Origin of the sequence: Pedobacter sp. MC2016-05 (genome assembly GCF_026239735.1) — a bacterium.
Classification (GTDB): Bacteria; Bacteroidota; Bacteroidia; order Sphingobacteriales; family Sphingobacteriaceae; genus Pedobacter.
In genome coordinates, this window is the sequence record NZ_JAPIVT010000001.1 from 57,672 (window position 1) to 115,342 (window position 57,671).

At 38.8% G+C, this 57,671-nt stretch carries 44 protein-coding genes, 1 tRNA gene and 1 pseudogene (2 of these 46 cut by a window edge); 9 read left to right on the forward strand and 37 right to left on the reverse strand.

Going from position 1 to position 57,671, the window contains the following annotated elements; translation table 11 throughout:
* Positions 1-1,211, reverse strand: the beginning of a protein-coding gene (locus OQZ33_RS00255) for a gliding motility-associated C-terminal domain-containing protein (protein WP_265797048.1). Its footprint begins 2,179 nt before the window's first position; only the first 1,211 of its 3,390 coding nucleotides appear in the window; the start codon lies at positions 1,209-1,211; its stop codon lies beyond the left edge, outside the window.
* Positions 1,212-1,907: 696 nt separating this feature from the next.
* Between OQZ33_RS00255 and OQZ33_RS00260 the strand changes: the two genes are divergently transcribed.
* Positions 1,908-3,341 carry an AAA family ATPase gene (locus OQZ33_RS00260; protein WP_265797049.1) on the forward strand — a complete coding sequence of 478 codons (1,434 nt, stop codon included), beginning with the start codon at positions 1,908-1,910 and terminating at the stop codon, positions 3,339-3,341.
* Between the two features lie 78 nt (positions 3,342-3,419).
* Here OQZ33_RS00260 and OQZ33_RS00265 read toward each other — a convergent pair whose 3' ends face one another.
* The 4 genes from OQZ33_RS00265 to OQZ33_RS00280 form a co-directional block, all read right to left on the reverse strand.
* On the reverse strand, positions 3,420-5,102 hold the full coding sequence (locus OQZ33_RS00265; RefSeq protein ID WP_265797050.1) for an SWIM zinc finger family protein: 1,683 nt from the start codon (positions 5,100-5,102) through the stop codon (positions 3,420-3,422).
* A 12-nt stretch (positions 5,103-5,114) separates the two neighbouring features.
* On the reverse strand, positions 5,115-5,867 hold the full coding sequence (locus OQZ33_RS00270; protein ID WP_265797051.1) for a hypothetical protein: 753 nt from the start codon (positions 5,865-5,867) through the stop codon (positions 5,115-5,117).
* A gap of 223 nt (positions 5,868-6,090) precedes the next feature.
* The gene (locus OQZ33_RS00275; protein WP_265797052.1) at positions 6,091-6,450 is read right to left on the reverse strand and encodes a UPF0158 family protein; all 360 of its coding nucleotides are present in this window, start codon (positions 6,448-6,450) and stop codon (positions 6,091-6,093) included.
* 19 nt (positions 6,451-6,469) lie between these two features.
* The gene (locus tag OQZ33_RS00280) at positions 6,470-7,135 is read right to left on the reverse strand and encodes a DUF6904 family protein (protein WP_265797053.1); all 666 of its coding nucleotides are present in this window, start codon (positions 7,133-7,135) and stop codon (positions 6,470-6,472) included.
* A gap of 427 nt (positions 7,136-7,562) precedes the next feature.
* Between OQZ33_RS00280 and OQZ33_RS00285 the strand changes: the two genes are divergently transcribed.
* Positions 7,563-8,912 (forward strand): ATP-binding protein, encoded by a 1,350-nt coding sequence (locus OQZ33_RS00285; RefSeq protein ID WP_265797054.1) that lies wholly within the window; start codon positions 7,563-7,565, stop codon positions 8,910-8,912.
* A gap of 192 nt (positions 8,913-9,104) precedes the next feature.
* On the opposite strand, the gene OQZ33_RS00290 is transcribed toward OQZ33_RS00285, so the two are convergent.
* From OQZ33_RS00290 to OQZ33_RS00310, 5 genes are all read right to left on the reverse strand, one after another.
* Positions 9,105-9,542, reverse strand: coding sequence for a hypothetical protein (locus OQZ33_RS00290; protein WP_265797055.1), 438 nt, complete (start codon positions 9,540-9,542; stop codon positions 9,105-9,107).
* A 174-nt stretch (positions 9,543-9,716) separates the two neighbouring features.
* Positions 9,717-10,472, reverse strand: coding sequence for a hypothetical protein (locus OQZ33_RS00295; protein ID WP_265797056.1), 756 nt, complete (start codon positions 10,470-10,472; stop codon positions 9,717-9,719).
* A gap of 239 nt (positions 10,473-10,711) precedes the next feature.
* Positions 10,712-14,482: an ATP-dependent DNA helicase gene (locus OQZ33_RS00300; protein WP_265797057.1), complete on the reverse strand. Its 3,771-nt coding sequence runs from the start codon at positions 14,480-14,482 to the stop codon at positions 10,712-10,714.
* 12 nt (positions 14,483-14,494) lie between these two features.
* Positions 14,495-21,295: an AAA domain-containing protein gene (locus OQZ33_RS00305; protein ID WP_265797058.1), complete on the reverse strand. Its 6,801-nt coding sequence runs from the start codon at positions 21,293-21,295 to the stop codon at positions 14,495-14,497.
* Between the two features lie 640 nt (positions 21,296-21,935).
* Positions 21,936-22,547 carry a GIN domain-containing protein gene (locus OQZ33_RS00310; RefSeq protein ID WP_265797059.1) on the reverse strand — a complete coding sequence of 204 codons (612 nt, stop codon included), beginning with the start codon at positions 22,545-22,547 and terminating at the stop codon, positions 21,936-21,938.
* 858 nt (positions 22,548-23,405) lie between these two features.
* On the opposite strand from OQZ33_RS00310, the gene OQZ33_RS00315 reads away from it, so the two are divergent.
* Together OQZ33_RS00315 and OQZ33_RS00320 are read left to right on the forward strand one after the other, a co-directional pair.
* Positions 23,406-26,078, forward strand: coding sequence for a DUF6493 family protein (locus OQZ33_RS00315; RefSeq protein ID WP_265797060.1), 2,673 nt, complete (start codon positions 23,406-23,408; stop codon positions 26,076-26,078).
* Positions 26,075-27,421 carry an SWIM zinc finger family protein gene (locus OQZ33_RS00320; protein ID WP_265797061.1) on the forward strand — a complete coding sequence of 449 codons (1,347 nt, stop codon included), beginning with the start codon at positions 26,075-26,077 and terminating at the stop codon, positions 27,419-27,421. The genes OQZ33_RS00315 and OQZ33_RS00320 overlap by 4 nt, the downstream gene beginning before the upstream one ends.
* 1 nt (position 27,422) lies before the next feature.
* Here OQZ33_RS00320 and OQZ33_RS00325 read toward each other — a convergent pair whose 3' ends face one another.
* On the reverse strand, positions 27,423-27,593 hold the full coding sequence (locus tag OQZ33_RS00325) for a hypothetical protein (protein WP_265797062.1): 171 nt from the start codon (positions 27,591-27,593) through the stop codon (positions 27,423-27,425).
* Positions 27,594-27,923: 330 nt separating this feature from the next.
* Here OQZ33_RS00325 and OQZ33_RS00330 point away from each other — a divergent pair, with 330 nt between their 5' ends.
* Positions 27,924-28,490 (forward strand): DUF6088 family protein, encoded by a 567-nt coding sequence (locus tag OQZ33_RS00330; protein WP_131031664.1) that lies wholly within the window; start codon positions 27,924-27,926, stop codon positions 28,488-28,490.
* Between the two features lie 71 nt (positions 28,491-28,561).
* A complete protein-coding gene (locus OQZ33_RS00335) occupies positions 28,562-29,479 on the forward strand; it encodes a nucleotidyl transferase AbiEii/AbiGii toxin family protein (protein ID WP_265797063.1) in 918 nt (305 codons plus the stop codon).
* Positions 29,480-30,438: 959 nt separating this feature from the next.
* Here the strand turns inward: OQZ33_RS00335 and OQZ33_RS00340 are convergent.
* The 4 genes and pseudogenes from OQZ33_RS00340 to OQZ33_RS00355 form a co-directional block, all read right to left on the reverse strand.
* Positions 30,439-30,741, reverse strand: a pseudogene (locus tag OQZ33_RS00340) (tyrosine-type recombinase/integrase); the annotation flags it as partial.
* Positions 30,742-30,860: 119 nt separating this feature from the next.
* Positions 30,861-32,675: a reverse transcriptase domain-containing protein gene (locus tag OQZ33_RS00345; protein WP_416338734.1), complete on the reverse strand. Its 1,815-nt coding sequence runs from the start codon at positions 32,673-32,675 to the stop codon at positions 30,861-30,863.
* A 542-nt stretch (positions 32,676-33,217) separates the two neighbouring features.
* Positions 33,218-34,234, reverse strand: a complete 1,017-nt coding sequence (locus OQZ33_RS00350; protein WP_265797064.1) for a site-specific integrase — start codon at positions 34,232-34,234, stop codon at positions 33,218-33,220.
* Between the two features lie 311 nt (positions 34,235-34,545).
* A tRNA-Arg gene (locus OQZ33_RS00355) sits at positions 34,546-34,611 on the reverse strand.
* Positions 34,612-34,670: 59 nt separating this feature from the next.
* Here OQZ33_RS00355 and OQZ33_RS00360 point away from each other — a divergent pair.
* Positions 34,671-35,786: a tyrosine-type recombinase/integrase gene (locus OQZ33_RS00360; protein WP_265797065.1), complete on the forward strand. Its 1,116-nt coding sequence runs from the start codon at positions 34,671-34,673 to the stop codon at positions 35,784-35,786.
* A 68-nt stretch (positions 35,787-35,854) separates the two neighbouring features.
* Here OQZ33_RS00360 and OQZ33_RS00365 read toward each other — a convergent pair whose 3' ends face one another.
* The 7 genes from OQZ33_RS00365 to OQZ33_RS00395 all read right to left on the reverse strand — a co-directional run bounded on the left by OQZ33_RS00365 (position 35,855) and on the right by OQZ33_RS00395 (position 41,102).
* Positions 35,855-36,310 (reverse strand): JAB domain-containing protein, encoded by a 456-nt coding sequence (locus OQZ33_RS00365; protein WP_265797066.1) that lies wholly within the window; start codon positions 36,308-36,310, stop codon positions 35,855-35,857.
* Between the two features lie 492 nt (positions 36,311-36,802).
* Positions 36,803-37,090, reverse strand: a complete 288-nt coding sequence (locus OQZ33_RS00370; protein WP_265797067.1) for an immunity protein Imm33 domain-containing protein — start codon at positions 37,088-37,090, stop codon at positions 36,803-36,805.
* 66 nt (positions 37,091-37,156) lie between these two features.
* On the reverse strand, positions 37,157-37,648 hold the full coding sequence (locus tag OQZ33_RS00375; RefSeq protein WP_265797068.1) for a hypothetical protein: 492 nt from the start codon (positions 37,646-37,648) through the stop codon (positions 37,157-37,159).
* 163 nt (positions 37,649-37,811) lie between these two features.
* Positions 37,812-38,312, reverse strand: coding sequence for a hypothetical protein (locus OQZ33_RS00380; protein ID WP_265797069.1), 501 nt, complete (start codon positions 38,310-38,312; stop codon positions 37,812-37,814).
* Positions 38,313-38,578: 266 nt separating this feature from the next.
* The gene (locus OQZ33_RS00385) at positions 38,579-39,022 is read right to left on the reverse strand and encodes a DUF4145 domain-containing protein (protein ID WP_265797070.1); all 444 of its coding nucleotides are present in this window, start codon (positions 39,020-39,022) and stop codon (positions 38,579-38,581) included.
* A gap of 451 nt (positions 39,023-39,473) precedes the next feature.
* Complete coding sequence (locus OQZ33_RS00390) at positions 39,474-40,178, reverse strand: SOS response-associated peptidase (RefSeq protein ID WP_265797071.1); 705 nt, start codon at positions 40,176-40,178, stop codon at positions 39,474-39,476.
* A 147-nt stretch (positions 40,179-40,325) separates the two neighbouring features.
* Positions 40,326-41,102 carry a DUF4113 domain-containing protein gene (locus OQZ33_RS00395; RefSeq protein ID WP_265797072.1) on the reverse strand — a complete coding sequence of 259 codons (777 nt, stop codon included), beginning with the start codon at positions 41,100-41,102 and terminating at the stop codon, positions 40,326-40,328.
* A gap of 290 nt (positions 41,103-41,392) precedes the next feature.
* Here OQZ33_RS00395 and istA point away from each other — a divergent pair, with 290 nt between their 5' ends.
* Complete coding sequence (istA, locus tag OQZ33_RS00400; protein WP_265797073.1) at positions 41,393-42,940, forward strand: IS21 family transposase; 1,548 nt, start codon at positions 41,393-41,395, stop codon at positions 42,938-42,940.
* A gap of 72 nt (positions 42,941-43,012) precedes the next feature.
* The gene (istB, locus tag OQZ33_RS00405; RefSeq protein WP_265797074.1) at positions 43,013-43,750 is read left to right on the forward strand and encodes an IS21-like element helper ATPase IstB; all 738 of its coding nucleotides are present in this window, start codon (positions 43,013-43,015) and stop codon (positions 43,748-43,750) included.
* Between the two features lie 6 nt (positions 43,751-43,756).
* Here the strand turns inward: istB and OQZ33_RS00410 are convergent, their stop codons facing one another.
* From OQZ33_RS00410 to OQZ33_RS00480, 15 genes are all read right to left on the reverse strand, one after another.
* A complete protein-coding gene (locus tag OQZ33_RS00410) occupies positions 43,757-44,281 on the reverse strand; it encodes a hypothetical protein (RefSeq protein WP_265797075.1) in 525 nt (174 codons plus the stop codon).
* Complete coding sequence (locus OQZ33_RS00415) at positions 44,259-44,705, reverse strand: S24 family peptidase (RefSeq protein ID WP_265797076.1); 447 nt, start codon at positions 44,703-44,705, stop codon at positions 44,259-44,261. Before OQZ33_RS00415 ends, OQZ33_RS00410 begins: the two co-directional genes overlap by 23 nt.
* Positions 44,706-44,903: 198 nt before the next feature.
* The gene (locus OQZ33_RS00420) at positions 44,904-45,647 is read right to left on the reverse strand and encodes a hypothetical protein (protein ID WP_265797077.1); all 744 of its coding nucleotides are present in this window, start codon (positions 45,645-45,647) and stop codon (positions 44,904-44,906) included.
* A gap of 40 nt (positions 45,648-45,687) precedes the next feature.
* Positions 45,688-47,439: an ATP-dependent nuclease gene (locus tag OQZ33_RS00425; protein ID WP_265797078.1), complete on the reverse strand. Its 1,752-nt coding sequence runs from the start codon at positions 47,437-47,439 to the stop codon at positions 45,688-45,690.
* A gap of 381 nt (positions 47,440-47,820) precedes the next feature.
* Entirely contained in the window at positions 47,821-48,237 is a 417-nt protein-coding gene (locus OQZ33_RS00430) for a hypothetical protein (protein ID WP_265797079.1), read from the reverse strand.
* 36 nt (positions 48,238-48,273) lie between these two features.
* Positions 48,274-49,281, reverse strand: a complete 1,008-nt coding sequence (locus OQZ33_RS00435) for a hypothetical protein (protein WP_265797080.1) — start codon at positions 49,279-49,281, stop codon at positions 48,274-48,276.
* 2 nt (positions 49,282-49,283) lie between these two features.
* Entirely contained in the window at positions 49,284-49,859 is a 576-nt protein-coding gene (locus OQZ33_RS00440; protein ID WP_265797081.1) for a hypothetical protein, read from the reverse strand.
* 1 nt (position 49,860) lies between these two features.
* Positions 49,861-50,988, reverse strand: coding sequence for an HNH endonuclease (locus tag OQZ33_RS00445; protein ID WP_265797082.1), 1,128 nt, complete (start codon positions 50,986-50,988; stop codon positions 49,861-49,863).
* 585 nt (positions 50,989-51,573) lie between these two features.
* On the reverse strand, positions 51,574-51,777 hold the full coding sequence (locus tag OQZ33_RS00450) for a hypothetical protein (protein WP_265797083.1): 204 nt from the start codon (positions 51,775-51,777) through the stop codon (positions 51,574-51,576).
* Positions 51,778-51,887: 110 nt separating this feature from the next.
* The gene (locus tag OQZ33_RS00455; protein ID WP_265797084.1) at positions 51,888-52,136 is read right to left on the reverse strand and encodes a hypothetical protein; all 249 of its coding nucleotides are present in this window, start codon (positions 52,134-52,136) and stop codon (positions 51,888-51,890) included.
* Positions 52,137-52,148: 12 nt separating this feature from the next.
* Entirely contained in the window at positions 52,149-52,709 is a 561-nt protein-coding gene (locus tag OQZ33_RS00460) for a hypothetical protein (protein WP_265797085.1), read from the reverse strand.
* A 109-nt stretch (positions 52,710-52,818) separates the two neighbouring features.
* Positions 52,819-53,373 carry a hypothetical protein gene (locus OQZ33_RS00465; RefSeq protein WP_265797086.1) on the reverse strand — a complete coding sequence of 185 codons (555 nt, stop codon included), beginning with the start codon at positions 53,371-53,373 and terminating at the stop codon, positions 52,819-52,821.
* A 1-nt stretch (position 53,374) separates the two neighbouring features.
* Positions 53,375-53,851 carry a hypothetical protein gene (locus OQZ33_RS00470; RefSeq protein ID WP_265797087.1) on the reverse strand — a complete coding sequence of 159 codons (477 nt, stop codon included), beginning with the start codon at positions 53,849-53,851 and terminating at the stop codon, positions 53,375-53,377.
* A 346-nt stretch (positions 53,852-54,197) separates the two neighbouring features.
* Positions 54,198-54,707: a hypothetical protein gene (locus OQZ33_RS00475; protein ID WP_265797088.1), complete on the reverse strand. Its 510-nt coding sequence runs from the start codon at positions 54,705-54,707 to the stop codon at positions 54,198-54,200.
* 1,532 nt (positions 54,708-56,239) lie between these two features.
* On the reverse strand, positions 56,240-57,671 hold the 3' portion of the coding sequence (locus tag OQZ33_RS00480) for a hypothetical protein (protein ID WP_265797089.1). The gene runs 386 nt beyond the window's last position; only the last 1,432 of its 1,818 coding nucleotides appear in the window; its start codon lies beyond the right edge, outside the window; it ends in the stop codon at positions 56,240-56,242.

Genomic DNA, 57,671 nt, shown 5'->3' on the forward strand with positions numbered 1-57,671 from the left:
TTAGGCGTAGCGGTTCCCTTTAAAGAACCATTATCGTATTCATCAATTTTAATAACCGGAATTTCTACTTTTGATTTTTCTGATTTATAGGTAATGGGCATGGATGAAATACAATAAATCGAATTTCTTTGCAATAAAATGTCGCCACAGTTGTTTGCACTTACACCAGGTGTTCCCGGCCCAAAGCTTACCCGGTTGGCCATTACATTTTCTTCTCCAGGATTTTTCCCGCCAATGATCATATTGGAGCAGTTTTCCAAGCCTATAGTACTGTAAGCATAAGATTTGCTTCCATCACTTCGTATCCCCATCCGGTTTCCCTGTATCTTTCCAGAGTTGTGAATATTTTTGAAATCGAAACCACCACTCCCCAAAAAGGTATTATTGATGAGTTCTACATTCCTAAAATCCTGAATATACCCGCGGGCACCAATACCTACACCTACGCTCTCCACCCCAAAACTGTTGTTCTTAACAATACACTTCTCGCCGGTAGCCTCTACAGCTTGTGTAGTGGGGTTAATCCCTGATATCATTACCCCATAATCCCGAAAACCCCAGAGGTTTCCTTCCTCCTTCGTGTCGCCTCCAACCATTACATCATCACATAACCTAAAATTGAGCGTACCCCCAAAGGCAGGGCCAACCGCTGTTTTCTTATCGGCTGCAATACCAAACCAATTTGCCGAAACTTTAATGGTTTTACATTTAAACAGGTAAACATCATAATCGCAGGTTAAGAAAATATTACCCTTTCCAACAGCTCCAATGGTAATATTAGTGCTTTGTGCAATATAAATCGGGCTAGCTCCCCTTCCTCCAGCCGCAAAATTTGAAAAACTTAAACCATAAATTTCAAGATGGTTAACAGCCGTCCCTTTCAGCGCCGTTCTTTCGGTATAATCGGTATAAGGAATCACGGTTTCGATCGTTACTTTAGCATCAGATAAACCAAGCGCCGCACCCGGTAGGGTAGTCCCGTCAATAACAAGATGAGAAGAAAGTATTAGTGGCGATTTCAAGCTAATGAGCCTGGCTGTAGCCGTAAAATGTATATAGTCAGTTTCAGCACTTCCATTGGCGCCCGCTTTTTCTAAAGCTTCTCTCAACGTGCCCGGCCCGCTGTCGAGTTGACTACCCACCGTAAATATCTCCGCATGGACCACGCCAAAGGTCGATAAGAATAAAAACAAGAACAGTAATCGAAACATGGGTGAGGGCGCAGTTTATTAATAAAGCAAATGTAGCAGAATTTAATCTTTTTTTTACCAGCAGAAGAAATGTGTTAAAAGGCTCTATGTCATGTATATTAAGTGTTTTACAATTGAAGATTACTCATCTATAATCTTACTAATAGCTATAGAAATAATTTATAGCTAAAGTTATTAAAACATAGCCAAATGTAGCGATGGAAGAGTTTGCCAACATACCAAAACAACTGATATCATCTTTTTATTGAGATAAACATATTAATTATCTGAAATCAATAATTTACGGAAAAACCCGACGAAGCCAGAACAAGCCTTACTCAAACAATCTTCTGATTAACAACTACCTGCAAACAAAATTACGACTCACTAACTATCCAAAATGACTATTATTGGGCTCAAATGTTATCACTCAAATTTACGAAATGAATTTATTTAACCCAAGAAAAATCATTAAGCCATAAGAAGCTACAGAGTATTAAGAAAGCCGAAAAAACTAATTTTTGTAAACGAGACTTACTAAATCGCCATGAGTAAAGGAACTTTTATTAAAACAAAAAACTATCTATCAACAGCCAAATTAACTCATTTTATATACGTTTTGGCTGAAGATATTTTTTTTATCCACAGCCAAAACACTATATTTGAACAATGTTTTGGCTGCGGATAAAATTGTTTTAACCTCTTAGAAGAAGAAATATGGAATTGCTCATCGGAAGAATAGCGGAAAAGAAAATATTGTCAGAGGCGCTTGCTTCGTCCTCATCAGAACTCTTAGCAGTCTTTGGCAGGAGAAGAGTCGGAAAAACTTTCTTGATCCGATCGGTCTTCCAGAAACAGCTCATTTTTGAACTGTCGGGAGTTCACGATGCGAATGCTAGCGAGCAATTACTCAATTTCAGCAAGGCTATCGCAGATGCACTAGGCTCAGGATTAACTCCTGCAGCTCCTAAGAACTGGACGGAAGCTTTCTGGCAACTCAGGGAATTTGCAGCCCCTATACTTAAAAAAAGAAAAGCTGTAATCTTCTTTGACGAGTTCCCTTGGTTAAGCTCGCATAAATCAGGCTTTCTTTCTGCATTCGAATATTTCTGGAACCAATGGGCCTCACAGCAGCCAAACCTGATTGTTACTATCTGTGGATCTGCGGCCACTTGGATGATCAAAAAAGTTGTCAACAGTAAAGGAGGTCTGCACAATCGTTTAACGCGTAAAATCCGCCTGTTACCTTTCACATTGCACGAGACAGAACAGTACCTAAAAAGCAATAATATCCATATTGACCGTTACCAGGTGCTAACCATTTTTATGGCAATGGGCGGTGTCCCCCATTATCTGAAAGAACTAAAAAAAGGGGAAAGTGCTACCCAGGTCATTGACCGGCTTTGCTTCACCAAGGATGGTCTCCTTTCAACAGAATTCGCAAACCTATACCGTTCTCTTTTCGAAAACGCAGACAGGCATATTTCCGTAGTCAAAGCACTCGCGGACAAACCATCGGGATTAACAAGAAACGAAATCATACGGATATGCAACCTACAGAGTGGGGGGACTATCAGTCTTTTACTTGAGGAAATTGTGGAGTCTGGCTTCATTACTCCGCACCTGCCTTTCCGGAAGAATGCCAATCAGAGCATTTACAAGCTTAGCGATGAATACAGCCTTTTCTACCTTAAATTTATTGAACATTCCCGCGCCACCGGTGCAGGCACATGGCTAAAAAAATCATCGACGTCTTCCTGGAGGAGTTGGAGTGGTTATGCCTTTGAAGGGATCTGTATGAAGCATACAGATAATATTAAACAGGCGCTTGGTATTTCTGGAGTGTTCACGGAAACATCAGCTTGGCGGCATTCTCCTAAAGATGGAAACGGTGCACAGGTCGATCTTTTGCTGGACAGACAGGATAATGTGATAAGCATATGTGAAATGAAGTTCTCATATGCTGAGTTTGCTATTGATAAAACCTATGCTACTGAGTTAAAGAACAAACTTGATATATTTCGTCGGGAGAGTAAAACTAAAAAAGCACTGTTCCTAGCCATGGTTACAACCTATGGCACTAAAAACAATATGTATTCTATTGGCTTGGTACAGAACGAAGTCACCATGGATGATTTGTTTTTACCTTAGTATAATATCTACCCTATTTCTGTATCAGACGTATTCATTTATCCACTCGGCAATAGTAAAATCGATGATCTCGGCATTTCAGATCTGATTTAATTCATCTATTAAAGCTTTCCGTTGCGGGTATTGTTTTCTAAAGAACTCAATCAAAGTATTAACCTCTTGATTTCCGCCTAACTTCATCATTCTACGCAAATACTTGCAAGCGGTGCGATAATGGCTTCGCCCAACGGAACCAGCAACATAATCCAGAATCCTCTCGCTGTAAAGCCCAATCAATTCAGGGGCGTAATCTTTTGCTAAATATTCTTCGTTTTGCTCAATCTTTTCCATTGACGGGTTTAGTTTTAGCATCACAAACAACCGTTCCCACCACTCTTCTTTGATGTATATCTGCCGTATTAAATCCAGGTAACCCCATCTTTTTATGGCTGAAGTTTCTGTAATGATTTCTTCCAAAAAAGCGTCCCAGTTTTCAGCATCAATATGATCTTTTAAGATTTGATAGTAGTCCTGTTGGGGATAAAAATTGTCGATAAATAAAAGCCTCGCATATTCGATGATTTTTTGTGTATGTCTTTGCGCTTGGGCAGCCTTTAGCAACCAATTATACCAGTCCTTTACCAGGCCCGGCTTATCTTTTCTATCACATTTAATTCCGTCTTCGGAGAGCTGGATCACTCGGTAGAAATCATTGCTCTTAAATGCTTTCTCTATTTCGTTTGTTCGGATTGAGGCGTTAGAAATATGCTGGCCGACATACTTTTCAACTTCATTCTCACTTTTAAATCGCCTCAATAAACCCAGCTTTAGAGATTGCGCTTGTTCCATTTCATACTCTCCGGATACCGTATCCAGACAACCCAAAATAACATCTGCTTCATTTTCCTTTTCAACCAAGTCACCGGCGAGATCTAATATTCCTAAATGCCAGTCCCAACCTTCAAATTTTTTTGTGTTAAAAGACCATATGCAGTAATCAAAAACCTGCTTTCTTAGGATTTCAGAAAGCTCCTGTTTTGATAGTTCTGAAAGTAAAGCCATTGCCGATTCAATAAAATAGCCCAGATCTCCACTACTGTCGTCAGCAAATTGGAAGGCATCAGTTACCTCTTCAAGCAAAGCTGTAGTTATAAAAAAAACATTTTCATAATTCCTATTTTTCAAAGAACGATTGGCATTCTCCAAAAAAGGCATTAAAGTATTTACAACATGTTTCATTTCCGACCAGTCAATCCAATCATATTTTCCGGCGGCTGTTCTTAAGATGTAATGAATTTGTTTTTGATAAACTTCTTTCGACTGGTTTTTACTTAAATAGCCAAAAGTCGCTAAAAAATAATTTGCAAATTTTTTATCATTCTTACACTGCTCTTCTGTGAAGGCGATGAGTTCCTGATGTGGAATGTCTTTTAACAACGCCTTTATTTGTTGGGCAGTTGAAGCGGTTTTTTTCTTTATTGTTATTTGTTGGGGAACTTCCGTGAGTTGTAAATAATGTTTTTGCAGATAGAAAATAGTTGCAACTACGTGTTTACACACAGAGCCGAAATAATAAGGGCAATCACATTGATGCTCATTGATGATTTCGTTCTCAATTGTTAACCGAACAGTGTAATGTTCCCTACCAGCAACAATAGCTTCATATTCCCCACTAGCATTCTCTGAAAGATCAATGACAGAGCCTCTTTTATAATAATTAACTCCTCGTTTTAAAATGGCTTCATCAACGATTTGTTCAAATTCGTTTAAAGGTATTTGCATAGCGTCAAGCTTTTATAAAGACTTAGAGATGGGTTCTTTTTCCAAATCGTAAACCCCTGTTGACAGCTCTACCTGAAACCACTCTTTAAACATTCTGTAATTCCTGTTTTGGGGCCATTGTTTTTTATTGGTATGTCTTTCTTCTAGTTCGAGAATAAATAACTTATCAAAGTTCTTTCTAAGCCAGGCTTCCACGTCCTCAATATCTTCACTTAACAGGTAAGTTTTTGTTTCAATTGTCTCATCCACATCGGGGTGCAAATTAGAATACCAATTCAAAGAAGGTTGCAATGGTTTTAGTATGATTGCACTGCGATTGATATAGTTTTCTTCGAAATCCTCCTGACTATGCTCATCTTCCAACTCCTCCAACATCGACGCCAGATAATCGTCTTTCGCTTGGGTAACCACAGATAAAATAGGTTCTCCACTGGTTTCTTTTATTTCAAAATCTACGATAAAACTATCATAGTCCTTAAATTTTACTGTTTTTGAGTAAATCATTCTCTTCAACAAATCCAAATTTATGTCCGTTTTCTTGACAGAATTGAGAATGGCATCAGTTTCTTCCTTTGGCAATAACATTTTCAGATTACCAAAATTCCAAGCATTGATGGCAAACTCAAAAATGTCTTCATAATATTCTGTATCAGCAAAATCTGACATATAGGGTTCTATGAACTGTTCCAGTAATTTTGAATATTTTACACCTTGGTTTTGGATAATCGTTTTATTTCCAAATAAATTGATGCCTTTGCTTTTCATTTGTTAATTAGTTAAATTATTTAATTTGCTTCAGTAACATTTATCAAAAATAATAAATCTTTTTAATGACTTTAAAATATCCCCTATGGTTGTATAAGGCACTTAGGACTAAAGTTCTTCAAGAAAGCATTTTTCAACAAGTCTTCTATATTTTTCGCTGCTCGTAATGCCGTTTAAATTGGTCAGCCACATTTTCCATATTTTTGTCAAGTTTAAAATGAAATCACCGTTTCCTCAATTCAGGATAATCTGTAATTAGGTCATTGAAGCGACGAAAAGGCTTTTCACGGGAAAGTGCCATGTAGAACTCTTCCTTTTCTTTCAGTGGTACCACCTCACTTATAAAATCCTCTATCATGGTAAAGGATGTTGTACTATACATTCCTTCGAGTCGAATATAGTCTGCCCAATTCTCCTCAATTTTTTCGATATCGTCTATAAAAAGTTCATCATAATATCCTATATTTTTCAAGGGGTCGGTATAAGACATAAGCTCTACGTTAACATTATCATAAAAACAAAGCATACCCATGTCCAATTGCTCCGCAATCACTTTGATCATTTCTATATCGGGCATCTTCATATCTTATCAATTTATTGAATTACCATTTAATTTCTGGGAAATCCCTGAATTCCAGTTCATGAATTTCACATCCATGGACCCGGGCGGAATGATTCAAATCTTGAATTATTCGTTTGTTCTCAGGCGACCAACTCGAAAAATAACTGTGCAGCAATTGAGCTATCTTGCGAAACCTTGCTTTCCCACCTGGCATGGATACAAAATCTATATGCAGTGTTTGGTAAATAATAAAAGCCATTTCGCCTCCAGTGCTCAGGCCACGACCGAAGAGCGGCACAATATCAGCAGCGCCCACCGCATCATATTTTAGCAAAGCCTGCTCAGTAACATATTCCAGCATGTAAAGATTGGCCTGGTTCTTTCGGTCAGTCATTATAAAGCCAGCATTTTCTCGAAGCGTATTTATAAAAATCAGTAAATCGGTCCACACTAACTGAAAACCATAGTAATGATGAGATTGTTCATCGTCAAAAGAGACCTGTTGGATAAGCCGTGTGCCCTGGAAGGCATGTCTAAGCTCATAAGCAAAATTCAAAAGCAACATATGCGCCCCTTTTTGATAAATATTACCTTCATCCAGAGCATCAGCAACATGATGCACGGTATCATAGAGACTGTTCAAATCTCCATAATCTCCGTAGATAGAGATTCCTGTTCCGTTTTTTGTCGGCGTAGCTTGTAACATATTTGCTAATATTAATAATTTCTCCCCCTAAATTAGGGAATCTCGGGAAAGCTCTTATAAACAATTCCACTTTCCAAAAAAACAGGTTAAAATGTTTTTTACTATCTGCATTCGGAATTTTATTTGAAACCCAAAAAAGGATCTCCTTTTCCGGCACTTATGAGAAATGTTCCGTACTACTCGAAAAGAATAAGTTATGATTAACTGCTGAAGATGAGCAGGATCAGTACATCCTTAAACCCATTTCGGCGACTGGCAGAATGACAATAATAAATACATTTACCCTAATTTTATTACAATTATTAATTATATTTACCCTAATTCTGTGACAGAAAAGCAATTAATTAACCCTAATTCTGTGACGAAATATTCATTAATTAACCCTAATTTTGTAACAACAAATAGTTTTGGAATTAAAGTTTGTCAAATGTTCGATAGGATAATATTTACAGAGTTAGAAAAATGGATTACCAAATCAAATCGTAAACCATTGGTGATACGAGGCGCTAGACAGGTAGGTAAGACGACCGTTGTTGGGCAATTTTCAAAAAAATTTAAGCAGTACATCTATCTCAATCTCGAGCTTGCTGATGACAGAAAGCCTTTTGAAGAGTTCACAACGATCGAATTACTCGTGCAGTCTTTGTTTTTTATTAAAAATCAGTCACTTACCCAAAGAAACGATACGCTTTTGTTTATTGATGAAATACAGGAAGTGCCTGAGGCCTTAAACATTCTACGTTATTTTTATGAAGACCAACCAGGGATTGCGGTAATAGCCGCGGGCAGTATGCTCGAAACTTTGTTTGATAAAAACATTAGCTTTCCGGTCGGAAGAGTGGAATATATGGTTTTAAGACCTGTTTCTTTTCCAGAATTTTTGAGTGCTATGGATGAGCGGGAAGCGATAAATTATTTACAACAAGTACCCGCACCATCCTTTACACATGATAAACTCATGCAGCTATTTCATACCTATGCACTTATAGGGGGAATGCCAGAAGTTATTAAAGAGTATAGTAAAAATAAAGATCTACTGGAGTTGTCAGCAATCTTCGATTCGTTGATTACGGCATATATGGACGATGTTGAGAAATATGCCGGTACAAATGCACAGGCCTTACATATAGGTCATGCGATAAGGGCATCATTTGGACAGGCCGGTCAGCGTATTAAGTTTGAAGGTTTCGGAAATTCGCCCTATCGGTCCAGGGATATGGGAGAAGCATTAAGAACGCTGGAAAAGGCCCTATTAATTGAGCTCATTTACCCCTCAAGTGATGTAAAACTGCCTTTGCTGCCAGACTATCGGAAATCTCCAAGGCTTCAGGTGCTGGATACTGGAATGCTTAATTATTTTGCTGGTATACAGACAGAGATTTTAGGAACCGATGATTTAAATAAAGTCTATCAAGGGACCTTAATTGAGCACTTGGTTGGTCAAGAGTTATTAGCCACACAGTTTAAATCTTTAAGTGCACTCCATTTTTGGGTACGAGAGAAGACTACTTCAAGTGCGGAGGTGGACTATGTTGTACCTTTTGAAGGGCAACTAATTCCGGTAGAAGTGAAATCAGGAGCTGAAGGTAAATTAAAATCTTTGCATATGTTTATGGATCTGTGCCCACATAACATGGCCATCCGATTTTATGCAGGCTCGCTGCACATTACTGATGCCGTTACCCCCGGCGGAAAGAAATACAAACTATTGAATCTCCCTTATTATCTGGTATCTCAAATCGAGAATTACCTAACCTGGTTCAAAACACAAATCTAGATTAGCAGTTTACACGAATTTTTTCAAAAGAATTAAAATTGACGAATCTTAGGCTTAATCTCTAAACATTCGGAAAGGCCTGTAATCAGGAAAGACAATCTTGAAGAACAAAGTATCTAATTATCTCGGGACAATAGTTCATACACTAAATACAAGTATTTCCTGCCCCATAACCAAGCAGATCTTTAAAATCTAGCCTAGAATATCGAGTAATTTAGCTGAATCAAACTTTGTATGCTCTCCTGATCTTACGTAACCAAGCTGGTTGGTAAACATTGTTGTTTCACCGATTTTAAAAGATGAGGTGTTTTGGTGATGGTGACCATATATCCAATAAAGAGGATTATATTTTTCTATCATCTCAGTTAATTCTACAGCAAAGGCTTCATTCAGTATACTTCCCAAAAACCTGGAAGGATAGTTCATTAAAGTTGGTACATGATGAGTAACTACAATCTTTTGCTGTCCATTTCCATTTGATATTTCTCTCTGAATAAAGTCTAAGCTTTCCTGATGTAATTTATTGTAATCAGTTGGCCTGAAAACTTGCCCATTATTCCGGATTACGTAAAAATCAGACATCCCATCAAATATCTGTCTCTCATTTGGAGGACTAATGTGAGACCACATTGTTGAAAAGATTAAATCGTAATCTGTAGCTTTGATCGTAATGTTGTTGACCAGTTGAACATTATTTTTGATCTGCTCTAGATGGGGCCCAGAACATCTGGCGATATCACCATAATAAACATGTGATCAGATGCCCAATGGAGGTGTTTGGGCATAGCTGCGTTTTAAACTACGCTATTGTTGGTTATCAGGTTTAACCGGAATAATATCAAAAGCCCTATCCTTATCGGATATAAAAATATATTTAGAGGAGTCTTCAGATGAAAAATAATTCTGAGCAGTTGCCAGCGGTATTGGCTTGTCTCCATGAACAAAATTTTTGGCAATCATCTTATACCATGGGCTATAACCTTGAGTGCTCACCAGTCTTTTACCATTTGGCAGCATAAGCTTTTGAAACTGGCGCATGAGATCCATAAATGCCGCTAAATTCCCGCTGTTAATTACTATTTTTTCACTCGCCTCGTAATGCAGGATTTCATCGAGACGGTCCTGTAAGTTTGCCAGGTTACTTTTGAGCCGGGCAATTTCGGCATCCCTTTGACTCAGCATATTTTCTGTCGACGTATTTACGTTCCAGTCATCAATGCTATTTAAGAATTCTTGGAAGGCTTCTAATTTATCAAGGTTGGCCGAGTGAACCTCATATACGGATTTGAACGGATCCTTAACTGAATAAAAAGTGATTCTCCTTTGGATGCTACGGTTTACCTTACAGAAGAAATTTTCCTTTCCATCTGGATTTCGTTGCAGATAATGATCTAGGTGAAATTCGTAAAATGCTTTAAATTCACCATCGGGCAGACTATAAAGTTTCAACGCAAAGAAATTATCCTCTAATTTTCTGTTGGGGAATATTGGATTACCAATTTCATAGGGATGTGGAGAAAAGTCAAATCTCCCTCGAAATTTAAAAAAACGCTCAGTCATAATAAATAATGGAGGGTTAAGGTTCCTTCTCGGTACCCAGACCGGATAACAATTATCAATTAAGTACAATATACGACTTTGTAAAAAAATATGAAAAGCTGCTCTCGTATTTACTTATCCTTCCTCTATAATGCTCTCATGGTCAAATCTACTCATCTATTATTTTCTATGTTTAGCTTTTGATATCAAACTTCAGATTGCTTTTTGTTAAGGCAAACCAAAAAGCGCATCAATCATTTTCATTTAAATAATTTATCAATCAACGCTTTGATTTCAGCAGAATCAATTCCGCCATCTGGCTTATCTCTTGTGATGATCAACTGTTTGTCTGCGTTTTGATCAATGGTATGTTCCTGTATTCCGTTTCGGGTATACCATTCCTGTTTCCTGTTCCATTTAACCCGGTAACCATCCTGATTAAGCATCCCTAGATGTTCCCAGTAATAAATAATACCGGTATCGCTATCTTCAATCGTAAAGTCTGGATGAATGGTGACTCCGCTTCCATCACTTAATGGATCCTCATAAACGTACGGAATATTGTTATTGAACAGTTTGTCCGCAATGATCACCTCAGATTTGGAGATCATAAATTCACCTTTTTCCGAAACTTGGATATATCTGGAATCATAAAACTTTTTTTTGATCTCCTTGATCTCTGGCGCTCCGAACAAATCTGTCAGTCGCCTTCCTGTCTCTGAGTATTCTCCTGTTGTGTATTTATGGTAATCGTTGAAATTTCCCTGATGCAGCACCACTATCCGGTCTTCCTGTCGTGTTAATGCGGTATAGAATAATTCCCTGGATAGCACTGGACAGGGATTGGGAAGTATGAAAAGTACCACTTTAAATCCGCTTCCCTGTGATTTGTGCACGGTAATTGAATAGGCTAACTCCACCTGTAATGCTCCATCTTCCTTAAAATCACTTTCAGTAAAACTATAAGCATATCCTGGCTGAGAAGAAAAGCTTATATTCACTGGCCTAGGCCAATTGTGTTTCCAAGGTCCATAATGCCCTATGTGAATGCCGATTTCCCCATTGGCGAGGTAACGTAATATCTGTTCGTCATTGATTCCATCTGCCTTAATATATTTATTCCACTTGTTGTCCAGCCTGATGTTTCGGGTATTGATAACCTTGTCGCTGAAAACAATCTGTTCCTCACCCACCGGTCTGTTCATTTTACGTTCCTGTCCTTTTCCGGGATTAACAGCCTTTTTCATCGTTCGACTTCTAAATTCATGCTGAATCTGTTTATTGATTATCTTTGTACCGTACCCTGCGGTTCGTGTTGGAGTAATTATCTGCCAGTTTTCAATCTTTTCGGAGGATTCAATGCCAAACCCCGACCAGTTGGACGTTTCCATGTAAAAATTTGCGCCAAGAGATTCATCAAAATTTGCCTGAGGATTGCGTAGAGCCTTTTGTTGGGAAATGAGTAAACTTTCAATCTCTTCGTTAGTTACGCCGATCAATATTTCCTCCAAGTGCTTAGCACTGTGCCATTCTACAAAACGGATATTTCCAAAAGTTTTATCACTAGATGCCGAAATCTCTTTGAAAAGGTCAGGTTGATCTTTTTTGATCGGATCATCACTGAACCATTTACTTAGCTTGACATCGAAACGGTCTGTCGCCACTTCAGGAATGTTTGACTTTGGCAATTGTCTGAATAGTGAGTCTAATTCAGCCACGCACTTACCTTCTTTTCGCAGATAAGAAATAACATCTGCAAACGGTCTACCCGCCCCGATCGGTGGGAGTTGTCGATGATCGCCCACCAAAATAAAACGGTCTACGCCGACCAGACTATCTATCAACGCGGCGAGTTGCTCTTCAGTAACCATCGAGGCTTCATCAAGGATTACGGTTCCATAACGCGCCGTTTCTCCCTTAGCATTCATGGAATATCTACCAACATTAGGATCGTATCTCTTTACCTTAATGAGAAATTGTGCCAATGTTTTCGCCTCCTTGCCCATTTTTACCCGAGCCTTACCGGTAGGAGCAAGGCGAAGAATACCCTGAGCGGAAATAACCGGATTTTCGCACAGTAGGTTCAAGAGTGTCGTTTTGCCAGTTCCTGCTGGACCGATCAGCACCGATATTCGGCTATTTGACAAAATTTCTAAAGCTTTCACCTTTTCTGCTCTGGCCTGCTGGTCATAATGCCTGTACCATTCGGGGAAAGTGGGATCAATTTCACCAAATTTTTGGTTTAAAAGGGCAGCCCAATCTGTAATAAGTTCAGGTGAAATCCGTTTTTTGGTTCTTTTAGAAACGAAATTGGATATACGGTCTCTTATTTCTTGAAATCTAAATAACTTGAAATAAGTAGATCCTTCCTGTTCATCAAGAACGTGGTTTGTGATCTCGCTTTCTAGATAATCTGCTATTGCCGCAATGTTTTTTATAGAAGGACTGCAAGAAGGTTTGATTGGAAGTGCGTCCATTTGGGTAATCAACTGACTGTCAGTAAGCAGTGTATTGCCCAATAGCGCTGCTTCTTCCAATACTTGGATACCCAGTGCTCGAATTCTTCTTTTGTCCAGAGGCCCCGAAATATCCGTTAGGTGTGGAAGCGGAAACCTATCCAGCAGAATTTTGTCGGCAAAAATGGCCTTATCGATAACTGAAACTTCTATTTCATTTCCAGTGGACCTGGAGTTCTCATAAAGCAAATAAGGATTGATAAGGTATTCAAGTTGAGCAACTGCACGTTCGTTAATAAATAATTCGACCTGGTCGTTGTCCAAATGCATTCTACTGAGCAGTTCCAAAAACTGGCGTTCATTTTCCGACAACATTTTCCAGGTGGCAATCAGGGTATCACTTAACTTAAAATCCGGTTTGAGGCCAAAGGTTGATACATTGCCGGAAAGTATTTTATCAACGATATCCCATGGATTGGTGATTACCTCTTCTCCCTGATCATCTCGCGAGAGGCCCTCTATTTGCCATGCAAGTAAATTCCCTTGTTCTATACTGAGGCCGGTCAACACCGCGCCAAGTCCTGGAAATGGTCCGCGCATCTTCCATAGCCGGGAAAGCTGATCGTCAATCCATTGAAACTGACCCGCGATATCACTTACAGCAAGCAGTCCACTCATTTTTTTGAGTTTATCCTGCAAGATAAGAAGTGAGGCGATGGCGGTATCACTGGAGACCCACTCGCTTCCGTAAGAAAATTCTTCAAAACTCGGTGCAAAGGCAATATATTCAGAAATCTCAATTGTGTTGTCTTTTTCGGCCAGTTTTAGGAATTCATGATAGGGGAGCAAAAAACCGTCTTTAAACCCCTCTCGAATGGTATGCATTACTGGCCTTTCCCATAATGTGCTCCTGAACTGACCAGGTTTGAACTGGTCATATTCATATTCGGTCAATTCACCTATAGATGAGATATTTCCTACGCCGATTAGTACCCTTTTATGTGATTCTACAAATGGAATATTTTTAGCGTAGATAAAGATTAATGATTGACCAGGCCTGATTGGCTCGATAAATGTATTGAGCATTAAATGCTGGTTATCAATCTGCTGTACCCAGGTATTTTTAAAGTTCAGCTCTGGCTCTTTAGATGGATCGAAATCCAGCCCCAATTCATCGGCTTTTTCAGAAGTATCATCATCTCCATTTTTACGCATCCAGCCATAAGGTATGATGGAAAAACTATATCCGGGATAACAATACCGTGTTTTCAAAAAATGACCATAAAAGCTAGCATTTCCTGTATTGCCGCTATATGGATGTGAAGCGTGCTTAAAGACAGTGTGGGGAGACATAAAAGTTACCTTTTCGCTCAGGCAAGGTGGCAAGTGATCTTCTTTAAGCTCATGTATCCATTTTTCAGCGATGCTATCTTCCAGTTCCGCATCTTTTGCCTCAGCAATTCTTGGTAGAAACATGCAGGAACCATTTTCTTTGGGACTGCAACATATTTTGCCGTTCCATCGATTATCATGCCACGGAACCCTCACCGACAGGTGCATTGATGGTATATTCATTTCTAATGCGGATTAAGGTTTTAAAACAATGTCAATAGCCTGGTCACTGGACTTTATAAAATACTTAATTTCATTCTGTCCAAATACATTTATGCTATCATGACCCGTCAGGTAACTGTTTCGCTCAATAAAATTTTCATCTCCAAAGATGATTTTTTCAATCTTGCGGTAATCAATGATGGCATTTGGCCCGAAATTGTTTTCATAACTGCCTTTAATATCGTTGATAAACACATTCCCAGTGATTTTCTTATAGGGATGAAGAACGATCAGATAATCTCTTGCGCGGCTAATGGCCACATTATAAATATATTTTTTGGATAACAATGATCGCTTATGCCCTGTGTACCAAGTCTGACTAGGGTTGGCAACAAAAAACACCATGTCACACTCGTCGCCCTGGAATCCGTGAACGGTATCACAGGATATTTTTATTCGGTCCGAAAGGTGATAAGAAGTGATGATCCGATTCATGAGTGCTGCCTGTGCTTTATAAGGCGCTATTAGTCCTATGGTCCAAGATTCTCCTTCGATTAAGCAACCATCTAAATATTTCACCGCCTCAGCTATAAATATTGCACTATGTAAGTGATAAGCACTATAAAAAAGCTTCCCAATCGATAAGATGGAGTTTTGTTCATCCAGAGGAATATTCACAAAGCTTACTGCTTGGTTAATGATTGTCCTGAACCTTTCAGGGAGCAGCCTTGGCTGTTCGTTATTATTGCCCCGATGATGCTTCAACTCACTGCCGTAAGCGAGCTCGCTGAACAGCTGACCGATCTGGGGTAAACTGCGATACTGTGTGCTCAACTGCTGCATCGTATCCAATTCACGTACCTGAATTGCACTATCTACGAAACTATTGACGCCCATCATCTTGTAAATATTCTCTTCATCGATATCCAAAGCCTCCAAGTCAGCATCACTAAGGGCCGAGACTGGCGGGATTTGCTGAGGGTCTCCCGCAATGATGATCTTGACACCAGGGCATCTTCTACTGATGGCTTGAATGCAAAACACCATGTAGGGAAGTGATATCATAGACGATTCATCGAAGACTACATAATCCCAGTGGCCTTTAAGCTCGAAAAGCTTTGGATCAATGCCTGTGTCCTCATTATCCACCCTAAAGTATGGAATGCGGTGGACTGTTGATGCGATCACATGAGTGCTGTCAACATCTATATTACTCAACGAGTCCTGATAGATCTGTTCCTGTTCCAATTCACCGTCAGTTGCTTTGCCGACCCGGATAACGGAAACATCCGAGTGGTCTTTGATCAATTTTTTTGCCACCACATCCGCCGCTTTATTGGTTGGAGTAAGCAACAGTACTCGCAGACTATGGTTTTCTCTTACTGCATCTGCAATCTGGCTGCAAATGGTCGTAGTCTTTCCTGTACCTGGAGGGCCATAAATATAGTGGAGTGCTGGAAGTGCCTCTTCGATTTCCTCCCACTCTTCAATATTGTTTACATTTTCAAAAGCCAGTTTTAACTCCCGAAACAGGTCCAATTTAGGTGTAAAGCTGATTTTTAGATTTAAGACTTCAGGAAGTCTGATCAATGTATTATTTGAAAGTGGTTTTCTGCAATAAATCAAAAGATCCTGACCTTTTTTGGAAACGCCCTCCACCATAATTTTTTCGCGGGTTTTGTCTTTAAAAGTAAGTTCAAGGGCAAATTCGGCAAATTCCTCAATATTCACGGGAATGAGGGAATTGGCAGCCTTGAGCAGAAAAAACTTATCCGAAAGTGTGCCATTGACTGTATAATGAGAAATCTCTTGAAAAACAATTGTTTTTTGCTGGATATTTTTTTGCTGGGATTCAAAGGTTGCTAGGTAATTGAGAAAAGTGGTAAACCAGTTATAAGAATACTTTCTTTCGATTAACATATTTTCCGCATAACTACTCCGCTGATGGATAATATTTTCCTGCATCATCGCGATCCGTAGCGCACGGAGGTTGGCATCACTGATTTCATCCTTACCAGCGGCATTCATTACATTGTATAGATTCCGAAGCATGCTATCCTTATCCTCTATCATTTCTTTCAGTGGCTGGGCAAGTTCGCTATCTTCTAGTTTTTCGCAGAGATTTTCCAAAGAAAGTGACTTCCGATAATATATGTCCTTAAAATCCTTACTAGTTTTATCCAGATAGAAATCTCCTCTTTTAATTGCACCAATGGATTGGTCTTGGTAAAAGACATTAAATATAATTTCCTCTACCTTAAAGAGCCTGATCTGGTAATTTATTTTCCAGTTCAGGTAAAATGGCTCATCATGTTCGATGGCGACATTGGGAAGAATAAATTCCTCATCAAGTTCAAGATCCTCGTATGTGAATAGATTCGCCATCGACTCCTTTACGACCAACTCCTGATCAAATAGAAAATCAAGTCGATTTTCATCATCCTTAAAAAGCAGGTCCAATACTTCTTGTTCAATATGTACAGTTTCTTTTTCGTCACTTTGTGCAATCCGGAACGTGTCAGAGGATACATGCACCAAATCCGGGATGGTCAGATAATTATCCTGATTATTGTAGCATTCATAAATCTCTTCGATAAAATCTAACTTAGCGGAATCCTTTTCAAAAGTGATTGTCCTCCCCAGCAAGTTCCCATATCTATTCGCCAACCCTTTAACAGTATTAAACAATAAGTGCTCCTGGTAAATTGCGAGATCTTTGCTGATGGACTCTTGGAAAGGTTCATTGCACAACCATTGGCGAAGCTTTAGAATTTCAGAAACCTCCAAAGAAACGCCAATAGCCGACAGAAAACTCATTTTAAAAGTATCATTAGCCATCCAATCAAGGATTTTCTTATCCAATTGTTCCTCTTCCAAGATGAGTTTCCCGATTAATTTTTTCCTTGGATCAAAGCCCAATATTGTTGTCCATGCATCACTGAGTTTACGCGTTTTGAACTGGCTTGTTAGTAGTGGCCAAGAGATGAAGAGATAATCCAGCATCGCAAGCTGTTCAGTATTGCTTTCCAGGATATCCACCTCAACTTCAGGTAAAAAGAGGAACTTTGGCAGCAGTATATCTTCCTCTTCCTCACCATACTGAATAACTTCTAAGTCACTAATCCCTAAAACTGACTGTAAGTCTTGAAAACTTTCATCAAGGTGAAATATTTCATTAATAAACCCTGTATTTTGTGGCGAGTGAAGCACAATATTGCCGTCAACCGGATAAAGATCACCACTCTCAGTTAAGATATGATAATTTTCGAATTCCGATTTGTCAAAGTTGCCAGAAAAGAGCAGAAAAATAAGCTGGTGTGAATTTTTTAGCTGACCATCGTTGATTTTGTCAATAAATAAGGTCACCAGTTCTTCGCTTACACTAGTGCTATTTTGTTTAAACAGGCGTTCTGCGGAAGGAGCCGTCAAAAACCCTTGTTGAACGGCAAGCCTGGCAAATTCCTCGATGACCGAAATTCCCTCTTTATCTTCAAGATCTAGCAACTGGGATTGAGAGATATGAAGCGTACGTTCCTGAAATGGAATCAGAATGTTATCCTCTGCATTATGGATATTACCAATGATGATATCGCCAGATTCACGGATGAGGCGCAATTTAGCGTGGATTTCAGAGAGGTCAAAATCTTCATCTTCAGCCGAGAGCAAGTTGTTTGCCAAACGCAGGTAAATACCATTTTGTATTATCTGATCCCATGTTGCATCCAGGTCAAGGTAGGTTAGCCCTTTAAAAAGTTTTAGCTGATCACTCAACCCTTCCTCGAGGATGGCTTCAATCAATTCAAGTTCCTGAGCGATATCGTTTTCTTCAAACCGTCTTATGATAGTGTCTATCAGTTCTGCATGCGTTAATTTAGCCCTATCCTTAAACCGGTCTAATTCTTCAGGGATTAGGATGAACTCACCTCTCAAGTGGGTATCGATATATTTAAGCAGTTTTTTATTTAGCGTATATATCTGAGCCTGATTTTTAAAAATGATGAATTTCCCATCCTGCGTTCCAATGGCATGTGTCTCAAAAAAATCCCCATCAATGGTTTTGTCAAGTAAGAGGAGGGCATTGAGGTCTTCCCCGTCAATTTCACCCTCCATGACATCAAAGATGAATCCAATGGACTTAAAATCAAATGGATGGCTTTGCAGGTGTTTTAAAAAGAACTGATCAGGTAGAATGGTGTCAAAAAGACTAAAAAGCACCTGCTGAATATGAGAATAATTTTTAGCAGAAATATCTTTCAATGCGATATCAAAAAAGACCAGGCCGTCCTGAATAAATTCCCCTTTAAAAAAGATTCCTAGCTGCTGATCAATGAGGTTCTTGTTTTTGTCGGCCCATTCGCTTTGCGCAAACAAATCAATAATTTCAGTCAGTATTTGGTTTGATTTGACGGAATCACTTGACATCTTATCTGCTATCTCCCCCCAGAATGGCTTGATGATAGCCTCATAAATATCTTTCTCCTCCTTTACAAGATAGGTCTTAGTGATTGTACCAAAATCCTTTTCCACTTTATAAGGCGCGAGCCATCGTTTTGAAGTTTCTTCAATCAGTTGTCCAATGGGATGATAGTCGCCTTTCTTATTGGCAAATATCTTAAGCAAGGGCATACGGGTTCCTGGGCTATCATTGAAGGTTCTGAAAGCATGATAAACCCTGAGCTTCTCATTGTCGGGTAATCTACCGAGTTGTTCATCGTTTGCATGGTCGGAAAAGCGCCGCGTCAGTATATCATAATTTCCAAGTTGAGATGTTGTACCAAAATAAGAATGATAGGCTTTAGTAAATTCCTCTACATCGTTAATGGAGTGACGAAGATCAAGTTTGGACAGAATGTCGCGGATTTCTGTAAGTTTATTTCTGGAAATTAAATATCCCTGAGGATCAACCTCTTTGAATGATTCGATGGAATGCACCTCATCTTTCTGAAAGAGAAACAGTTTTAACTCAAAGAGATTGGCCCTTTGAACATCATTAAACAAGGAATGCTCGACAAGTGCTTCACGCATAATAATGCTCATTTTATCCGGATCCGATCCTATCCAATCGTTAAGGTGGACAACAATGGATGCAGGCGCCTTCAGCAGTTCCTGAAGACCATATTTTTTAATATCTAACTTGATATTGGCCTGCAACTTTAGCTGAAGATCACTGCCCTCTCCCCAATAAAACCAATTCACGCCTGAGAGTCCCCAGCCGTTGATATCGATATCCACTCCAGTATCTTTGATGAATACCTTAGCGGGGTCATTTGAAATTAAGAAATCATCGGAGAGCAGGTCTTGACGGCATGGAACAAAGCGCTTTAGCAACTTGGTGACTCTGTTGACATAAGGTTCTTCAATCCATTTCCGTTCATTATTTGCGCTATGGCCTGAACTGAGTAATGCGGCGTAAAAGTCAAGGAATTTTCTTCGATCTGCCCGAAGGGCTGACTCGGTTAATCTTATGAACTCCTCTTCTATTTTATCAACGATTACTTTAAGCAAGCGCTCGTTGATTCCATCATCCTTTCCTGAGCCTTTGTGCAAGAATGTCCTGGAACTCCCCTTGTAAAATGCATTTGAGTGCAGGATGTAGTTAAAGTTATGTACCTCTTCACTTAAGGGAAAATAGAGGTAAAAATTCGGTGCACCTCTGAAATATTTATCAATCCTATCATAAGGGCGAAAGCCGAAGAGTACTTCAATATCAGATTCCTGAGCGACCTTGTTGAGTTGTTCGGTACTTAAATCGGCAAACTCGTTCACTCCAAAGCGGATAAAAGCATATGTGTCTGCCTGATTTTCTTTGTCGATATCAATTCTCAGGTATTCCAGTTCAGGAAGTGTAATCGGCTCTGCATTATTGAGCTGCACTGTACGCAATACATTTTTGCTCCGTTCGGCTTCGTCTGCAGTTTGATTAAGAATTGCCAGTGCAAACTTTACGCCTTCCTGAAGGTTGCCTTCAGCTAGTTCGTTTTCCTTGCCTTCACCAAGCTTGATGAAGAAAAGTGATCCAGTCTGATAGGTTTCCTTGTTGAGGATGTGGGTGTATTTATTTACCCAACGGGACAGTGTTTGATACTCTGCCTGGCTAAACGGTGGTGCAGGTGAAATTGTTCCATTGGCCATTGTCGGTAAATCCAACACGGATTCATTTTCGGGGAGATTTGGAAAACAGGTGATCAGGATCTTGAATAGCCAGGGTGCAGGATCATCTGAACGATACTGGTTTTCACCAATACTGGTGATCTCCATGGAAGTGGGCTCAGGTTCTGAACCGGCAGCAAGCTGAGCGATGTCATAGTTTTGCCAGCTATAGAGTAGAGGACCAGAGTTTTCATGCAGTAATTCTTCCAGTCCATTATCCTTTCCCACCAGTCTATGGGCCAGTTTGAAGCCAATACCAAATTTGCCAATAGTCTTACTATCTGCTGTCTTGGTTGAAGAGCCGACATTAAGGATGGAACGTACGCTGTTAAGTGAGAACATATCCCCATTATTGGCCACCATAAGATAATAGTTCCCATCCGTTTTATCCTGTCCCCAAACCATAGTATAGTGGGAACTCCCTGCATCTACTGCATTTTGGAGGAATTCATAAACCGCCTGACCGTCCCTGGCCATATCCAGAAAACTTTGCAAGAAGTTTTCAATACCATTCTCTGCCTTTCCATAGCCTTCCTTATCCCCATGGTAAATATCGAACCAACCAAACTTTTTCTTGCCATTTTCCATGCGGAAATTGCCAATAAAATTTTCGTCCCTTGTAGGCTGGTCACGTACTTCTTCCTTATAAAACTTACGGTACTCTTTAATATTCTTGATCTTCATAAAGTGTGAGCCCAGAGCCCGTTGCAGTTTTCCCAAAGAAATAAATAACCATTATACAGTGCTAGGCTGTAGTACTAGTGGCAGGATGGTTCTTAAGATTTCTGGGGCGAGAGAAGGGGCTGAGCGTTAATTGATGTTGCGTTAAAAAATGGATAAAATTAATTGACCTAAATATTGTTAATGATATTTGCTTAAGCAAATATAAATGTAAATAACATTTGATATTCCTCAACTTTGTAGAACTATTCGAATGAGTCATACAAGCCTATCTATGATATTTATTAAATGAAATGATTTCAACAGCAAACCGTATAAAAGATTATAGAAAAATTTTCCCTATTATTAATATTGCAACATTTACAGGAAGAAGAAAATACATTCATAATTACATATGTACCTTTTGTTTACCGCCTGTAAGGAGCGAAAGTTTCACAGCTTTTCATTCAATCTTTAGTAAGAGAAGTATTTGCAATTCATGAATTGCAAATACCAAGATTTAGGATGATTTATATAGCTATTTTAGATATTATCGCTAATTCTTGAATTACCAATTAACGATAATATCTATGGAATTGCCTGCTCACCAATAACAAAAAAAGCCACCCAAATGGGCAGCTTCAACTTATCTGATTGATATTCTCTATTTTGCTAAAACCATTGCATTTTGCTCTGCTTCCATGATTGCCTCAGAAGCATATGATTCTGATTTAAGACTGGCAAAGTCAGCTAATTTTACATTTTTCATGTTGCTAGCGATCATTGTACTTTGATCAGCAGTACCATTTAATTTTAATACCGCATCATCCTTAACGATAGTATATAAACTGCCTGCTGTAGTTTTGATCTTCGCTGTAGCACTTTGTCCCAAAAATAACTGAAGGTATTTTACATCGAAATTATTGCTGGTCACCACGACAGATTGACCATAAGCTTCAATCCTTTCCAAATCTTTTACGGTAATATTAAGTGTTACTTGACTTGTTTCTAACGAATTGATAAACAAGGTTTTTCCATCAGTTGATACCGAGGTTTTTGCAGCATCATAGTTGCTCGCACCCTCTACATTTTGCTTGTCACCTTGGGTTAATACGATTTTCACATTCCCGCTCACCCAGATCCTGTTGAATTTTGATAATGAAGCAGTTTTTGTTTCTGCTTTAACTGGCTCAGCGGCAATAGTTGCCATTGCTGATGAAGTTAATACTACTGCTGTTAATGCTGCTGCGAATATTGTTTTTGCTAAAGTTTTCATATCGTTTATATTTTAGGTTTTTGCTATTGTTTGTTATTAAGACTCAGCTGTCCATCAAACGTTTCAGGCAAAAACCTCGCATTATACCAGCGTTAGTAACTGCTAGACCAACGCCTGTAATTTCTAGACGAACTCTTTTCAACTATCTATACTAACCAGTATCAAATCCAGAGTTTGTGGTCATACTCGTCCTTCGCTGTCTGCTTTATTTAAAAAATATGGCGATGTTCATTTTAATAGATTGTTCATGAAACATGAACATAGTGATTTTTTGAACACTCAAATTTATTGTACCACATAGGGCATAAACATGAGTAATCCATTATCAACATTTGTAAAAACACAGCATAAGCTACTTAAGCTCTCAAAGGAGGAATTGGCATTCAAAGCCGGCATAGGACTTCGTTTCCCCCGGGAGTGGATATTCCGTCCCACTATACCTCGGAATAGGTGGTGCAGTATGGGTCGGAATATCCATTTTGATTTCATGACTGCAATATTTATCTGTAAAAATATACTGCTTTTATCAATATTAGCAATACTTTCCGCTATCTCCTCAGTAGAAGGGTAGAAGCTACCAAGAACAGGATCTATCTTCGGATACAATTAAATTCCATGCGCAAGTCGTTTCAATATATGATCCCTTTCAAGCCTATGCAGGGCGACATTCCGAAAACGTTTCCTTGGCGAAATCCGCAGCTAGTTTAAAGAAATTCTGATTATCGGAGAAGAATCAGAGTTGGCAAAATTGGGCAATATCTTGTTTCAAAAAACAAAATAATAAACTAATGATTATAAATTAGCTTCAAATTAACCATAAATTGGATTTGTGATATTTTTTGAAAGCGCGGTACCCATATGAATAAACTTAAACAGCATATTAAAGACAAAAACTGGGTTGAAGTTCTGAACCAATGTAAAAATCTGAACGGAATTGAGCTTTCAGAAACTATAAAATACTTGCATTCTATAGATGTTGATCGCGATATTTTAGAAATGGATGGGGTTAGCTTGAGTGGACAGTCACAACGTGATTTTTATGATAACCGGAATAAGGTTAGTTGCACTTTAACCTTTGCACTTATTGCCTGTACCCGAGGATTTGATGATATAGTGAGGATTGAATACTTGAATGAAACATGGCTAGTTCGCCCCTTGAACACCTACTTAGCAAAACCAGTCATCGGATTAGAACCATTACTGGCATTTTATCAACTTTTCCCACCAGACTATCTGGATAAGATTGTTAAAGCATCACAAAAGGAACGTTTTGGAAGCATTGATTTCAAATTGCTATGGGCATTTTACAAGCAGGGTTGGATTACTTTTGATGAGAGCTATTTTGTTACGCGTTTGTTTACCGTAACGATGTTTGACAGGAATACTGAAGAGGATGCTGATTTTTTATTGGAAAACCCAGACGCTATTGAAAAGGTATTTCTTCAATTCCACAAATATGAAATTCCTGTGCTAGACATTTCTAAATGGAAAGCCCGTGAGGGACATGTCTGTAAAAAGGTGAATGAATACTGGACGGAAGTTATTCGGATCATGCTGGAGAAGGGATATGTATTTGACCGTACCCTCATTCAGTATTTATTGGAATCTTTGCTCAACAACTGGAAAAAGCCTCACTTAGATTGGCACATCCGGTTGTTGGACCTGTTTAATACAATTCAAAAAGAGTATCTGCAGCATCAACACTTGCTGTTTTCCCTGCTGAATACCGGTAGTGCCAGCCTGATTAATTTTGCGGTCAGACAAATCAAAGAGATCTATAAGACTGAAGGCTTTGATGAAAATGGATTTATTGACAATGTGAGCGCAATTTTCCCAAAGGAGAAAATAGAAAAATCAATTCTGCTGAGTCTGGATATCCTTGATTTCCTTTTGAAAAAGGAAGGACATAAGGAGCTGGACATTTCCGCTGAGCTATCTATGCTATTGCTCCAAAATGATCCGAAAGTACAGGAAAAAGGAGCCCGGCTTTTAGTAGAACATATTGATCCGGAAATTCTGAGCGTTATAGTTGAACCTTACTTAAGTAATTTAAAACTTAAGACCCTTGAAATTCTTGGGTTGGATAATGCCCCGGTTAATTCTTCTGTAGAAGATGGCGTATTTGAAGATGCGGCAGAACAGTTGAAACAGGTAACGATACCTTCTACTTGGGAAGAGTTGTTATTTCAGATTGGTAATTTCATAAGGACTAAGTCTGCATTAGATTTCGACCTCTTTCTGGAAGGACTCAACCAGCTGCAGGACGAGATCCCAGCAGATTATAAGAAGCAATTGAAACCTTATTGTAAGCAGCTGTTTAGCAGATTTTGGGATATAGAAATAATGACCATTTTCTCTGAATTTATGCAACATTGGGTTGGCGAGGATAGCATAGAAAAAATAAGAGTTGAAAATGATAGCGTTCCATTTGTAAAAAATAAGCTGGATTGGATGAGGCAAAAGCTAGCATCTAAAAACAGATTGCCATTTCTTTCGACCCCAAGTCATCTGCCTTTTTACCTGAATCCAAAAGTATTGGTGCAACGTCTGCTACAGTATGAGCAAGAAAAGGTAAATATTGAAATAGAAGATCTGATCGTGGCTTGTAACAGATTGTTATACCAACAAACAGATGAAGAAGTACTTGATCTTGTGAAGAGCCTAAAGGGGAATTATGCGGCTGCGATGCAGTACTATTTAGGGGCCGCAGATCAAGTTAAGCCGACTGAAGATGTGTTGGCACTTTGGGCACAGATAACGAGGATTAAGCAGCCTGTTCAGCTATTTCCTGAGTTTGAAAATACGGCAGCGAAAAGCTATCCTTCGATAGCCAGACCATTTGAGATCACTTATGAAATTGTTGTCGACAAGAGTGAATATGCGACGTGGTACAACCTGGTCCTGGAACACAATTGGAATTATAGCTGGTATAGAAATAAAGAAACCAAACATTACCCCCCACTATTCTATAATACTGCACCTTTTTCCACTGCTTTTCGGGAGGCTATAGCGTTTCAATTGAGTTTAATGCCTCAATACATTGGTCCAATGTTATGTCGGTATATCCCTCATACGGCTTCGGGAAATGAAGTCAGGGAAATGGAAAATTGTCTGTACCCGATGCAGTTTTTGATGGATAATCGCCTGGAAGTCCATGGCAGCGGATGGCTATATATTGCTGTTTGTTTACTGTTTGAAAAGAAAATTTCCAGAGATCTGGCTGTAGAATATATTCAGTTTTCACTGTTAAATAAAAAAGGGAATCTTTCTTATCTTGCTAATATCATCGGTAAACTAATTGCCAGAGGATATGCACCCGTTAACAGGTTTATAGAATACCTAGATCGCCCTTTTGTTTCACAACGGATCAAAGAGTTCCAGTTGCTATGTCTGGAAAAAACCTTGGAGCATTTTGATGGTGAGCACCTTCCTGTTAACAGTAAGAAAATAACAGCTTACTATTTAGAAGTTTCTGCTCAACTTGATAAAGTAGCAAATCAGGAGTTTTTAAGTAAAGTAAAACGCAAATGAATTTAGATTTTCAATATCAGTATCAAAATGCTTCTACAATAAATGTAGCGGGCCGGGATAAATCATTTATCCTGGCACATTGTTCTGAAATTGAACAGGACAATAAAGTGCCTTGCTTTTTTTATGGCAACATCATCAATTCATTTGTCGCTTCAAAATGTTTAAGCACACTTGGTAAAACAGTACGTTCTCATTTTGCGATTAGCCCGGATCAGCGGATTAATATGCGTGACCCTATTGTTTCTGTCGGTAATGAACAACTACATTTTGAGGCATTTTCATCTTGTAATAGTGTTTATGCTCGTATTGACGTGCAGCCAGAAGGGATTGACGGGGAGTTTATTCAGTCGGGCTGCACCAATGTTGATTTTAGCGATGCAACTATCCGGGCGTTCAATACCGTTGCCAGGACAGAAAAATTAATGGTCGGAGTAGGTTCAAAAGAACTGAAGGTCATAACCGAGCGCATAGAGGCCACTGAGAAGAAAGTGAGTTTGCCTGATCGTTGGATTAAAGGATTGGGAAATGTGCAGGTATACTTATCTCGAATGGAGCTAGCCTTTAAATTGAACAAAATTGAAGCATTGCAACTTTTTAAGGCCATACCTAAAACAGCTGTTAAGACTGAGTATTTTTTATTCAAATCCGGGAACAGTTATGCTTTTTCTGCTGTAACAAAACCCAATAGCTTAAAAATAGGTGGCATTCACAGACTCAATCTGATGGAAAACCTGTTGTTGCTTGTAGATAGTGTCTCTTTTTATAAACATGAAGATCAGCAAAGTACAGCAGTAGTGCTTGATTTCAAAGATATACAAATGCTATTTCTACTCTCGGACGGAGTATATAGGGGATTTTCTGGTGAGAGCAAGAATATAGAAAACCTGATAGTTCAACTACCGGACGAATGGTTGTTTAGCATCAATAATTATTTTAAAACCAATGAGGTTTTTCAGCCCACACTGGTTTCTATAGAACATGACATTCAGCTGGGAACGATGGAAACTTTGCAGGCTTCACTATCCAGCATGGGATTATTGGGATACGATTTATTAAGCAACAATTATTTTTATAGAAAGCTCCCCTTTAATCTCTCTCGGTTAAAACGCTTTAATCCAAGGCAGCAAAATGCCATAAAGTTATTCGATGAAGATGGTGTGGTGGTATTGCAAAATGACAAAAACGGCATTAAAGCTGAGGTTAAAGGTTCCACTGGTGTGAGTCATATTGTCGCCGGTAAAGGCAACGAACTGCAATGTACTTGTACCTGGTTTACCAATAATAAGACGAACAGAGGGCTATGCAAGCACATAATGGCGGTAAAGATGAAGCTGAATCAATAGTTTACTCATTTTTTGTCGATCCTTTGCCATCGAAATGGGGAATTTTCAATGCCGCGATGGCTGTTTCAGATATCTTCTTATTGAAATCATTATATACCTTGCCAACCACGATAAGTTTGATGATAACGACAATGGTGATCCCTTGCATAAAATAGATATCTAATGTTACCACTAAGCGAAAGTAGCACGCAAAAAACGTTTAAATCTCAATGATGAATTCCTCTGCTTTGATATTCTGGAGCATGTTGACCCCCTAATTATATTTTCCAATTTCGGTGTACGCTAAAACCATTTAAGGCTTTTACTCACATTCCGGCGAATACTGGTTCTTCATCGCTTTTACCAAAATACAACTTACTATCACCGGCAATCTTTAAGTTCATCTTAGCAGAAAAAGCTCTTTTCAATTTGATTTTTTTAGAGCTGATTATTGAATGAAATTTCGTCAAAAATCATGCAAATAATTTAATAATCCATATATTTGTAACCGAAAGGATTTGTTATGCCAAAATTAGAGGAATTAAAGAGTCATCTTAAAAAAGGGGTGATATACAAAAGGGATGAACTGCAAAAGTGGTCAAAATCAATAGACAGGCATCTTTCGGAACTTACAGGTGAGGGGACTTTGAAAAGAGTTGGCCCTGGGCTATATCACTTTCCGAAGAAAAATGCATTTGGTTTTGAGCCACCGGCGGATGATATGCTCATCAAGAAATTCTTGGACAATACCAACTTTCTGATTACTTCTTTCAATTATTTTAATGCGTTGGGCCTGGGGACGACACAGTTGTATAACAAACAGATTGTTTACAACCACCTGCGCAGCGGAGATATTAAATTGGGTAACAAATTGTTCACCTTTAAAAAAAAGTCTGCTTTTCCAACCAAGCCTACCAAGGAATTTTTGGTGATTGACCTAATCAATAATTTGGATTCACTTGCTGAGGATCAGCCCAAGGTACTTGAAAAGGCATTGAAAACAGCGAGGAGCTTGGATCAGCAGTCTTTAGGATATGCCGCTGAAAAATATGGAAACCCAAAAACAAGAAAATTATTAGCAACGAACTAAGTAATTACCTAAGTTATATGAGCAGCAAGTTTCTTCACCAGCGAAAGGATTTTAAAAGCCTGATTAGTACATTGTCAGCTGAGACTAGTATACTTGATGCGTTGATAGAAAAGGACTATTGGATCATGCACGTACTTTATGGCATGAAAAACCTGGGACTCGGTTTTGAGCTTAAGGGGGGGACCTCTCTATCGAAGGGCTTTAAGATCATTGACCGCTTCTCAGAAGACGTTGACTTGCATATCATCCCGCCACGGGCATTTTTTGACCAGACGGGCATTCAGGTAAATGAAAATCCGAAATCAACTGGTAAGAATACCGTAGAAAATAGGATGAAGTTCTTTGATTGGCTGTCGGACAATATTGTTATAGACGGTATTCAGCCAGAGCGCGACATCGAATTCGATGACGAAAAGGGAAGGAACGGTGGTATTCGGTTGAAATACAATGGCTATTTTGGTTCTGTGCCAGGAATTAAGGATGGCATATTGCTTGAGGTCGGCTTTGCAAAGGTTACCCCTAACCAAAATGTTGATATTAGTTCATGGATGTACGATAGAGCATTGGAAGCTGGTCTTGATGTGCTTGACAATAGGGCTTTAAATATCGCGTGCTACCATCCCGGCTATACATTAGTGGAAAAACTCCAGACAATCGTAACCAAGTTCCGTGGAGAACAAACTGTGGGTCGTGGTGGGCCAAAGGTCAATTTTATGCGGCAATATTATGATGTCTATAAGCTTTTACAGAGAGATGATATCCAGCAGTTTATTTCAACAAGAGAATATCAGGACCATAAATCGCACTGGTTCCCGGAGGTCGATCTTGATACTCCATTAGTGGAAAAGCAGGCTTTCCTTTTAACTGACGAGAAAATAAGGGAAGATTTTAGGAACCGATATAGCGGAACATCAGGACTTTATTACTTAGGGCAGCCTGATTTCGATGAAATACTAACGCTTATTCAAGCGAACCTATTAAAATTATAGTTATAACTTTTTTTGAAATAAAAGGCTAAAATCTCTTAGTTAATTGTGCCACCATTTGTTCGGAATAATCATATAACATTTAATTAAAAATCATTTCATATCAGATATTACATTCTACATGATCCCTTTGAAGCCTGTGTAGATGCTCCTAATCACATCAGTAGTATCAATGCAAGAAAAGTCGGTTGGAAAAAATATCTTTTCGCGCTTACCCCTAATCACCTTGTTAACTGCCTGATTGTATGACAATTAACTCACGTTAAAATGAATTATTTTGTCACAAATTCATGAAATATTTGTGACACTTTATAATATTTTTTTTGCCCAATAAACAAAATAAAATGATGTAAAGCGATAACCCATAGCTCATCAATGACGGGCAAAATGTCCCCTAGCAAGGTTACACTATAAATTATATTTTAATGATTTTGCCAAACTAAGATGAATAAGGAATCTAAATAACATTGCTTCAATCTTCAAACCCTATAACTGCTACATAGTTAACAATCTATCTAAAAAGCTTGATAACTTTCACACCATCATACTCTTTATTCCCTTCCAGAAGTTTCTCCTTTAATGCAGACATCTCTGTACCAGTTTAAAAAAACATAAAAAGTAATACTATTAGTATCATAATTATTTATTTTTTAAACCCTTGTGTAAAATTATCTCACTAGCGTCGATACAATACTGGCAATATCCGAGTACCTTATTACATAGTATGCGATGATATAAAATGAATAGAATTAACAGATATATTTAAGATTTAATAATTCTAGCTTGCTTCTTTCTGTCAAAGAAATATGTAATTTTTTAAAACAAGATGATATAAATCAAATTCCGAAAGCACACCCGCGTATATACCCAAATAATTTTGGACATCGTGTGCTATCAAAGAAGAAATACTAAAATTAAATGGATAATATTATACTCAATAATCACGGAAAATGAGCATAATATTATCCACTTACAGCTATTTCATCTTTACTAAAGAGCTTCATAACTTTCATATCGCCAGTATCCTCTTCTTCCTTATTCCGTTCCAGAAGTTTCTCCTGTAATGCAGACATCTCAGTACTAACTTTCGTATCGATCACCTTCGCATAGTGCTGCGTTGTTTTCAAGCTATTATGCCCGAGCATCTGGGATACGGTCTCAATCGGAACACCATTTGAAAGCGTAATAGTGGTTGCAAAAGTGTGCCTGGCAAGATGATACGTAAGCACCTTAGTGATGGTACAAAGATCGGCGATTTCTTTCAGTGGGCTAGGCCAACAGCGCTTTGCCACCTTGCGGTGGTAAGTCTCTGTTAACCCGCCCCCGAACCGTACGTACATGTCTCCATGTATACGGCTCTCCATTGTCAACATAACCTTACTGATCATAGTCTTTTATGGATTAATGCATCGCAATCTTGACAGACTGCGAGCGTTTTACGATGGCGTTTGATCATCACTGCATTCCATCTGGTGTCAGCTTTAAGCTGATTGATGTTACGTACGTGATGCATCAAGAGGTCTCCCATTACACCGCATAGTTCACACTTTCTCTCTTTTAGCCTTTCCACAAGTGTGGGGGCTGGAAGATACATGGTGTTGGGTGTTTTGTCGTACTGGTTATCCTCGTAGATGTTTGTAAAGCGTTTACATTTGAATCCACCATTATACCATACTCTTTGTTTCCCGTTGCCTTTGTTATCCCTGTAGGGGATAACCACATCCGTTCCATCTTTGTACTTCTCAAGTATTTGTCCAACGGTTCTTTTGTGCTTACGGCCAAGCGTTTTGAGCATGCTATATTTCATGAAGTAGTTGAACTTCCATCCCTGATAGCTGATATTGTCTGCGATAGAATAATAGTTGTAGAATCCCCGCAATTCCAGATTGTATTGCGCCATGATATCTGCATCATTTCTATTCACCATATACTTGCGAGACGAGGGTTTAAGCGTTTGTTTCCTATCTACCTGTGTGATAAGCACAGCATTATAGGATTGAAGACGCTTAATAACGGTTCCGTAAGATAAATTTAAGACAATTGTTCCTGTCCACGAACGGCGCTGCAGTCCAGATCGTGTACGCGTATGGTCCATAGACCGGCGTGCATGGATTTCGTATCCAAGGAATTTTGCGGGTTCTTGTGCACTGGTAATCAAAGTCTTCTCTTCAGACATTTCCAATTTGAGCTTTTCACTCATGAAAGTCGTAATATCAGCCTTGATTTTTTCGCATTCTCCCTTGCTGCCGATCACTCCGATGAGGAAATCATCAGCATACCTTATATACTTCAATCTTTTGAACGTATCATCCATGTCCCTTGTTGCTGGAATATCCAGCATTTCCTTACGCTTTTCGGCTATTTTCAATTTCAGTTCAGCTTTGCGGTTTTCATCAGTTTCCGCTTCCAGTTTCCATCGTAATGCATTTCTCTGATTCCGGTTACGCTGATACTCAGTGGTTAGTCTACGTCTTTTTCCCTTATTGAAACTTTCTGCATACTCTTTTACATACTTGTCGAACTTGTCAAGGTAGATGTTAGCCAGGATCGGACTAATGATTCCGCCTTGCGGTGTTCCCGAGTAGGTTTTGTTGTATGTCCAGTTTTCAATATAGCCAGCATTCAGAAACTTACGGATTAAGCGAAGGAAACGTTCATCAGAGATACGTTCTCTGAGGATATCGATCATTACATTATGGTTGATATTGTCAAAGAAGCCTTTGATATCGCCCTCAATGAACCATCGCGCTCCCTTGAACGTCACCTTAATGTCCCTTAATGCTGTGTGACAGCTTCTGTTGGGCCGGAATCCATGGGAGGTATCTTCAAATTGCCCCTCATAGATGGCTTCCAGAATCATATATACCACTTCCTGCACGAGTTTATCCTCAAAAGATGGAATGCCCAACGGGCGTTTCTTTCCATTCTTTTTGGGTATATACACCCGGCGGGCGGGATAAGGCTGATACGATTCGTCCCTCAGACTTGCCACAAGTTTCTGAATGCGGTCAATGCTCATTCTGTCGACGGTTCTGCGGTCGGCGCCGGGCGTCATATTGCCTTGATTGGCATATTTACGCTGATAGGCAATAAAGAACATTTCCTCGTTAAACAGAATTCGGTAGAGCCTTTCGTATCGGTAAGCCGAAACTTTACTATGTTCGCATAAAGCGTTTAATACTTGCACTGGATCTCTCATACGTCTCTCACGTTTTCCTTTGTTTGTATTAAGTTGACAACTGCTTCCCTTCGCCATGTACAGGGTGTTACCCTGCTCGGACTACTACGGAAGCTCCGTTTCCATATCGGGTATTCAGTATCTTCATACATAGCCCTAAAAAAAATAGGCATCCCGACTTAGGAAATCCCCGTTTAGTTTCGTAATGACTGTTAGCGCGACAGACTGTCGGATGCGACTTTCGTTCTTTTCTCCGCTTATTGCGGCTGTGCCGTAGCAGCGTTCTATGCTCTCATTGAGTACCTGACAAATGAGAGAGCCACGGTGTGACAATACAACTGCCTTTCGTCACAGATTCAACATGCCCCACTGAACTATCGTTTAACCAGTATAGGCTTCATCCTCGTGTCTGCCTTTCTCCCCAGCTGTGCACTCGCTTTTGGCAATTAAAGCGGCCATGCTGTACGCCGACATGCTACACTCCCTATCGGGTTTCCCCTCCAGATAAGTCGGTCGGGAGTAGACTTGGAACCTAGTCTAGTCTCTTGCCAAAGAGACATTCATTACAAAACCTTTACGGGCGCACGGTAACCATTCATGCGTTGATTAGTGAGCACTGGCAATGCCACTTTTCTCCATCGGCATATCCTGTGATTCTTATACCTGTCAAGAATTACTTTTGCCTCATCCAACAAGGGGATGTGACAAGGTGTTTCCGTTTTCTGCCGTTTGATGAATATCCATAAATTACCGTCATCACCTTTTGTAATCTGATCCAGGCGAAGCTGCTTCACATCAATATAAGAAAGACCGGTGTAACAACTGAAAATAAAAATGTCACGAACGATGTTTAAGCGCTCAAGTGGAAATTCCCGGTTTTTGATCCTATCCAACTCTTCCATATTTAGAAAAGTCCTTGCCTTAGCTTTAGCAGTATTTCGATAATTTAAAAATGGATTACCAACAATCCACCCGGCACCCAGGCAATACAGCATGATTTTTTTCAGGTGAACAATATATTTCCAGGCAGACATTGCATTATTTCCCCGATCTATCCTAAGAAATAGCTCATAATCGGTGATAAATTTAAAATCTACCTTTTTGACGTTAATGTCCTGAACCTCATATTTGAGCTGAAGAAATTGTTTAACATGTCTGATGGAACTTTGATAGGTTTGAAACGTGCTATAACTGTATCCTTTACCAATCAGTTTTTCCATATTGTCATTGTGCTTCTGATAAACTCTCAGAAGGCTATGGTTAGATGTATTCTTACCGGTAAGATGATCCCGTAAGATCACCGCTGTCACCTCATCTTCCTTTTCAACAAGAGAGGTATGAAATCTTCGAACTTTTGAGGCCAGCGTGTGCAGATAATCATTAAGTTCCCGGATCTCCTCGCGCAGGCCAGTGCCTTTTCCTTTAAGCGCGGACCAGAAGCTGGGAATAATTTCCCTGCCGACAGAATATTCCGAATGTTTTCCTTTCACGGTAATCCGTAAATAGATGGGCATCATCTCGCCCTTGATAAAATTTTTTGGTCTTTTCAGATAGAATAAAAGATGAAAATTGTAACTCATAATGATACATTTAAAATTAAACAAATGTACATTTGAGCCAGTGAGTCATCAAGATGTTCGTCAGTCGAACGAGCTGTAAATCAATATCTTACAAAATAATCCAGCACCCGAACATTTCGGAATAATTCTGGTTTTGATATTTCATTCAATTTACTGATTCACAGCGTTTTACAAAAAATAGTCAATTTTCGACTCACTAAAATTAACCATTCAGAATGGTCGAAAACGAGTTTTAATGTGTTATAAAACCAAAACAAAGCCTTGAAAATCAACGATTTGCACGACAATGTTCTGGTTTGAATCCAAGGAAGTGGTCCCGACGAGAATCGAACTCATATCTAAAGTTTAGGAAACTTCTATTCTATCCGTTGAACTACCTGTAAGATAGTTAATTGCAAATTTAACAGACCTGTTGCGCCACTAAACGCGCCAAATCATGTTTACACAACCAAAATCAATTTTACCTAAGCAGCTTGAAGATAGAGCTTACATTTCCTTTTACTACGATGGTAAAAGGTTCAGGGAATACAATGGAAATCGTCTTAATCTCAACATAAATCCAAACCAATGTACAGCTATTAAAGATAAGAAACGTCTACTCTCGCATCTACAGTTTGAATTTACAAAAGCACTTAACAGCGGTTGGAATCCTTTGGCAAAGGAGATAGAATTACCAAGTCTACTATTTGCATTGGATGCAGTTATGGAGGACAAGTTATCCACTAACCTTTGTGATCTTTACAAAAGAAACTTAATAGCGGTTACTAAGATGTTTAAGGCATCATTATCTGTTGCTGAACTCAAAGCAAACCCTGATCAACTTTCGTTGGAAACCGTAGAACGCTTCTTAAACAAGTTTCAATCTAGTGAAAGAAATTATATCAACAGGCGTAGGTGTTTAGGTACACTTATAAACGAAATGGTAAGGAGAGGTTATGCCACAAAGAATATTGTTAAATCAACAAAGACTGCTCGAGCTAAGGCCTCTTTACATGCTCCGTACTCAGCGGATGAGTTACGAAATGTCCTTGCTTTCTTAAAAGCGCATTATCCAAATCTCCATTTGTGTTGCATACTAACCTATGGTTGTTTACTTCGTCCACATCACGAGATTAGACTTTTAAAGGCCAAACATATTGTAAAAGACTGTAGCCAGATTCAATTATCAGGAAGTGAGAACAAGAGTAAGCGAGTAAGAACAGTTTATATACCTGATTACATTAAACCATTTTTAAAAGAACGCCTAGCGTGTATAACTGATAGTGAAACCAATATCTTTACTCTATCCCTTGAACCGTATAGTGTTGGCTATTTCAACTTACTTTGGGGGAAAGCACGGATCAAGATGAAAGAATCCAAACTATTACGACTGAATCAGACAATCTATTCGTTTAGGCATACTGCTGCAATACAGGTGTACCAAAAGACTAAAGACATCCATGTTCTACAGCAATTACTTCAACACTCTGATATGATTGTAACGCTCAATTATCTAAGGGGGTTGGGAGAGGTTAGTGAAGAAAGATTAAAAGAGGTCATGCCTGTGTTATAGCTAAAACCTATAACTTACAGACAAAAGTATAGTTGGTAATGCATTGGATAGTAACCAAGGCATTTGAACTACATCATGCCATCATCGGCAAAGCTGTAGTAGCAGTTTTCGCTTATAATGATGTGATCAAAGACTATTATATCCAATAGCTTTCCACACTCTACCAACCGCTTTGTTAGTTTTATATCAGTGTCACTTGGTCTTGTTGATCCACTTGGGTGATTATGTACCAAGATCAATGATGAACAGTTAGCTTTTAAAGCAGTAGCAAAAACTACCTTAGGATCAACGAATGTACCACTCACACCACCCATTGAAATATCTACAATGCCAAGCACCCTGTTACTTCTGTTCAATAGTAATACTTTGAATTCTTCGAGAAAGCCAATCTTCCCCATATCCCAATGACTCTTTAAAAGCTGAAAAGTTTGGTTTGATGAGCTGATCCTAGGGCGATCATTAATGTTGTAATCTGGTCTGTAGCTTACTAGTACTTCAGCTACCTTAAATTGTTCGTGTACCATAGTTGTATCTATTTAAATATGGCACATGTACCAAGCTTTCAACTCAACTAAATCAAGAAGCAACGGATATAAATAGCCTGTGTGATGGCTAAGTGAGCGTTTATGCCGGAATTTCTTGAAATGTGTTGAGGAGATAAGCTTAAATTTGTGTGTTGTTGTATAGATACTGCACAACCTTATTTTTCAATATCCAACTTTTAATCCATTTCCTTCTTTTAATGGGAAGGTTTAACTTATGGATATCAATGGTCAGCCTCTTTCTCACAAGTAAAGCATCACAAATATTCTCTCAACTCATCGTTTAAAAGTGATTCTGAATTTTGCTTGCATACTTTAAAAATACGCTCTAGCGGTTCATCTTCGAAAGCCAAATAGCTACAGGAATAACAACCCAACTTGTTAAGAGGTATGGTTTATCTTCGATAGCCCATGTAAGGCTTTTAATGCCACATTTGGGGCAGATGTATAAACACATATTTGGTATTTGCTAAATCAATCAAGATTGAAAGGTTCCCATTTACAAGATTGACTTTCGCGGGTTGCACCAATACCCACTGGCATTTCATATAAATCGTTTATAGATTCATCAATTGCAGTTACTTCTTCTAGTGAAATCACTTTGTAATCGTCATCATTTGGATGGTCATCATGCCCACATAAGAATTGCCAAAAGCCATCTTCCGCTTCATGTGTTATATATAGTATTGGTCTTTGTTTGTTAAGAACATGCTTGCAAACAAAGCAAGCTGTGTTTTTTGGATCGTTAAATTTATAGATCATGATAGTTGAGTAGGTAAGATATACAATATCCAAAATAGCTGCATAACCTATTGTTAAGGAGAAGGTTTATGTTTTGACACTATTGTACATATTGGTTCGCTCTGAAAGGGATTGCTCTAAGATAGTTTCAATGGACTTCTTATCAACATCAAGCAAGGTCAGGATATAGCGGGCTTTAACATGATCATTCTGAAGTGCATCACAAAATTGCTTGTCTAGCTCCGAAACATATAACCTTTCATTTACAGTCATACCTCCAAGCCCTTTTATTGCTGAGATACGTTTAAGAAGCTTTTGCTCAACTTGACTTGGACTACTATTTAACTTCCTAGTAATGAACAACCCTATCGTCAGTCCTACTACCATGGAAACAATACTTACTCCTCCATCTAATACCGTTTGTTGTTTCCCATCTATTCCAATTCCACCTAAAACAATAAATAAGCACGCAGCTAGAATTAAAAGCCACATCACTGCGATTCCGATCGACGCTCTAAACTTGCTTGAAGGAGCTATGAAATAAGCTAAAAGTATAGAGCCAGTTGTGGAGATCAGCATGATAAGACTCCGACATATAGCCGTTTGAGGGCTTTTATCTAACGACACATTATCGATTAACCCCACTATCCAATTTATTAGTATGGCAAATGTTATAGATATTGGCAATATCAAAACCCATCTAAAATAGGTTACTGGATTACTACTTTTCATCATCATCGGTCTAATGTCTTCTAGGTGCTGATCTTGTATGTGGTTTAACATATGTACCATCTTTACGAGTATAACCTTTTACATGCACGGTTCCACCGGAAGATCCAGTGGATTTTGTTGTTGATCTAGGAGTTGAAGATGGAGTATAACTTGGATAGGTTTTTAACAACCTTCCGTACCTATAATCTAAAGTTGGTACTCCATTATACGTGTAGCCGTAATCAGCTGTAAATGCTAATTGAGCGAGTTGCTTCTTTGTTAACTTTTTAAGGGGTTTCCAAGTTACAATGTATGGACTATAGCCATTTAAAAAACCATATCGTGTTGCAGTTCTTGATGACTTGCTTTTGCTTATGAATCCCTTACCCGCTTCAATTGTAGTTACTTTTTCGTAACCATCCTCAGTTGAATAGATTGGTGTTTCGGTATCAGAAACAGTAAGATAGTAGTTAGTGGTACAGCTTGACAGTAGTATAACCGCTGTTAGTAAAGAAAGGATGTAATGTTTCATTGAGCGTTAATTTTAATAGAGAGATTTAGCAATACAAAGATAACAGATTGAGCGATGATTGCAAGCCAACTAATTCATCTTATCAAGATCCAAGATTTTGTACTAATCCTTACTTTAAGGGGGAGATTTCAGTTTTTAGATATTCTCAAATGCTGTGTTGTCGATGTTATGTTTATAAGGTAATTTGATATGAGCGAGTTATCACTTTATAAGACATTAAAAGCAATTGAGGCTTAAACTTATGTAAAATCTATATACTAATTCCATTACTTTGAATCTCTCTTTTCAATTGCCTCTAATAAATTAGCAGGTAACCCTCCATATAGTTCATCAACTTGCTTAGGTTGAGTAATCATAACGTCTGCAATAATATTTATTAAACCAAATAATGACATTGCCAAATCCCTGTTATCATTCAAGTCTATGGTTCCTGGATGCACTGCATTATTTCCAACCACTCTAACTATGTCTAGTGCCTTTTGAACTTTCGCAGGAAGCCCGTCTTTGACCAATTTTGAGATATCATCATTTATATTCCTTCCAGTCCCTCCGAGATGAACACATAGCTTCTGGATCGCCAACCTGATCAATGCAGCTGCTCCCTTTGGTGACTTAGTTAGGATATCTCTAGCTTCCATGTAATCGGCTTTTATATCGTCTGGCAAGTCTGGATTAGGAAGAGAGACAGTAATAATATTAGGATGTATCATATCGTTATACAACCAAAAGCTGTTGCCGTTACAATGTTCACAAACTGCAAGCTTAGCATTAGAAACCATAGCGTACGATGAGCCGTTGTGATACCTCAAATCATACCAATACTGGCGACAATAAGCGTTGCAGCTTGGACAATTAAATGCAGTAATATTAAGAGATGGTGAGACGTACATATGAGATTATTGAAGTTCAAATATAATTGTAATAACTTAACATACAAAGAATAGCCCACTGTTCAAACTATAGTTATCTTTCTTGTCGATGTTGTATCAAGAAGTAGAATGACCTATCATCACCTATTTACCTTATAAAACATAAATAACAACCTTAATCCATACCATCACCATTGTATTTCTGATACACCTCGAAAGAACCTGTGTCGCACATTTTTGTATAAAGGGGGTTAATAAAATAGATATGATTAGAAAAAGTGCGAGTTACACTTTACACATCATCGTCACTATTCAGAGGTAGCAGCAAGTCTGAATCATTATTAGGTTTCTTCAAAGTAGATACAGTATTTACACGTTTGCCAACCATCACACGTTTCATAAACTCTTGGGGGAAGGTATCAAGCACAGTCATTTTGGTTTCATCCGGAAGTGTTTTGCTTAACCATATCTCTTCTTCAGGTTTAGTCAAGATAACAGGCATACGCTTCTTTGCATGAATCTCAGCAACCAAAGGGTTAGCCTCGGTAGTTAAGATACCGTAGGTACGGAACTTTTCTTTCGTTTCAGGATCAACCCACTGCGACCATAAGCCTGCAAAACAGAACAGCTTTCTATCTTTGACAGTGAAACGGTAAGGTTGCTGTTCGCCTTTAGCATCTTTCTTCCATTCATAGAAACCATCCGCCATTACCAAACAGGTTTTATGATTTACAAGTAGCGGTCTCCACAACTTACTTTCCATTGCCGTTTCACTTTTAATGTTCCAAGTATCACGAGTGAGTTTCAAGCTATCCGCAAAGTAAGGCACAATACCAAAAGCCATCTGTTGAATGATGTCTGGGTCGTCTGCTGTAATGACCAATCCTTTCTGTGTGATGGCGAGATTATAATTAGGTGTCCACTCCCCTTGAATCTGGTGCGGATGGGTTTTAAGAATTTCCTTTTCCTCTGCTGTTAATGTATATCTAGCACACATGGTTACCTTTTAAACACAACAACAATTAACTGAGTAAGTTAGTTTTTCTTCTTCCTTGGTTTCGGAGTCTGTGTATCGTTGATCTGATTTAGCGTTGAAGCTTCTTTAAGTAGGTAGCGTTTAAGTAGGTTCAATAGTTCTTTCATCTCATTTAACTTTTATAATATCATTCCAGTTTGTGGTGTAGTGCGGACGCAGAAACTCGCGCTTCATAGACCACTTTTGATCCTTACCCTCGCCAGCCATCCGCAATGTTCCTGCTCCATAATGTAAGTTGAGTCGATCCAATACCTTGGAAACCTTATCGTATTTAACTCCTTTAAACTCACTGAAGATGTTAAGCTGTACTTCGGATTCAGATATCAAACCAGTGGCATTCACCTCAACCTTTTGGTACATGTAACCCCGTAAGTAGATTTTCTTTAATCCCCAAAGTGCTGTTTTTATAAGGTCAACAGTGTTATTGACAGGGTGTTCAAGCGGTATTGTGATTGCCGGATAAGCTTGCAATTCCGCTGCTACAAACTTGTTAGTCAACAATCTAACTGACAAAACTGTTGTGCATAATTTCTCTCTACGGAGCTTGTTGGCGAGTCGAGCTGCGTAGTTGGATGTTGCTTCAATGAGTTGATTATAATCGCCTGTGAGCTTTCCGAATGCCCTACTTGTACACATTCCTTTCTTCGGATCAAGTACGGTTTTCAAGGGGATGCAACTTTCACCCCACAATTCACGCCACATCCTAACGCCAACTATTGTCATGTGTGTTTGAACCCAGTCAACTGGTAACGCCCGAAACTGTGCTGCTGTTTCGATTCCATCTTTGATAAGCTTATGTGCGAATTGTCTGCCAACACCCCAAAGATCTTCGACAGGATAGTCTGCAAGTGCATCATTGATCTGTTGTTCGGTTTCCAGTACCATTACGCCGTTGTGTTTTTTCGATGTCCTGTTTGCAACCTTGGCTAGTGTCTATAACGCAAGTCACTGGGCCACTCATTTCGCTGCATAGCGGGCCACCCATTTCATTCGTCACTGGGCCAAAAAAAAGGCTTTATTTCGCTGGTTATTGGGCCAGCTTTCCGTTATTAGCTTTTTATAAAACGGAGGTAATTGGGCCAAATTTATTTATTCCGGACTTCTAAATACGGAGGTCAATGGGCCACTTTCCATGATTTATTATAGTCTTGTATCTGAAATATAAAAGCAGATACATGGCAGGACAACGAATTGATATCATGGAACTTCGCACTTTGATTGCATTAAAGCTAAAGAAATTCAGCAACCGAAAGGTAGCTCTCCTTTTGAAGATTAACCGTAAGACCGTTGATGGGTACATCAAACGGTTTACCGAACTTGGGATCACCTATGAGGAGCTTTACAAACTTTGTGAATCCGATTTAAATGATCTTTTCACTGAAGAGAGCCAAACCGAGAAACAGCGCTATGAGGAGCTTTCCGTTTTATTCCCTTCTTTTAAAAAAGAGTTTACCAAGCCCGGGTGCACCCTTCAGGCGCTTTGGAAGGATTATATAGAAAAGCACCCCAAGGGATATAAATATACCCAGTTTACCCTTCATTACCGCAAATGGAAAAAACTCAATAACCATAGCGGTAAACTGGAGCACAAGGCCGGTGAGAAGCTTTACATTGATTTCTGTGGCAAGAAACTGGGATATATTGATAAAGCAACGGGAGAACTTGTGCCTGTTGAGGTATTCGTTGCCGTGCTGCCCTGTAGTCAATATACTTTTGTAAAAGCAGTCCATTCACAAAAGCGGGAAGATCTGATCTGCTGCCTTGATGCATGTCTGCAGTGGATGGGTGGTGCACCACAGGCTATTGTTTCAGATAATCTTAAATCTGCTGTCAGCAAAGGTTCGAAATATGCGCCCATAATCAATAAGACCCTTGCCGATTTCGCCCTACATTATGGTTGCGCAGTTGACCCTGCCCGTCCGTATCACCCCCAGGATAAGGCCCTTGTGGAGCGGAGCGTAGAACTGGTGTACCAAAGAATCTACTATCCCTTAAGCAAGATTACCTTTTTTGACCTGGATTCACTTAACAAGGCAATCGCTGAGCAGCTTATAGAATACAACAACTACCTTTTCTCTCATGGAGGCGGTACGCGCAGAAGCTATTTTATTGATCTCGAGCGGGATTATCTTTATCGTCTTGTATCTGGACCATACAGCATCCGTTATTATAAAAGGGCTAAGGTCCAGCGTACTTCGCATATCTTTCTCAGCGAGGACAAGAACTATTACAGCGTTCCATTCAGGTATACCGGGATGTATGTTGAGGTGCAGTATAATCAGGATATTGTAGAGATACTCTATAACCATGTACGTATTGCATCGCATGAACGTAGCTACCGACGCGGCAACTATAAAACCATTGAGGAACATATGCCCTCCACTCATCAGGCTTATGGTCAATGGAGTCCGGAGTACTTCGAGCAGCGGGCAACCCAGATTGGTCCCGGTACACTAAAGTATATTCAGATGCTGCTGAACCAGTCCCGATATCCTGAAATCGCCTATAAGCAGTCGCTAGGTATCCTTTCCTTTGTCAGGCTATATAGTTCTGAACGGCTTGAAAAGGCCTGCATGAGAGCATCCACCTACCATAAAGCTTCATTTCATACCGTATCGAATATACTCAAAAACAGACTGGACATGGTGGAAGAAGAAGAAGAAGAAAAAACTGCTTCAACACCTGAACACGGTAATATAAGGGGAGCGGCTAGCTATCATTAATGGAGCATGCTGACCCCGGCTGGAGCTAAAAAACAAATAAATGGTAAACTAACATAATCAACCTCGATCAAAATGAATGAACACAACACGGTAGAAAAAATGCGCAGGATGCGCATGAACGCAATGGCTTCACTGTACCACAGTAGCCTCACAGATAATCTGTTTCAGGATTATTCCCTGGATAGTTTCTTAAGCATGCTGATAGATGCTGAATGGGAGAACAGGCAAAACAGAAACATCCAGAATCTGATAACCAGGGCCGGATTCAAACAGGCAGCCTCAGCTGCTGATATTGATTATAAAGCTAAAAGGAATCTGGACAGGACAACTTACGAACGGCTGCTTGGACTGAACTTTATCAGTAGAAAGGAAAATGTTATCATCACCGGACCTACAGGTTGCGGAAAGTCATTCCTGTCCCAATGTATTGGCGTAAAGGCATGCCAGTTACTGAATAAAACGATGTACTTCAACACCTCCAGGTTCTTTGACCTTGCAAAGCTAGCCAAGCTTGATGGTACATATCACCGGCTTATCAAAAAGATACAGACAACAGAACTGTTTATACTGGATGACTTTGGACTGGCGACCATTGATCAGGCATCACGTAACGTATTGATGGACGTTGTGGAAGAGCGTCATGAAAAATCATCCACTATAATTGCCACACAGATACCGGTAGCAAATTGGCATGGCCTAATTGGAGAAAGCACAATTGCAGATGCTATTCTTGACCGGATAGTTTTCTCCTCACACAGGATCGAGCTCGAAGGTGAATCCCTTAGAAAAAATAAACAATTGAGCACTTAAAAAAAATCACTTATAATTGTAAAAGGAAAGTGGCCCGTTGATTCCTGAAATGACTGGCCCGCAATGCTCCGAAATCCTTGGCCCATCAATGCCGTTATACACAGCTAGTACCTTTGTTGGTGCAATGCCAACACTAATTGGAATGCCAGTGTTATTTATTACAGTTTCCCTAATCTCAATACCGTAATCTTGTAGGTTATCGAAACCACTTAACCCTAGAAAGCATTCATCAATACTGTATACTTCCACCTCTGGAGTAAACCTTGCGAGATTAGTCATTACCCTTGCACTAATGTCTCCATATAAGGTGTAGTGACTACTGAACACCGCTATGTTGTGCTTTTGGATATCATCCCTAATCTTAAAGTATGGTGCACCCATAGCAATACCGCAGGCTTTCGCCTCGTTACTACGAGCGATAACACAGCCATCATTGTTACTTAGAACAACTACTGGAACACCATTATATTGAGGTTCAAACAGTCTGTGACAGCTAGCATAGAAATTATTACAGTCTGCCAGTGCGAACATTCTTCTGCTTTGAATGTGGTAAGCAAGTCCAAGTCACGGCACCGAATACATTGATGTTTTTACCTGTGATATTCATGCAGGCATCCATACCGTCATTGATGCATAAGTAGGTATTGTCTCCACTTATAAGAAGTTTACGGGTAAGCCATTCATCTTCAATGCAACAAACGATCAACATGCCAGAGGTTACCTTAATTGATTTATCAACTATGATAATACTACCTTTCATGATACCAAAATACCTCATGTGATCATCATCAGCCTCAAAGTAAAATGTGTTGGTTGGGTCGCTTACGATCCTTTGAGCTATATGTAATCTTTTCTGTTTGTAATCCTCCGCGGGAGATATGAAGCCCGAAACACGTGATGGATTGTCCAGTGTATCAAGCACATTGTTCTTTGGTATCTCTAGTTCTCTAATCATAACGCTGTTGCTTTACAGATCAAAATTACTAAAAATATTAGCAAAAACAAGTAGTGTTGATAGATAGCTCGAAACTAAAGCTAACGGACTGTTAGACTTTTATTTAAGTGTTGCACATTTTGTTTATAACTTGGGCTTAAACATAAGGGATAAGAAATAAATTGTGCTTATGACCTTGTAGACTTTACTATAACGTAATCATCTTATAAGTCCGGCTATAGTGCTATCTTCCATTTTAGCCATTGGGTTGAATGTCGCAATGAGCGCTTCTATAATTTCTCTGTCTCCTGATGATAACTTTGGACTAAGCCTAATTTTCATGTTCTCGAAAGCTTCTCTTCTTATCTTTAAGAGGTATCCATCAAAAGGAGGTGGCGTTTGCGTCTTTATTAATCGGCTATAACTGCCTGATACTTCTGTTGGTTTTATATTCCTTTCAATCGGCAATATAATTAGTTGATATCTATGTTCTTGCTCAACTCTCCAAATCGAACGCTTGTATTGAGATAATGCTCTGAGATATAAACCTTGCGAGTGTTTAATAGGAGGGCTGAGCAAGGTTTCGTCGTCCGTATACATTATCTCCACAGGAGTGTTTTCTGCGCTAGAAATGAAATAACCACGATCGTAATCAATGAACTCTTCAGCATTGACAAGCGAGTTTGTAATATCATGCCTTATAGAGTGTGTTGGAAACAGTGGTAGGTCGAGTTCAATTCTTACTCCTCTCATCAACGGAGTATACATATTCCATAAGGCCAAATCTTCTGTTTCATTCGATGTCCAACTAGAAATAAAAAAATACTGTGCCATTGAATGGAAGTCACTTGATGTACCCTCTGTAGGATCATTCACTCTATCAAGTCGTCCAAATCGAATTGACATGGATTTTAAGATCAATGCAAGACTATTAATACTGGTATAGTGATAAAGTTTTTTCATTATTTAGGTGGCTGTTGCATCCATTCTCAAATCTACCTGCTTATCTTCCAAACTTAGCTTTAAGCTGTTCAAGCATATCGTTATTTACTGGAGCTCTTTCCGCTGTAACCTCAGCAACAGGAACAGCAACAACCTTTGCTTTCACTCCCTCCAGAGAAAGTAAATTTGCTTTAATAGTGTCAATATTAGTCCATCCTGCACCCTCGTTCAGATCTAGGTGCTTTGCCACTTCTCTTGCGATTATGTGCTTTGAAGCAGTTCCTAGTAGTTCTTTCTGCACAGTCTCTTTATCTGTATAATCATTAAAAGCTGATTTCATCGTTGTCTCAAAATCTACTCCGAAAACACAGTAACTATCACTTATAGCCCAATCCTTTGTACCGATGATTGCAGCCAACTCTTTATCTGCTATTCCTATTGCTTTTAAAGAATCAGTTCTTTGGACACCTTGTTTATCGTGTTTATCATCATTGTCAAAACAAACAAATGTTGGGATCCCATAGAGAGTGAACAACCTCCACCATTTAGCAAGATTACCTTTTCCTTGAACTCCTATTATTTCAATACCCTCTCTAGTTACATCTAAACCACGTCTCTCCAGATATATAGGTAATGCTAATTCTTCTGTTAGCCCCTCCACTAATACAATTTTCTTAGCGAAGAAGCCGTTGAGTATATGGGTTGTCGAGTGATTAGCATAAAATGGGACAACTGTTTCAACCTTTGTTTTGTCCGCATTAGCACCTGTATCAATACAATGTTTATGGAGTGACTCAGCTGAATGGTTTATCACAGTGGTGGCTTGTCCATCCTTTCTTAATAAGAACAAACCGTCAATGTTTAACAGATCAATAAAGTTTGCACTGTGGGTTGTAATAACTATCTGTAGACCATCTGCTGCCATCTTTGTAATCATCTTAGAAAGCCACTTCTGCGCAAGTGGGTGAAGATGGGATTCGGGCTCGTCAAGTATTAAAACAATGTCTCCATCTATAAACGATTTGCAATAAGCGTGTGCAAAAGCAAGTGCTAATAATTGTTGTTGACCAGTCCCCAACTCCTCGAAACTTCTTGCATCTGTTCCCTCAACTGGATTTACACGTAGCGATTTGAAATAGTTGCTCGGATCATAAGCAGAGAAGTCCATTTGCAACATGTATGACATATTTGCAAGTATCTCACCTGAGATTGTCGACATACTGCCTTTGAATTGTTTGAACTCAGGAACTTCATCAAACGTATTTTGTATCTCAACATAAAGTTTCTTTAGTGCTGTTACACGCTGATCATCGCTTACTAGACTTTTATGCAACACTTTCATTACCTTAGATAACAAAGTATACTTTGACGTATAACTCAACTGGTATGAAAGGTTATGTTCAGAATTAACTATGATAGAGGTTAATTCACCACGCACTTCATTGGTTACATATCCGTTTGGGGTTCCATCTTCCAAAAGGGCAATATACTCAACTTCTGAACCCTTGATAGCTTTAAATTTAAATGCATTTATCCTTTGAGCCTGACGACCTAATACTCCCGCAAAGTCTGATACCGCTCCGCTGATAACAATTGGTGTCTTTGGATTTCGATCGTGATGGTCAAAGTGCTCAATATCTTTATACTTTGGATGATACTCTCCAAATAACATATCTATAGCTCGGATCACATTACTCTTGCCACAATTGTTCTCTCCGATTAGTACAACTGGTTTCTTACTAGGAAACCTAATTGTTATCTCATCTCGTATTGATCTAAAGCCCTCTATCGTGATAGAATTTAATTTTGCCATATGTACCGTATTACAGGTTGGCATGTGAGAGCTAACCTAGATTTAACCAAATATATGAATATCTATCACGTTATGAAACTTATATAAGCATGCTAATAAAGCTCACCGTTTGCGAACTGAGAAAATGTGTGAGAATCGGCAGTTGCAAAGCAACGGGATTCGATCTATGTTTTAACATAATGTAGTGGCGAACCATGAACAGAATCAAAAGGTAAATAATGATTGTTTTCGATGTTGTGTTTATAAGGTCAGGAGTGCTCCAAACAGTTGTTTGCCTTTTATAACGACAACCATAACACTAACCTCTCATCGCACATTTTTATAATGAAGGGGTTAATAAAACAGATATGATAAGAAAATGTGCAGCCTTAATGATGGACTTTACTCTTCAATCCATTGAGTAAGATCGTCCACAGGTTGTGGCAATCTTCCTTCTAACCATTTTGTTAATGTGTCTGGTTTAAAGTCTTTATCATCATTTTCTATTACCCATGATAGATAATCTGTTGGCCCTCCATTCAAGTATGGAGCAGGCGATACAGGATAGAATTTGCTCGGAAGCCTCTCATTTATAGATAAGTAATTGATTACGCAGCTGAGTTCTTGAACGGCATGCCAAGCAAGGTCATGATGAATGTCTATTGAAAACTTAACCCACCAGTCGCCTTCAGCATCCGAACCAAATGAAATTGGGGTCTGAACTGATGGTCTCATTTCCATCCGAAATAGCCTTATCTCTCTTTCAACATCTGCTCTTCTTTTAGTGTCAATAAGCTTTCCTCCATAATATCTTTTCAAGGATAGCACAACTTGGCTCAAAATGTGTGGTCATAATTAAACGATAAATGGTTTGACTATGTAGGGTTTAATGTCATTTGCTCTTCTTGAATCATAAATGAATATGTCGCTTCTGTAATGAGCTGGCACTTCAATTTGTGGGATATAGGATTGCTTGTAGTCAGCATCAGTCAGTTCGAAATTAAAATGCTGATTAACTAGGGTATTAAAAGTGTTTTTATCCTCCAGTAAAGGATATGGACTGAACCTAACAATGTATAATATTAGGTTGGCTACGACCGCTGATATGGCATTTGAAAGCGTCGCTGATGAAAAATGCGTTGTTCTATTATGTTTTGTTTTATTATAAGCGTCATACCATCCGAGGGATGTCGTAGGATTTACTGAACTCCAGCTCACAAATGGGGTAATGGGAGCTAAGGTAGCATAGCTTCGCAATGTAAATTGAAATTCATTTAAGAATAGCTTTTCTTTTAGTTTTACGTAGTCTTGGGTCGAGTAGTTTCGCCCAATTGGCGCTATACCAGACAACATCATATAGTGAACCCAGAAATTCTCAATCTCAGTACATGCTAAAATCAACAGCTCTCTAATCTTATGACTGTAAGTATTCAATGAAACTACATCGGGTTCTATATAAAGGAATAAGTCATCAAGTTTTTCTAAAAGAACTCTTAAAGCTTGCTCGCTCAATCGCCTATCTGCTTCTGTCACTTCTAAAGCTTGATAAGTGTCTGCATAATAATATAAGGCAGGTCTCCAAACTCCTTTTACCGATTCACCGACATTACTTGCCATTGTTTGGATGTTCTTAGCCCCAAAATTATGTCGTACCCAATCCTCTATTGTACCAAAGGTAGAAGCTGACTTCTTTTCTAAAACAGTTTGTCCTGTATGAACTGAATACAAATTTGTATTAGTACCGTAGAAATGAACGTAAAATCCATTTGACTCATAAGCATACCCTAGGTTCAAGCCATCGTGAAAATTAGAAACAAGACCCGGGACATTGGTATTTGTTACTTCATATACAATCGCATGCATAGTTATAAGTTTGAAAGGTATGAGTTTATTGTGTCGTAAGAAACTTTGGTTCCATTCGCTGTAGGGGCGATAATCAAAGAGTCTGCTAATGCTCCGTGAAAACCTGCATTCTTTCTTTTAGTAATTTGGAAATCGTCTAAGTCTTTACCATCCTTAATACTGCTAAATATTTTTTGTATCAAGCTAATAACCTCTCCAGTATCTTGGCAGTAATTTTTAAGTGGAAATAAAACTAGTTTGAGATTAAATTCGGTACGTTGCATTGTCGATGCTCTATGCTTGAATTCTGATGGATGTCTATTTGTAACTAAGATTGCAGGCAGCAAATTTTCATTTTCAACATCATGTCCATTTATATTGTGCCATGAAAGTACTTCATCGCTGAAATGCACGCCTGTATCGCTTGAAGCGATTACTACAGCATTGCCTTGCTCAGAAGCAAGAGTAGCCATCCTTTTAAAGTTGTTCTTCAAAGCATCACTTAGTGGCTCTGCCCATCCATAGTCAAGTAGATAAATAAAATAATCTCTATGATGTCCCTCTGGCAAACCTTCTAGACTATGAATCATTAATCCCATCTTAAGCTTTATTGTTTTTAATTATCAAATGTAAATTTTCCATTGTTAACCATGGGCGCTTGCGATGCACCATTCTATGACAGTTTGCACAAAGCAGTGCTATTTCTTCCGGTTTAGTTTTATAGTCGGCAGGCATATCACTTACCCATTTAGTGTGATGTCCCTCAATGAATCCATCCCCAACTTTACCATATACTTTCTTATAATCAAATTTGCATACTTGACAAAACAGTCGTCCATGCTTAAGTTTGAAGTTGTGCTTTGCAAGTTCTACCACTTTAGAGTTTCTTTCTCTTGCCTTGTGAGTCCTTTCAACAATCTTACCCTCTGGAAATCCATCTATTGCATCATCATTACTTGGAAAATCCTCTTCTAATTTCAGTTGCCAAAACTTCCGTTGAACTCCAAATCTACCAACAGCACTTGGAATAAACCCTAATTTTGTACAGTAAGATACGTATAGTTTGTCTAAATCCGGACTTTCTACCGGTTGAGAATCAAGTATGTCTGCTATAACCTTATTAGTCTCCTTACCATGAATATCTAACAAATATTTATATGGCTCATTGCCTTTATAGCCTAAATACCTACTTGGCGCAAAGCGTAATTCATTGCCAACTTGATAAGCCACATAGCATATTCCTTGCTTAATGAGCTTTTGTGCACTAATAACTCGCAGCTCGTCCGTTGAGGTCAAGAAGTTTTCTAGCGTTTCAATGTTTAACTTAAGCTGTGTTAGATTAACGATGTATTCTGGCGAATCGATAGTTTCTTTATATTTATCTAATAAAGATCTCATTTTCTTCGCGGTCGTCTTTTTCTTTCCGATACCCTCATAATAAACAATATGTTGGTTCAAAGCCAAGAGTGCTTTACGTAGAAATGCTTGACCATAGTCTATACTTATCTTATCCAAGAAATAATCCATTGAAGCATAGTTGAGGGTGCGCTGAAAGCGACGACCTTTGAGCATCAATTTTAAATTGTTAATATAGTCTGCGGCAGAATTAACGTTCATATTTGCCTCAAAAGCAAGTTTTTTTACTCCAACTGAAGGCTTTAATGTACCTTGACAGACTTCTTTGGCTATACTGTAAGCTAACGGAATTGCTTGCGAATCAATTTTCATATGAGAGTTTAATTTTGCTGTTAAGTTAAGACTTACCACCAATAAAACGAAATAATCTGCTCTTGAATCTGAATAAGCGAACAGCCTGCGAATGTTTCGACGGTCGTTACAGAGAAGTTCGCAGAACGATGTAACGATATGTTTTATGCAATAAAACACAAGGCTTGGCGGTGTTGTTGATTGGTAATTCTTGATGGTATATCTGCTCAACAATAGTGACAAGCCGAAGCCAGAGAAACCACGCAGGTTCGCCTAAAAGTGGAGCCTGACTAGATTTATCCAGGATGAAGTGAAGCAAATCCTAGATAAAGATAGAGAGAAGGCTCATGAAGCCATCCGCTTTGCCAAAATTAAAACCATGCCAGTGCAAAGCAATGGCATGTGTTTTAAGTGGCATTAGACATGGCGGAATTCCGATCTACCTACCTTATACCACTGTCTGTTGCTAAGTACCACAAGCTGAAAAGTGAACGCAGTACCTTATAAAGCTAGCACTACAAACGCCATCTTTCACCACTATAAAGAGTAAACCCTCCCTTTCTCGCTGTAAGCCACTGAATGAGAGAGGGAGGGAATTACGATGCATTAGAATGCTTTGCCACCTACCTTACCGAAAATCGAAATAATACGTTGGGCATTGATACTGGTGTTTGTTAACTCACGTAATCCTGTTTCTGAAAGTAGAACCTTTATGTATACACCGTCTTTGGAACAGTAGATGTAAAGTGAATTAGTCCATTTGCCACCATCAGTTAAGCCACTTTCATGCCCTCTAACAGTGGATCTCAATAGCTCCGATAATAAGTTCCCGTCAAGCTTAGGTACACCGAGAAGGCTTGTGACAATGCAAATGCTGGCTCAAAACTTTTTACATCACCAAACAAGTGATCAGCCGAAATTTAGGCCGTTGCAAAGTCATCTCTAGGTGTCAATGGTATTGGCGGAGTTGCGTTACCGCCAACGTAAATATCATAGTTCCAACCTGAGGGATTGTGATACTTGAACTTTCTACCGTTGGGATCTACAAAGAAACCACGATGGATATGTGAACGTGCATTCATCACATATTCACTTTGATAAAGATAAGGCAGATCGTTTACATTTAATTCAACGGATTCTGGCTGTTTGCTTAGTTCGTATGAAATCATGTCAGCAAAAGTTTAAGGTGTAAGTGTTTTCAGGAGGCCATCGGTGAAGATACTTGTGTTAAGCTTATTTGTGTTGCCACTTGATACGAGCAAAATCCGTTTGTATACATCAAGCTCTGCTAGGTAAACCAAAACGGATTTGGTCCGCCAGCCCGAATCCATTATAAAACTCTCTGATTCAACGATTGGCGCACTCAATAAATCTTTGATTACTTCACTTGTTAATTCAAATCTTAAATCGCTCTTTGTTACTTCACAAAGTTCTAATTTGTTAAATAGTTCTGACGGTTTAATGGTATCGTAGTATACGACGTCCGTTTTAATGTGCGGCTCATCCATAGATTCTTCATTGGAAGGGGTATTTGAATTGTATTCTTCCTCTTTAATAATCGAAAAGTAGTCCTCTTCAGGAATGCTATAACGGTACTGATTACCTTTGCTATCTAAATAGAAACCTCTTTTATCAAAACCAAAGTTGTGGGAGTCACTTTGGTAAAGATAAGGTAGGTCTTCTGTTGATAATAGATTGGTCTCTGTGTGAGGCTCGTGAAGATTTAAGTGACTTGATTCCATGATACATTCCTTAATGTGAGAATATTTTTATACTATGTTAACTTTTATAAAAACAGAACAGAACCCGCTTCATGGGTAGAACAAGTATACCATTGCATTAGCAGACCCATTACCAAATTTTAAATGAGTTAACGATAAGGGTACGCCCCTCCTCTACACACATAGCTGAGATTCTTCTTCCAACTTGAATATAACCGCTTATGTAATCCTTCCTTTCTAAGGTAAGGTTCATAAAATCGAAGTTTATATAGATGGACACCCCACTTTCATCGATCACGTAAACGCCATCGTTCTCTTCATCAACCCTCTGAATTATACCATCAATAAGTAGTGTATTATCACTTCTGTAGACTTCATCAGGAAATAAATCAGCGAACCTAACCACAAGGGAAGGCTGAACAGCTCTTGAAATATTTAGTGCCTTAGGATCCACAATGGATTTTGAGGCGATAGTGTCTTGAACTTCTTTAGAATGATAATTACTACTTTGATTTTCATTCAACCTCCCGATGCCGAATGTAGAATTAGTGTTGTTTTGAGTTCCTATGTTAGTACGATGATTTACGTCTTCACTTTCTCTATACCTCATGATAAACACAGTACTAAGCACCAGTAAAGTCGCTACTAAACAAGCTATGATCATATATAAACCTTTAGTTTTCATATCAATCAAGTTTACTCAAATAAGAAATAGCTCTTCCACAGGGACCTCCACCTACGAACTTTCCTCCAAGCTGAACTGGACGATACCTCATATCCCAAGGTACATTTAAATCTACTATTAATACTAAGCCACTCTTCGAAGGGTTCGGACGTAACTCTATGTGAAGTTTTTCTTCTCCTTTTGATAAGTCAGTAGAATAGTAATCACCTTGGGCATCAGATGTTAAAGCTAGTATTGTATCTTCTTCCTCCTGAACATCTTTTATGATCACCAAATCTTCCTTGAATTTTAGATCGTAGCGTTTCTGCTTAAACTTCTCGCTAAGAAACCCACCAATTGATTTACCATTAATGGTATCATCAGAACACTTTGGTAAGGTGTTGAATTGGTCATCATGGGATTTTATGTTGAGGACGATGTACTTCCCATCTTTGAATTTGGTACAGCTTGCTAATGTAAATAATACAGCAAACAGCATTAACAGTTTTAGAGCTTTCATTAAAATTTGAATCGATAGTGCCCGCTCGATTTATCAGTTAACACGAAAGCGTAGGGAACTGTACCAATCCTGCACTCAGAGGCTCCTAGGAGGGCCCATTGCAACAGATGGACAGCACCTACGCTCTTGCGCAGGCGTGAACCACTCTGTTCTTGTTGCAATGTTTGAATTTTCCTAGGATTCCTGATATGCAAGAACTGATAGCTACGCTAAATTTCTTCTATATGTAATGTATGTATTTTACTCTACGCCATTTTTTTCATTTGGCTATAAATATAGGAAGTGGATTTAAAATTAGGTGCATTCCTGTACCCATATTTTTTATTTATGCAGCTTCTTTTTCCACCGTACCAATACTCACGTAATCAGTTTCCCCTTCAACAACTCGTCTATAGTAGAAGTTATGTAGATTCTCAGCAGGTAGATAGTTTACTCTGAGCGCGTATTCAATCCCTCCAGTATTGTCGTTGGAATGGGTAAGTTGGTAACACTCCCTTAAAAGGTTGTTGGTAAGCATGCTCCCGAACTTCTCGATTGCCTCCAAACCTAGGTCAATAAATAAATAGTACTTTCCATCCTTTGGACTCATTGATAGAGTGATGTTCCAGTGATAGCAGATGAACTCTTTCACAAGGTTTGTGTTCTGTTCATTCTTGGTATGATCCATCAAAGCAAAGGTTCTGAACTTTGCAACGTCGAATCGCTTTAGGAGATTGGTAGCAGCATCCACCATTAAGGTGTATGCCTTTTCAACTTCCTTGTTTACCTGTTGTACATCGTTTGTGATCGCGACGAACTGTGTCTTTGGCGCTTTGGCCTTTGTTTGTGTTTTCATTGTTGTAAGAATTAAAAGTGATTAAATAGAAAAAGACATCCTGTTAAAGATGCCTTTAGTGTGTTGCGTGCAGAAAAGTGTTAACGTTTAAAAGATGAGAATGGAGCTTGTTTAAAGCAATGTGATGAAGCGTTCTGGTTGAACTTGTAGTGATCTATTATGGAAGTTTGTGTAGCTTGTAGCGAACTTAAATAGCTCCATGCAATCAGTGAGAGCAAGTGTTTTGATCAACTTGTTAAGTTCCATTTCATAGGTGCAGTTGCAAAAGTGATATTCAATTTTGTAATGGTTCCACATGTTACATTTCAGACCAAAGTAACACTGTGCAGTTTGTATGGAATGGATTAATTCAACATTCAACGGATGCGGCTTGTAGTCAATCTCGATGCAAACTTTATTTGATTTGACGGTTTGAGCTTGTGCATGCTGCTTAACGTGCTTAACCAGGATGTGGAACATTCGTTCTGTTAGCTTGTTGTCGGCCTTTTGAAAAGGAGTTGCTCGCTTAGCTGCCTGATAACAATTCTTGTAAGCTGAACGCTTACTAGACCATTGTTCCTCATTGATCCTAACCTGATCAGCTAGCTTGTTTCTTTCCTGTGGATGCTTCTTGAAGTCCATATTGATTTCTTATAAGTTAAAACGTTTATAATTCCTGGTAATGAAGAAAGCTTTTAAATCCCTAATAGAGTTCTTGTTCTACGCTTTGATTTCCTCAAAACCAAGTCACGGGGGTGAGGTCCATACCTATGCCCTAGAGGGGGGCATTCTCATCTTTTTGTTATGGGCATCATTCCTTAAGAGTTTCATTGGTAAGTGTTAACTTTTATAAAGACAGGATATACTGGAGATTCAAATTGCCCTGCATAAGCCAACCCTCACATAGTATTGAACTTGCATTTCAAAGTATAGGGGGCTAACTTGTGGAGATGGCATTCCAAATTTTTATTTTTAAATTAGCCATCTATCACTACTTTTACATCAATGCCTGTAGCACTCTCTTTCACAATCAAAGTATGGCTCACCAGTATTGTTCTAGGTACGTTAGCTCTATGGTCAACAATGATCATCTTTTCTCCGGCTGAGGATGCACCATGGGGGGAGATGCCTTTATTCCTTTTATTGACTATTGTAATCGCAGCACTGATTTCATTTCCCACATCTTTGGTATTCTTTCTGTCAACCTACCTACTTAAAAGTAAAAACGTTACCCCAGTACTGGCAAAGATTGCAGTCAGCTTAATTGCAATTACTGCGTGCTTTATAACATTTCTATTGATCGCCCGATCAGATCATAATTCTGTTTTTGATAGAGGTTACTTCACTCTGCTTCTATGTTATAGCTCACCAATTCCAATTTGCGTTTGGTTTTATAAGCTTAAGACCCCGTAACTAAGGAAAGTTGGCAGCAAAAAACACCATCGTTAAATGGTGCTTTACGGGTTAATTGTCGGATCAGTCAATCGATTCATCTAGTCCAAAATTTTGCCATTTGATCTATAATAAGAGATATTAGCCAACTATTTGGATTATCATAATTGAAAAGGTTTTACAGAAATAGGTGTTGTTATATGCTGTTTATCTTTTGTGCTTCGCTTAGATTCAAAAAACTTGCCAAAGTCTGCGGCTTTGGCTCCATCTGCATAGCCATTTTTAACATAAATGGATGTTAACTTCTTTTTGATTATATCATCCTTAACAGGGATTAACAAAGTAAATTCTGCATGTACCTCTCGCCTTACCAAACCATCTTGAAATTTTGACTTTTTAACTATCTTAGCTAATTCCCGATTCATCTTTCGCTTGTCAAAACTCAACTTCTGCATTACTTCGAAGGTTAATTTGTTAAAATAATCGGCAATATCAGGATTATCCCTCTCTAGTGTAGAAATGAAATCTCCTAATACAAACCTGATTTGTCCATCACTATCAAAAGGTCTTCTCCAGACATCCATCATCTTGGCTACATTCTCGCATCTAATCTTAAAATTTTCATTTTTATAATCAGTAAGCATCTGCTTATGAGTTGCTTCATATGAGTCTACTCGTAATCTAACTTTAAAGTTTCCAATCCTATCATAAGTAGAAATCAGAGTATCCTGAGATTTATAAGTAGTTTTAATTTTATTATCCAACATAAAGTTGTCTATCATGCCATGGTGTAATGATTCATCTTTTTTTATAATGTTTAATATTTTTGGTGCGCTTAAACATTGAGATAATGTGTCCTTACCTCCGGATGATTTTATATTATTACCCAACTGTTTTACTTCCTGAAATGCACTATAGCTTTCATCAAGGTATTGGCGTACTTCATTTTCGTCAATAGTTTCTAAGCTTGGATTGGTTCCAGTGATATGATAAATATCACTAACACCATTTCTCGCTCTACCAACAATCTGCACGTTATCTGTGTAGGGATCTAAAAGCGTTTTCTCATCGTAAACGTCGGTTATCATGATGACTATTGGTTTTGTCTCTAGAAATACATCAACTGCACTAAAGTAACGAGAGGTGAAAAATGTAAATCGTGGATAATTACTTAGCTTATCGTTAGCGTTATCAAACCCCTCTTTAGCAAGCTTTCTGACACTTTTACCTGAACAGTAAACAATGCTTTGTTCAGCGATACCCAAGGCTTCTATTATTGCATGAATGTGGGTAGCTGAATTGATGAAAATAAAAAATTTTTCATTAGGGTGGGCGTTAATCACTTTCTCCAGAGAAGCGATGATGTTATTGGTAATAACTAAATCTAATGGTTGGGAATAATCATAATCTGGTACAATCCTGTATATCTCGAAGCCATGCTGTTCAAATCTGGGATCTGTAGGTACTAATGCCGTTGCTGATATCATGCTCTTATTTTCAAACATAAAAAAGTCATCCATAGGCGCTTCGACCATTGGTCTAAAACCAACATCCTTAATTAATTTATCGCACTCGTCTAATAACATATAGAAG

Excerpts from the sequence above, each read along its gene's own strand:
- OQZ33_RS00260 (WP_265797049.1), top strand. The coding sequence starts at position 1,908 with ATGGAATTGCTCATCGGAAGAATAGCGGAAAAGAAAATATTGTCAGAG.
- OQZ33_RS00265 (WP_265797050.1), bottom strand. The coding sequence starts at position 5,102 with ATGCAAATACCTTTAAACGAATTTGAACAAATCGTTGATGAAGCCATT.
- OQZ33_RS00270 (WP_265797051.1), bottom strand. The coding sequence starts at position 5,867 with ATGAAAAGCAAAGGCATCAATTTATTTGGAAATAAAACGATTATCCAA.
- OQZ33_RS00275 (WP_265797052.1), bottom strand. The coding sequence starts at position 6,450 with ATGAAGATGCCCGATATAGAAATGATCAAAGTGATTGCGGAGCAATTG.
- OQZ33_RS00280 (WP_265797053.1), bottom strand. The coding sequence starts at position 7,135 with ATGTTACAAGCTACGCCGACAAAAAACGGAACAGGAATCTCTATCTAC.
- OQZ33_RS00285 (WP_265797054.1), top strand. The coding sequence starts at position 7,563 with ATGTTCGATAGGATAATATTTACAGAGTTAGAAAAATGGATTACCAAA.
- OQZ33_RS00290 (WP_265797055.1), bottom strand. The coding sequence starts at position 9,542 with ATGTGGTCTCACATTAGTCCTCCAAATGAGAGACAGATATTTGATGGG.
- OQZ33_RS00295 (WP_265797056.1), bottom strand. The coding sequence starts at position 10,472 with ATGACTGAGCGTTTTTTTAAATTTCGAGGGAGATTTGACTTTTCTCCA.
- OQZ33_RS00300 (WP_265797057.1), bottom strand. The coding sequence starts at position 14,482 with ATGAATATACCATCAATGCACCTGTCGGTGAGGGTTCCGTGGCATGAT.
- OQZ33_RS00305 (WP_265797058.1), bottom strand. The coding sequence starts at position 21,295 with ATGAAGATCAAGAATATTAAAGAGTACCGTAAGTTTTATAAGGAAGAA.
- OQZ33_RS00310 (WP_265797059.1), bottom strand. The coding sequence starts at position 22,547 with ATGAAAACTTTAGCAAAAACAATATTCGCAGCAGCATTAACAGCAGTA.
- OQZ33_RS00315 (WP_265797060.1), top strand. The coding sequence starts at position 23,406 with ATGAATAAACTTAAACAGCATATTAAAGACAAAAACTGGGTTGAAGTT.
- OQZ33_RS00320 (WP_265797061.1), top strand. The coding sequence starts at position 26,075 with ATGAATTTAGATTTTCAATATCAGTATCAAAATGCTTCTACAATAAAT.
- OQZ33_RS00330 (WP_131031664.1), top strand. The coding sequence starts at position 27,924 with ATGCCAAAATTAGAGGAATTAAAGAGTCATCTTAAAAAAGGGGTGATA.
- OQZ33_RS00345 (WP_416338734.1), bottom strand. The coding sequence starts at position 32,675 with ATGAGAGATCCAGTGCAAGTATTAAACGCTTTATGCGAACATAGTAAA.
- OQZ33_RS00350 (WP_265797064.1), bottom strand. The coding sequence starts at position 34,234 with ATGAGTTACAATTTTCATCTTTTATTCTATCTGAAAAGACCAAAAAAT.
- OQZ33_RS00360 (WP_265797065.1), top strand. The coding sequence starts at position 34,671 with ATGTTTACACAACCAAAATCAATTTTACCTAAGCAGCTTGAAGATAGA.
- OQZ33_RS00365 (WP_265797066.1), bottom strand. The coding sequence starts at position 36,310 with ATGGTACACGAACAATTTAAGGTAGCTGAAGTACTAGTAAGCTACAGA.
- OQZ33_RS00370 (WP_265797067.1), bottom strand. The coding sequence starts at position 37,090 with ATGATCTATAAATTTAACGATCCAAAAAACACAGCTTGCTTTGTTTGC.
- OQZ33_RS00375 (WP_265797068.1), bottom strand. The coding sequence starts at position 37,648 with ATGCTGATCTCCACAACTGGCTCTATACTTTTAGCTTATTTCATAGCT.
- OQZ33_RS00380 (WP_265797069.1), bottom strand. The coding sequence starts at position 38,312 with ATGAAACATTACATCCTTTCTTTACTAACAGCGGTTATACTACTGTCA.
- OQZ33_RS00385 (WP_265797070.1), bottom strand. The coding sequence starts at position 39,022 with ATGATACATCCTAATATTATTACTGTCTCTCTTCCTAATCCAGACTTG.
- OQZ33_RS00390 (WP_265797071.1), bottom strand. The coding sequence starts at position 40,178 with ATGTGTGCTAGATATACATTAACAGCAGAGGAAAAGGAAATTCTTAAA.
- OQZ33_RS00395 (WP_265797072.1), bottom strand. The coding sequence starts at position 41,102 with ATGGTACTGGAAACCGAACAACAGATCAATGATGCACTTGCAGACTAT.
- istA (WP_265797073.1), top strand. The coding sequence starts at position 41,393 with ATGGCAGGACAACGAATTGATATCATGGAACTTCGCACTTTGATTGCA.
- istB (WP_265797074.1), top strand. The coding sequence starts at position 43,013 with ATGAATGAACACAACACGGTAGAAAAAATGCGCAGGATGCGCATGAAC.
- OQZ33_RS00410 (WP_265797075.1), bottom strand. The coding sequence starts at position 44,281 with ATGTTCGCACTGGCAGACTGTAATAATTTCTATGCTAGCTGTCACAGA.
- OQZ33_RS00415 (WP_265797076.1), bottom strand. The coding sequence starts at position 44,705 with ATGATTAGAGAACTAGAGATACCAAAGAACAATGTGCTTGATACACTG.
- OQZ33_RS00420 (WP_265797077.1), bottom strand. The coding sequence starts at position 45,647 with ATGAAAAAACTTTATCACTATACCAGTATTAATAGTCTTGCATTGATC.
- OQZ33_RS00425 (WP_265797078.1), bottom strand. The coding sequence starts at position 47,439 with ATGGCAAAATTAAATTCTATCACGATAGAGGGCTTTAGATCAATACGA.
- OQZ33_RS00435 (WP_265797080.1), bottom strand. The coding sequence starts at position 49,281 with ATGCATGCGATTGTATATGAAGTAACAAATACCAATGTCCCGGGTCTT.
- OQZ33_RS00440 (WP_265797081.1), bottom strand. The coding sequence starts at position 49,859 with ATGGGATTAATGATTCATAGTCTAGAAGGTTTGCCAGAGGGACATCAT.
- OQZ33_RS00445 (WP_265797082.1), bottom strand. The coding sequence starts at position 50,988 with ATGAAAATTGATTCGCAAGCAATTCCGTTAGCTTACAGTATAGCCAAA.
- OQZ33_RS00455 (WP_265797084.1), bottom strand. The coding sequence starts at position 52,136 with ATGATTTCATACGAACTAAGCAAACAGCCAGAATCCGTTGAATTAAAT.
- OQZ33_RS00460 (WP_265797085.1), bottom strand. The coding sequence starts at position 52,709 with ATGGAATCAAGTCACTTAAATCTTCACGAGCCTCACACAGAGACCAAT.
- OQZ33_RS00465 (WP_265797086.1), bottom strand. The coding sequence starts at position 53,373 with ATGAAAACTAAAGGTTTATATATGATCATAGCTTGTTTAGTAGCGACT.
- OQZ33_RS00470 (WP_265797087.1), bottom strand. The coding sequence starts at position 53,851 with ATGCTGTTTGCTGTATTATTTACATTAGCAAGCTGTACCAAATTCAAA.
- OQZ33_RS00475 (WP_265797088.1), bottom strand. The coding sequence starts at position 54,707 with ATGAAAACACAAACAAAGGCCAAAGCGCCAAAGACACAGTTCGTCGCG.